We start from the raw sequence: 52491 nt of genomic DNA, 5'->3' as shown, positions 1-52491 counted from the left end.
TTCGATGTCGTGGGCGTGGCTGAGGATCAGCGCCGTGATCGGGCCGCGGTCCCGCGTGACGGCGTCGACGAGTTCTTCGGGACCGGTCGGGGACGACAGGTCGCAGGGGTAGTCCGTTTGGTTCAGGTCGCTGGTGGCGACGTCCCACCCGTCGGAGCTCAGCCGGGGCACGATCCCGGCAGCGATGCTGTTGGCGCGGGCGGCTCCGGTGACAAGGGCGAGAGGCATGCCTTCCACGCTAAACGGGCCACGCGGTGAAATTGAAATCCGCCGCCGTGGGCGCGGCGCCGTGCCCACACCGAGATCGACGTGGATGAGAACAAGGGAGACCTGCTTCTTCACCTCGATGGCAAGCTCTGAGCTCTCACGATTCCACGACCAGATCCAAGGCGAGCTGCGTCCATCAAGGAATGGACCCCGCTCCGGCGGGGCCCATTCTGATTGCCGCTTCAAAGCCAGCGCCACAACAGCCAGAACCGACACGACGAATACCAGCGACGAAACAAGGCTCTGCCCGAGGAACCTAAGTTCCTGTTTCACCGGCGTACCCCATCTTCTTTAGAGTTTCGGCACGTCTGGAGGCGGCAGGCCTCCGCGATGTCCCGTTTGGTTCAGCCAGCACGCATGAAGGGATCGGCCGCACTTCAATGGCTTGGTATCACTAGGAAGACCTCGCGGGTTCCGTACGTTTCGAGACGACCAGGTGTTGCAGGAAAGCCCAAGTGGCTGCGATGAGAAAAGTAGTGGTTACCGAGAACAGGAACTGGTGGTGGGAGGTAAGACCGTAACCATTTGTCGCAAGCCAAAGTCCCACTACAGGGGTGGGTGCCGTCGTCAGGAAGACCGTGGAAAAAGCGACAACCGATGTGCTGTCTCTCGTCACCCAAGCTGCAAGTGCGGAAAGAACCCCTGCGCCGAAGGACCACGGTAGGACGATCACGAACATGAAAATGGTGTGAATCAACGCTGTAGTCAGTGGCTCGAAATCATTCGTCGCACTTCCAGGCCCGGTTAAGAGAGAGACGCCAAAGACCGAGGCGAAAACTGCGGCAGCTGCCAATGAGCCCATGAACCAGTAGAGGAGGTGCGCTGTTACATTGGCCGGGATGTTCATATTTCCCGATCGTACAGAACGCGTACTACAGACTTTGTAGTGATTGGTGCAGTGACGGATCCCTCACCGCGACGGTTAGATGCTCCTCAACAAATTCTCAGTAGGATCTTCACAGCACGCAATCGCCCCGGGCTCCCGCCCCGGGCGCATGTGCACTGCTACCGGCCCTGAGTGGCTCCTGAAGGAAGGGTGGACAATTCTTGGGCGTTTGGGGCGTCGGAATTTTCGACAGCGACGAAGCACTGGATGTGCGCAGTGCATTTACTGACCGGATTGGGCAGGGACAGGACCCGAAAGCCGCCTCCGCGGCCATCGTTGCCGAGTTCTGCTACGGACCGATCGATAACGTAGACAACAATCGGATCATCCTGGCCCTCGCTTCCACCGAATACGACCTAGGCATCCCAGACGGTGAAACCTTCCAACGGGCGCTTCGAATCATCGAGTCACCCGAAGAGCTGGCATCATGGGCTGAGGACTTGCTTCCGGCCCGGAGAAGATCCCTGCAGACCCTGCGAAAGAAGCTCCACCAGGATCTGCCACCACGAAAGCAGGTCAAGCCCCGTAAGTTCAAGGACACGCCGTGGGAGGTTGGCCAGCACCTGCTCTACGTTGACGAAAAGACGGGCTCCCGATTGCTTCTGCGCGTCGTGGGCCACGAGGTCACCGAGGAAGGCCGATACCCCCGGTTTACGGTGTTGGAGTGGAGCGGCGAGGAAAACGAACTTCAGCAGGCGCACCTCCTCAGCCCTCTACGTCAACACATCTCCGTCTTCAGGCATCAAATTCATGTCGGAGCCCTCATCGTTGGAGGGCGGGTGAAAAAATCAAACCTGATCGAACTGCCGTCCCGGGCGGTAGTCGAATCCGATGCAGAGTACGGCGGAAACTTCATGGCGTGGCGTGACCTGGTTGAGCATGTCCGGAGCATGGCGCTGAAGACCCCTCCAACGTTGGTGTAACCAGTCCGGGCGGCCGGGGTAATCCGAAATCTCATCAGCTACTCGTTCTTACGGCTGTCTCATTGGCGGATCCCTCAAAGCACATGGAAAGCACCCTCTCAGGGGTCCTCGGGCGGTGCCGGCATAGGTGCATCGTGAGGTTCAACCGCACGCTTCCTAGCTGCTGTATTGCTCCAGGATTTGGCCGATGATGCGTATGGCCTCTGGGTAGGCGCCGGGGTTGGGTCCGGAGTAGTTGAGGCGGATAAAAGGACCGGTGGGCTCGGCGGGGAACCATTCAGTGCCGGGTGCGATGAGGACGTTGTGCGATTCGCAGTCATGGATGAAGGCTGGCAGGTTTGTGGCGTCTGGGAGTCTGAGCCAGAGGTTCAACCCGCCGGGCGGGATTGCGCTGAGACGGGCCAGCGGCGCGTGCTCGGTGAGGCTGTCGATGAGCAGGTCCCGCCGTGAGCGGAGTTGCTGGCGCAGCCCGCGCAGGTGAGTCTGCCAGCCAGGTTGAGTGACGATGTCCAGGGCAGCTGTTTGCAGGACACCGCTGACATACATGGATGCTGCTGCCCTGTCTGCGATGATCCTGTCCCGCGCTGGTCCGCGGGCGATGAGCGCGGCGACCCTCAGGGCCGGTGACACGCTCTTGGTCAGTGAGCGGATGTAGACGACGTGTCCGTTGTCGTCTCGGGCTGCCACCGGGGCGGGGTCGGTGGTGATGCCGAAGTCGTGGGCCCAGTCGTCCTCGATGAGAAACGCCCCATAGGTCCTGACGACGTCGAGGATTTCGGATGCGGTGGCAGCCGGCCATTGGGTTCCTGTCGGGTTCGAGTAGTTCGGTTGGGCGTAGAAAGCCCGGGCACCGGTTTCCTCGAATGCCCGGGCAACGTCCGCAGGGTCAGGACCTGAGGGACCGGATACGACAGGCACGAGGCGGATGCCTGCTTGGGCTGCGGCCAGGATCGCCCCCCAGTAGGAAGGAGATTCGATGAGCAGCGGCCGGCCATCTGCCACCAGGGCGCGGAAGATCGAGCTGAGCCCGCTCTGACTGCCGGGGAGCACGATCACATCATTGGCCAGAGGTGGAGTGAAGCCGACAGGGGTTGCCGCCGCCAGCTCCGCGGCGAACCATGATTGCAGCTCCGGCAGGCCGGTGACAGGGGAACGCGTGAGCGCGGCATCGCTGCGGCCTGCCCGGGCCAGGGCGGCACGAACCAGCCGTTCAGGCAGGAGCTCCCGGTCCGGGTACCCACCATGAAGAGCGATCGCGTCGATGGGTGCGGCACGCATTGTCGCCGGAGCGGGTGACACCCGGTTGCGCGGTGCACCCAGAGCCCCTGTCTGCCACCCGAAATCAGACGGTTTAGCGGTGCGGACTGCACGCACGAAAGTACCTACCCCTGGCCGGCTTTCGATCAGTCCCTGCCCGGACAGGATGCGGAGTGCCTTCTGTACGGTAACGGGACTGGCCTCATACCGGGCAACCAATGAACGGGTCGACGGCAGCTTTGCACCAGCAGGGGCAACGGCGATCCACTCCCGCAGGGCTATCACGATCCGCGAACTGCTATCGTTGGTCATGAACCCACATAGTAGCGCTACTCGCGGAAAATCGGCTGCGCTATCACCGTTCAGCGCAGGACTTGCCTGGGGACTGCTCGGCGTCCTCGCGTTCTCATTCACTGTCCCCTTTACCCGTGTAGCGGTCGGGGGACTCTCACCCCTGTTCATCGGATCAGGGCGGGCAGTGATCGCCGCAGTCCTCGCGATCGCGGCGTTGACCCTCACCCGGCAACGGCTCCCCACCGGCGCGCAATGGATACGGCTTGCCATGGTCGCCGGGGGCATCGTTGTCGGATTCCCGCTCCTCACCTCCTTTGCCCTGACGACGGCACCGGCGAGCCACGGAGCCGTCGTCATCGCCCTCCTGCCCGCGGTGACCGCGGTCACGGCAGTCATCCGCGGCAAAGAACGGCCACCCGCGCTCTTCTGGGTGCTGGCAGTCATCGGGGCCGTCATGGCGGTCGGGTTCGCGGTCCTGCAGGGCGGTGGCCCCACCGACCTCACCAACTCGGACCTGCTGCTGTTCGCCGCCGTCCTGGCCGCTGCTATCGGGTACGCAGAAGGCGGCCTCCTCGCCCGCGAACTAGGTGCTTGGCAGACCGTGTCCTGGGCACTCGTCATTGCGTCCCCTCTGATGCTCGCCCTAGCCTTGACCGCCGTAGTGCAGAAACCACCCAATGGAACACTGACCGAATGGGCTGCCTTCGCCTACCTGGCCGTCATCAGCATGTTCCTTGGCTTTTTCGCCTGGTACCGAGGACTCGCACTCGGGCCCATGGCGCAGGTCAGCCAGGTACAACTCACCCAACCCGTCCTGAGCCTCCTCTGGGCAGCACTCCTGCTCCACGAACACCTCACGCCGGCCACGGTCTTCGGAGGCATCTCCGTCATCGTCTGCGCCGCTATCGCCGTCCGAACACGACTTATCCACTCGATACCAGCGTCTCGCTGAAGGATCCCCTACCGGGGCATCCTGGGCGAGACCTGACAGCTTCGGCCGTGTGTGCCAGACTGCCGTCGCATGGGGAAGTTGTTCGAGGATCTGGTGTCGACGTCGTACTCGCAGCTCTATCTGCTCAGCGGGGGAGCGGAGCTGGTGCACCCTGCGGAGGCTTTCGTCGGGCAGAACAACGGACTGTGTGGCGGGAGCGTCGACGGCGCCGCGTTCCTGGTCACCGGCACCCACACGGGGCTGATCCCGGTATGCGTGCAACTCCTCGACACTGCGCCCCCACTGGGTGACTGGGAAGAGATTGTCGAGATCAGCTTCCGTCCACACGGTGTGCGCACAGGCCTCTATGGGTGGGCTGAAAACGCGAGCTTCGTCTTCGACCTCCCTGATCCCAGCTATCGATTGCGGTGGTCAGCCTCCGGCATGGACGAGGGCAAGGCCCAGGATGTGGCGACGGAGGAACGCCCTGCCCCCGACCGGTACGAAATTTCCTTCTGGCCGGCACCGTACGCGCCCGACACCATCCTTCGCTCCACCTCCAGGAATGCTCAGTACTGGCAGCGCAGCGGTTTCATCTCCTAGTGATCACAGCGCCCGCAGGCGCATCCCTGACCGGGCGCTTTCTCGGGCGGGTCCAACGCGGCAGCACGAGGTGATCCGCGCGGGTTTGTGACCATCAACTTCGAGCTTCCAACGTCGGGCGGAGAATTACCGATGGCCTTCCTGTAAGCCGGTCAACTAGCGTGCAGCTTTGCGTCTCTGCGCTGAAGACGAGTCAATGAGGAACGCGGAGGTTCCTACAAGAGCTGCCCATCCTAAAAGCATGATCAGGATCCCTCCGATGTCGCCGGCAGCTCCGTCCGCGGACCTGTACGAGAGGTGCAGACCGTTGGCGATGAGCATGGGTAGCGCTGCGATCGAGAGCAGTATCGCGCCGCGTTGAAGGTGTGTGACTGCAGCGCCTCGCTGCTTGCCCATGAAGAAATAGGTGATTGGCACGCCGATCGCCAAGGCAATGGAGAGCACGTGCGAGGGAATGAACAATGCGTCTTGACCGAAGTTCTGCCACACAACCCCCGTAAGGACAGCTGAAACCAAAGGAGTCCGGGCTGGTTTCGATCGTAGACCTCGCGGTGAGAGTGGCATGGTTTACTGTCGCATGCGGAAAGGGAATCTGCTCTGACCGCCCATGTTCTTATACTCCGATCCAACCTAAGCGCGAAGCCGGTCCAAACGGATGTTGAGTCTCGAAGAGTGCTCATTGGGCTAAGCCAGGAGTCACCGCTGGAACCGATCGGTGTGGCGGTGAAGTTTTCATCGAACACCTCCGCGACGACTCGGTCGAGCATGGCCCTGATGTCGATGGTCATGATGGAAGTATCTCAGGCCGGCGGCGAGCGGATCCGGATATAGCAGCACCTTGCTGTCCAGGACTCCACGGGGGTCCACCAGTACATTGCGGCATCACTGAGCGCGCTTTCCTCACTAAGGAACCCTCACGGCTTAGCCGCTCCTAACGTGCGTAGGAGGCAGGCAGCTTGAGCTGAGCACTCCAGGCGTCCGGAGAAGGATCCGTGAATGCGATACGGCCCGCTGAGGTCGAGAGCGGACAACAAAAGCTTCGCACATACCGATCCTTGAGCGGTCACCCGACGATCAACGGAGGATGCCACGCCTTTCCGGTTTTGGGGCCTCGGTGGCCGGATCGTCGGTTACCTCCGGGTTTGAACGGTCAGGAGCTCGCGTGCGTGGGCCGGCAGTGTACGCGCGTCACTTCCGTTACGGTGCAGCAGTCCGCAGCCGTCGAGCTCGATCGTGATTATCGACCCGAGTTCATGTCCGCCCCGGCTCGGCCAGAGCGTCAGGAACATCGTCGCCGACTCATTACAGGAGCGGGACACCGGCCCGGACGCGGCAACATCGGCCACCAACCGGGCGGTCGCGGTGTCGAGCGTTCCACCAGCAACGAATCGGCCTGTATGAAGCGTGCCTGTTGCCGGAGCGGCCACCGCCCCGTCGGGCTCCGCCCCGTCGGGCTCCGCCCCGTCCGGCTCCGCCCCGTCCGCCGGAGTGGACTCGACCGCATAACGGCACCAACGCATTCCGTCGATCTCGGCCAGCACGGTATCGGCTATCGGCGTGGGGGGAGCCGGTGATGCTCCGACGGTGCCCGAAGCGGAACCAGCCGATGGAATCGCCGGCGGTATCCCCTGAGCGAAGGGGGCAGTCCATGCGGCCGCGCATCCGCTGTCCAGGGCAGCGCGCGGTACAACCAGGGTCTGCTTCAACGTCGTGGTCTCTCGTACGGACAGCCCGGCGAGAGCTTGGTGCACGCCGGGCTTCGTCTTTGCGCACCTGTCACGGGGGTAGTGCGCGTGGACCGCCCGGCCGGCCGCGTCGACGAGCCAAAGCGGGGACACGAGTTCCATATCCGCCGTACACGGGCCAGGCCCGATTCCGTCATCCGGCTCGGCCAGGGCTGCTAAAAGTGGTGCCAGATCACCGGTGAGAGTGACAGCGGTGACGGCGCTCCACTGTCCTTCGGCATCGTCAACGCTGCCCATCTGATCGCAGCGAACGGCTGTAGTCGGGACGAAACCGGCAGGCACCCGGCCAGGGTCCGGCGCATCCTGATGCTGGGAACCGGGAGGGTGGGTCGGATCGGGCGGAACGGTCCAGCCGCCCAGATTCGGCGCGAGACAGTCGTAGCCATCGACAATCTCGGCAGCGTCCACGGATTGAGCGTTGCCGTCGGGGGCGCCGCCGCACCCGCTCAACAGCACCGACAAAAATACGACGGAGAGCAGCACCTGGGTCAAAGCCAAGACCCCGTTCGCCGGATGCAGTGCACGCATGGCTTCACCCTGCCCGGGACGACCGGCCGCGTCGATACCCGGGACACGTTCGTTATCGAAACGGAAGCCCGAACGCACCGACGTTAAGAAGATGCTTCAACGGGGGCCCGGAGGTACAGTCGATGCTTGTGAAATTCCCGCCGAATTGCTCCGGGTCCAACGGCCACGGCTGGTTCACCACCTTATCAATCAGCTCCGCGGCCACCTCGGGGCTCGGGCCGAGGAGTTGGGCTGGTTCCACGCAGTACTCATGAGGTCCGCTTCGTCTGCGCCGGAGTTTCGATGCTTCTTACTGGTACGTCCGAGTGGCCACTGTGGACGGTAGGTAGAAAGGTGCGTAGCGAATGGGCGGTGTCACCGCGCCTGCTCCGGGTGGAAAACGGCTGTGTCGCGATCTGAATGGCGAGTGGGCGGGATTGGGCTACTGGATTGACGCACCGTTTTCGTAGACGGCTTTCAACTCGTAGCCGACACCCGGATCGTTCGCAATCACTTGAACGGAGTCTTGTCCTGGTGACACGGGAAATGACGAGAGGACGCGCGTCGTACCGTCATCTGGATCTGTACAGGTCACTTCGTCGCCGTCTTGCACGAGAATCGTGCCAGCGCTTCGGCAGGTGAGTTCCAAATAGATGTGGGTGGCTTCCGCGGGCGGAGCACCAAGCTCGATCGTGCGCGTGCCCGTGTAGGTCCCGGAAACAGGATCCGCCACCGCTGTACCACGATCAATTGCCGAGGTGCTGGGCACTGGTTGTTCATCGGACTTCAGTTCACTTTGGGTGGTACATCCTGCGAGTAGGACAGCCGAGAGCAGCCCCGCAAGCGCTTTGAGTGGCCCTGGTCGTTGCTTCATCTGTGTGACGCTAACAGGCTGGCAATGTCAGTTGCTTGGAACTCGGAATTCGTTATAGGAGCTTCTCTTAGAGTCTGTGAGAGACCCCTGCCTCCCTCATGGTCTGCCTGCAACTGCCCTTTCCTACCCCGATTATCCGTCAGCACCAAGCCGAGAGGGGAGCTTATGAGGGTCCTCCCGCGCACGCACGAGCAGGGGTGTATTGCCGTCTGTGATGGGCAGGGAGTAAGAATCAGTCTTATGATCCTTCCTGCTGTTCGCGATCCTCGTCTCGTGTTGATCCGGCGCGGTGGACTCATGGCTGACGCCGATCATCAGCTCCTGGCATTGTGGGCCGCTGCCTGCGCCGAGCATGTTCTAGGGCTGTTCGAGGAATTGAACCGTGATGATGGCCGGCCTCGTGCGGCAATCGACGCTGCGCGAGCCTGGACGCGCGGCGAAGCGAAGATGATGCTCGCCCGTGCGATCGGAGGACACGCGATGGGTGCTGCGCGTCCTTTGCGCGGCGCTCCACGATTCGCGGCATACGCAGCCGGCCAAGCGGCCTGTGTTGCCCACGTTCCCGAACACGACCTGGGGGCGGCCGCTTATGCCATTAAGGCCGCTGCAGCTGCAGCACCCCGCGATCAGGAGCGAGAGGCCGCGCGTGCTGAGCGCGACTGGCAGCGCCAGCAGATCCCCGATCACCTCCGCCCCCTTGTCCTCGAAGACCAAGGCCGCAGGAGCGGTATCTGCTGGTCCGTCTTCGACGACTGAACACCGCTGAAGAGTAGTTCGTGAACCATCCTGCCGCCAGCTGTCACCGCGGACAGCGTGTCAGGGCCACCGCCAACAAGGGAAATACCCTGTGCCTCCTCACGCCCCACTCGTTGGGTGTGCAAAAACGACCCATTGAGCACCGGTAGGTATTGCTACGCCTCAAGCGGATTGTTGGTGCGGCAGAAACCGTGTGCGGAAGCGTCGCCGCTGTCTTAGTGAGGTGAGATGGGTTTTGCCGCTCGTCCCGAGGTGTTGCACCATGTACGACCAGTGCACCACTTCCTGCGTCAGGTGAGGGAGATGACTTCGTAGGTATGGCCTGCTTCGCGCAGCCGATCTACCAGGACGCCGCCCAGGGCGGTCGCCGGGGTCAGCGATCCTGCGGCGGGCGGCAGGCGGTCGCCGTCGAGGGCAAGTGAGAGCGCTGTCTCCCCGGCCATCACGGCGGTGGCGGCGTATCCCGGGTCGCCGGGCCCGGCTGCGACGGCCCGGTACCGCCGGCCGCTCTCGGTGGAAGCAGTCACCTGGGAGGAGAACCAGCCTGAGCGCCGCGCGGCCTCGCTCGGGCCCGCACCGGGCGACCGAAGGACGCGGTCCAATAATTTCCTCGTGGGCGGTAGGGCCAGCGCGGCTCCGAACACCCGTAGGCCGAGCGCCGTCGCTCCGGCAATGACGGCGCCGGCGGGCCCCCGCCCCACACCCATCACCTCGCCGTACCGCAGGGACCGGCCGTAGGCCCAACCCTGCAGGGCGTTGCTGCGACGCACGATCCGCGTATTCGCCGACGCCATGATGAAGGGGGCGGTTCGCAGGCCGTCCTCCGCACGGCCGACCCACCCCAGGTCCGCCGGCTGCCGGGTCGAGGGCTCCGCCGTCCGGTCCGGACTCAGGGAATAGGGATCGTCCGCGAGCGATCGCAGCACAGGGTCCGACCGCATGCCGTCGAGCTGCCCACGCATCGACTCGATGGTGCCGCCGCTGAAGCCACCCCTCGCCCTGGCGACGAGCTGCACCTCGGTCAGTCCGCCCGCGCCGTCGGCCTCCGCGGCGCGGTGCAGGAGGAGCGCCGCGAGGTCCGACGGGACGGAGTCGTAGCCGCACGCGTGGACGATCCGTGCACCGGTAGTCCTTGCCAGGGCGTCGCAACGGCCGATGGCTTCACGGACGAAGGACACCTCGCCCGCCAGGTCCCCGTAGTGGGTGCCGGCGCGGGCACACGCCTCGACGACGGGCAGTCCGTACTTCGCGTAGGGACCCACCGTGGTGAAGAGAACCCTGGTGCCCGCGGCCAGCGCAGCAAGCGAGCCGGGATGGTCCGAGTCGGCCTCGATGAGGGCCCAGTCGTGTGCGGCGGCGGGCAGCCTGGACCGTACGGCCTCGAGCTTCACCCCCGACCTCCCGGCGAGCCCCACGCGCAGGTCCGGCGGAGCATGGTCCGCAAGATATCGGGCGATCAGTTCACCGACGTAGCCGGTCGCACCGAAGAGGACGAGGTCGTGGTCGCGCGCTGGGGCCTCCATGCCAGCAGTCTTCCACGGCAGCGGCCGCACCGAGGCCGGGAGGTGCCTGCCTCTCCTGTAGCTGAAAGGCCCCGTCCCCCTGAAACTGGATCGCAGATCGTCAATGGACCGCGAGGGCCGCTGCCCTGACCGAGCATCTAGTCCTCAGGTGCTGCGTCGGGTACACCCCAATGCGTCAGTCGATCAGCCTTCGATGCACCTGGCTTGAGAATCTGATCACGGCTTCTGCAACACGAGAGCGCGAGGCTCTAGAGGCGATGCAATGCCGGCCTCCCGGCTTGTTCCGCTGAGGATCCTTCGATGAACACCCCCACCTCGAAGGTTGTCGCGGCGCGACAGAACCTGTGGGAGGTCCTGGTCCCGTGGCGCTGACCTGGGCGTCCTAGGGGATGACGCGGGCACGCTCGTCGAACCAGGGGGACTCGTAAGGGACAACGCAGAACAGCAGTCCGGCGGGATCTTTCAGCACGATCCATGCCCGCCCTTGGCCAACGACTTCTGCACCCAACGTGACCAGGCGTTGCACCTCGGCATCCACATCGTCGGTTTCGATATCGAGATGTAATCGAGCGGCTGCGGCTCCCACATTTTGAAGTCCGACCCAGGACATTGCAGCGGGTCCGACGAGGCCCGTGAATTCTGGATGCTCCTCCACCTGCCTCGGTTCCGCGAACAAAGCGGAACCCCAAAAGTCTCGAGTCTTGGCGAACACCTCGTCCGGGGCGTCGATGACTACTTCGCGGAGCAGGATCCGATGCATCGCTTCACTGCATCATCTAGACACGGTCGATGACAAGGGCCGGCTTAGGAACTCGACCCTTAATTCACAGGTCGGCAAGGCCGTTATCTTGACTGTGTGTAACCCGATTCCTCACTGCTCCTATCGGCCGCAATGCGCCAGCCGCTGGCAGGAGCATGGAAATGGCGACAGGGCGCTGGCCGTGCCTCCGCGGCGTTGGCTGGTGACGACCGAGCCACGCTCGGTCGCGTAATTTTCACTCGCTATGCGGATCGCCATCCAGCAGCCGGGCCGAGTTCCACCCGGGTGCACGCAGCGCTTCGCAGGCGAGATCGCAGGACCCGCAGCACCACTGTCAATGCAGTCCCTGCAAGTACACCGCCCAGGAGCAGCATGCCAAGGGCGGGCGGGCCAGGGATCATGAACAGAGTGATCACGACGATGGCGGTTGCCACGGCGAGGGCATCCGTCATGAATCCGACAAGCTTGAGCGCCGAGGGACCAAAGATCCGGTGATCCCGGCTGTATCCGGTGAGAACAGCGGCAGCGGCCAGCACGGCTTCTACGCATATACCGAATGCGATTGCTGCTGCAACGAGAGGCACCTGAAGATGAGAAACTCAGGGTAATTCGCCGCCAAAGACTGTGACTTCATAACGGAAAATATCTGCCCGACAACCACTGCACCGAAAAGCAGGCCAAGGGCTGTCCGCGTCACCATGACGGTGAGGGGGCCAGGGTATTGCTGCAAGGCGTCCATACTCTGAAGTATCGATAGCTGATCGATCGAAAGTCAATAGATAGATCGTGGCGGTCCTGCCGGTTTGAGACCCTCGGACTATTGGTCCGGCGCTGCCGGGATCGCCGATCGCTTTAGCTGGTCACTTGTCGGACTTGAACACGATCGAGTCGAAAACGGCGCGTGCCTCTCTCGTCAGCTCCGGATTCAACGCTTCGCCGGATTGGGCCACCCAGACCACAGCGCGCTGGCCGTTCAAATCGACCACCCGGTAGGTTTCGCGTTCGTTCCGGGTCGAGTACCAGCGTGAGCATTCGTTCGAAAATCCTGAGTGAATGCAGAACTTGCCGCGGTCGCAGCCTGTGATGTCTACGTCGCCCTCGATGGAGTGGTCGAACTCGAAGCCGGAGTAATCGCCCACCACGACCTCGACGGGAGGGGTGCTGGCCGTTGACGTCTGCGCCGTCATGGCGTCGACGAAGGCCTCAGCCGACGGGTCGACCTCGGCGAGCGCGCCCTGCCACGCGCATGCGTCCGTCGGTACATAGTCCGCGGGCCACCACGCCACGTAGACGGCCCATTCATCCGGGTGATCTGGGTCGTCCTTGGACAGGGCGTCGCCGTCGGTGGTCAACCAGCCGTCCGGGACGGTGATCTCGAAAGGCTCCGTGTAGCTGGTGACGAGGTATGTGCCGGCGTCGATGTCGCCGCTGTCCGGCAGCGGTGGGACCGTGCGAGCCTCCGTAGTCGGAGAACGGGTGGACGGGCGGGAGGCGTCGTCGGGCTCATTCTCGCATCCCGCGAGACATCCAATCAGTGCAATAGCCGCCAAGGGCAAGAGATGGCGCGACCGCTGAGCGGCCTTCTTGAGGGGGGATATGGTGCTCATCGATCCACCAAGCCGCTACAGGGTACTGTGAGGCCCCGCAGCCGGGTGGCCCCGCGGACGGCCCGTGATGGGATGCCGTCGCCTCAAGTCTCCTCCGGTACAGAACCCGAGACGATGAAGAGTTGTTCGGAGATCAGTGGTCGCGCGTATGCCGATTCTTCACCGCGACGGTTGGGTGCTCGTGGGCAGATCATCAGTAGGATCTCCACAGCACGTGATTGCCCAAGGCTCCCGCTGCGGTCCGCATGTGCATTGTTACCGGCCCCTGCATGGGGTTCCTGAAGGAAGGACGGGGAATTCTTGGGCGTATGGGGCGTCGGAATCTTTGACAGCGACGAAGCACTGGATGTCCGCGGTGAGTTCACCGACCTGATTGGTCAGGGGCAGGATCCGGGCGCCGCGTCGGCGGCCACCATCGAGCAGTTCTGCTACGGGCAGCCGGAGGACACCGATAACAACCGGATCATTTTGGCCCTCGCTTCCACCGAGCACAGCCTCGGCATCCCCGACCGTGACACCTTCCAGCGGGCGCTTCGAATTATCGACTCACCCGAGGAGCTGGCGTCATGGGATGAGGATCTGGTGCCGGCCCGGAGAAAATCCCTGCAGGCCCTGCGGAGGAAGCTCCTCCAGGACCTTCCGCCCCGGAAGCAGGTTAGACCCCGCAAGTTCAAGAACACGCCGTGGGAGGTGGGCCAGCACCTGCTCTACATCGAGGAGACCACGGGCTCCCGGTTGCTGCTGCGCGTCGTCGGTCATCAGCAGGACGACGGAGGCCGGTACCCCCGGTTCACCGTGCTCGGGTGGAGCGGTAAGGAGAGCGAGCTTGAGCAGGCGCACCTGCTCCATCCCGTGCGCCAGCACATCTCCATCTTTAGGCGTCGCATCTACGTGGGCGCCCTCATTGTCGGCGGGCGGGTGAAGAAGGCCAACCTGATCGAGCTGCCGTCCCGAGTGGTGGTGGAGTCCGATGAGGAGTACGGGGCAAACATCATGTTGTGGCGTGACTTGGTCGACCATGTACGCAGCATGGCAGTGGAGACCCCTCCAACGTTGGTGTAACCAGGCCGGGCGGATGGGGTAATCCGAAATCACGTCAAGTACTCGTTCATGCGGGTGCCTCCTTGACCGATCCTCAGAGCACACTTTCTCGGGCGGGTCCAACGCTGCTGCCGGGGCCGTAGACACCCGAGGCCGAGGTCGTGGTTTCAGCGGTGTCGGAGCCAGATGCCTGGTTCCCGGTGGCTCCCATCCCGACGTGGGCGCGCAGCCACGGATCAAAGGGTTGCCCGTCATCGCGGGTCCAGACGCTATAGCTGCTGATCGGTGTCAGGGGGTAGCGGTGTTTCAGGGTTGGCCGCAGCGGAACGATCACCGATTCCAGTGCATACCCGGGGCGAAGTCGATGAAGGCGTTCAGGAACTGGGCGGCGAGCCCGGTCCGTTGCAGGCCGGGGTGGATCTGGGCGGCGCAGATCACCAGGGTGTTCGGTGCGGCGTTCGCGTCGAGGTTCTCCAGGGCGCGCACGAGGGTTCCGGTGAATCCCGCGGGAAGATCCGCCCGGGTCCCGTCCCAGTGGACCGGGACGGCCCATCCGGTGGCCACCAGCGCGGATTCGTCGACGGCGGCGAGTTCGGGGTGGGCGAATTCGGCGCGCACCCAGTCCCAAATGCCGGCCACCACCTGGTCCGCGGAGATGAACGCCGGCCACGCCCCCTCGGAGAGCGCAGCCAGCTCCGCATCGGCGCGGGTCCGGGCGTCAAGGCGTTCAATCGTCACTGGCATGAGGTGAGTCTATGGCGATGCCCGCTCCGAGTTGCCGGTCCACCTCCAGGGCCAATGCTCAGTGTCGAGGCATGCCAGCACCGTCCCACAAGCAATTCTTCGCCGCGACAGCCCGGGGTATCCGCTCGGCCCAAAACCTGCAGTCCCCGACGGCGGCGCATGGTGACGGTTCATCGACGGGGTGATTTGCTTAGTCGAGTGCCACGTGCACGGCCTTGAACTTGAAAGGCCCAGGGCAACGGGGCCCGAAGGGCTGCTCCCCAGTTGATTCGGTTTCGAGTGGCAAGGTGCGAGCGAAGCGCCCACCCGACGCGGTCACTGCCTCTACGTAAATGGAGGTGACCTCGGCGGGTGGCAGCAGGTTTGGGGGCGACTGGGGAGCCAACCATTTTCCGTCACGGAATTTTATGCTCTCGGGGGTGCATCCCTCACCGAAACAGGCCGATACGGCCTGTGGCTGTTTGGAGAAGTCCAATTCCACATCACCGACATACTCGTACCCGATTGCCGGACACACCCGGTTACCGCTGGACAGCACTCCAACAAAGACGAGACTGAACACCGCGGCCAAAAGACCGGCGGAAACCATGAACGTTCCCCGAGATTTCACAGGGCGAGCCTAACCCCTCGCGGGGCGTTGGTGCCGCCGCAGAAAACCGCTCAATTGTCCGCTGAGGGATCATTCACCGCGACGCCTTCCGAGCCCATGAAGGTGAGTGCTCAAAATTCTCCGTCATAGGTTTCGCTGATTGCTTGTGCTGTGAATCGCCAGCCTTCGATGACAGCAGGAAGATGCAATGCTGCGTGTCCTAGGCCATCCTCGTCGGCGCGTGACAATTCAATCTCCATGTAAATCCTCATCCTCTCGGCGTATTGGATCAGCGCTCGAATCTGCGCACCGCTGAGGTCGGGCGGTATAGGTGGGTCGTGGATGAAGGCCATACAAGATTCTGCACCAGGAACGCGGTTGCAAGTACTCGAGGCCTTGGTCTCTTCACCGCGAGCTGCCTTTTGCCCGAACACCGTTTCCCGGCCCTGCGGCTTCCTAAAGCCCGTTGATCGAGTGCGCTCTGCAGGCGTTCAAGGTACGTAGGCCCCGCACGGTGAAATGCACGATGAGGGGGCGCTAACAGCAACGCACCGCGTGAAAGCCCACGGCCACCAAGACCTGGTCCTTGGCGCTCGTTTCCATTCCCATCGCACTACGAGGACCCTTCGCCGCGGCGTCGACGGCGGGTTTCGGAGCCTGCGCTTACCGGTTCGTAACTGCGATAAGGTGCATCCGGCAACTTGTCCCTAGAGTGTCCGTCGGCACGGGTAGTCAGGCATGGGTACCAGCCGAGGATGACTCGGGAATGCCGATGGAGCGGGTACTCAATGGATTACAGATCCATGCGCTCGGACCGGGGACGCCGCGCTGGAGGCATTTCCTACTGTCGCCGTCCTCTCCGTGCCCGAGTGCCCTTGGAAGTCGAGAGCGCTGTCTCGGGCACAGCTTCCCCTCCCGGCATATTCCCAGACCCACGCCGCGGCACTGTCATCGCGGCAACCTCCCTGAGCCGGGGGTGGAGATGGTCCTCGCCGTCCACCGTTCCCGACTGCCACGACAGCGTGAGCCCGTCCGCGGTGTCCTCGAGCGAGGCGAGGTTGTTGTCGAACCATGGTCCCCTGATGTTCCGCCAGTGGAACGGCGGGTGGGGAACCTTCACGGAGCGCGCCACGAGGGCCCCAAGAGGCGCCGCCACGGCGTAGGACAGGATGGCGGTGGAGGAGCGCAGGAGCCGCGGCAGCGGATTGCGGATCGGGGAGCAGACCACCTGGAGGATACGGCTGCCCGACGTCCGGTCCACTTCCGCGACGTAGGAGAAGTGGACGTCTCCCGACAGGAAGGTCACCGTCTCCGGTGCCGGGCCCCGGTTGCCGTCCGCCACCTCCGTCGCCATGAGGGCCACGGCGCGGAAGCTGTTCTGGAAGGCCGCCCAGTGTTCGAGATCCATGCCCTGCCGCAGCTTCTCACCCAGCCGTGCGCCCCGCGCGCCCCACGCACCCTGGGCGAGGGCCTCGTCCCACGACTCGATGTGATGCAGCCCCAGCGGCAGGAGGAACGGCAGCGAGGTTCCCACCAGCAGGTGCCGGAATCCGCCCACCATCCTGGAATCCAGCCACGCCGTCTCCTCCTGGGTGAGCAGGGACCGCGCATCGGGTGTCAGCACTCGGGATCCGCGGGAGTCGACCACGATCAGGCGCGTGTCATCGAAGTCGCGGCAGTAGCTCCAGCGGTAGCTGGCCGGGTCCTTGTCCGCCCGGTCGGCGAAGGCGTCGAGCTCCTCGCTCAGGTCGAGCTCGGCGGCGTCGTGATGGTTGACGATCCGTTGCCAGATGCGGTCCTCGGCGCGCCGGTCCGGTGACAGGTTGCCGAGGTGCTGGTACACCCAGTACGACGCCAGGCCCGCGACGATCCGGTCCTGCCACCAGGAGGTGGTCTCCATTTCCTGCTTCCAGGAGGCGGAGGCGTTCCAGTCATCGCGGATGTCGTGGTCGTCGAAGATCATGGCGCTGGGAAGGGTGGACAGCAACCAGCGGTTGGCACTGTCGGACCAGGCCAGGTTGTACAGGTGGGCGTACTCCTCGTAGTCCTTCAGCTCGGCGCCGGGCTCCTCCTGGATGTCCCTCCGCCCGCGGATGAACTGCTGCATTTCCTCACTGGTGGAATCGGCGTACACCTGGTCGCCGAGGAAAAGAATCAGGTCCGGCCGCGGTGAACTGTCGTCCTTTATCCGGTTGAGCGCGTACGCACGCATGGCATCGATGCCGTGGGTCCGATTGCTCTTTTTGGTGTGGGGGACGCTCGTACGGCAGGACCCGAAGGCCAGTCGCAGGGGCTTCCCCGGGGTGCGTGTCGCAATTCTCGACGGCGGGAATTCGGGAGCCGATCCCGGGTCGGGCCAGGCCTGATGTCCGTCGATCTCCACCGTGTAGGGGCTGACGCTTCCCGGCTCGAGCCCGTCCACCTCGACGAGCGCGTAATGGTGCCCGTGGACGGCGAACGTGCGTGCTTCCCAGGATCGCTGGGCGGCCCGGACGACGACGCGTGCCGCGGTGCCGACCTCCACCCAGATACTTGCCGAGGTCTCGTCGACGTACCGCAGGATGGGACCCAGGACCAGGGGAGTTGGTGTCATACGTAAGTTCTACCCTTCTACCCTTCGGCCCGCAGCGGACCTGTACTTACTTCGGCGAGGTCAGAGGCTCTCGACGACGTGATCGTCCTGGTGCAGCGCGACGATCACCAAGGCGACAAACATTACGGCCATCTGGGCTAGGACGCACGAACCCAGGACCTGATACCCCGGCCGGCTGCAGGGATCCCTCAGCGCGACACAGAGTCTTTCGAAATTTCTATAGGCTCAGTTCGCATAGTCTTCCTGTTGGTCCACCATCGACGCCTTGAGTTCCGGCGCGGGCTCGGTGCCCCGGGCGTAGGATCGGGTGCAGCCGACACGGCCGTCCGGTATGGGTTTCCGGTGCTGCCCAACGTCGAAGCCACAGCACCGCTTAGGGGAGGTATACCGTGGTTGGTCCAAGAATGAGGCCCGGGGTATGGCAGACGGCTGCCGGCGCGGCGGCAATCATCGCCGGTGTGCTGGTCTTTCTGCCCGGCACCGACCGGTACAACACCGCGACCTATGGGACAGCGGGCGGGGATTTGTCGCAGGCCGTGGTCCTGCTGGGTACATCGGCCGTCCTGCTCGTGCTTGGGGGAGCGCTGCTGGTCATGGGAACGATCCGCCGCCGTGCTGAGATGAACCGCCCACGCACCTACGCAAACAAGCATGAGGACCATAGCGTCCGGTCGGAGGACCGGCCGACGAACCCTAATGACACCTCTCTGCGCGGGTATCAGGAAGGGATCTGGTAGTCCGGCGGCGGTTTGGATTCCCCTGGGCGACGGGGCGCGGCGGGTCGCCCGCCGACCGCAGGCCCCGCTAGGCCCCGGCGGTGAAGGTGCCGCCGGTTGCCAGTCTCATCAGGTCGGTGTCGAAGGCAACCTCCGGGACGGCCGTTGCGGGGCGGGCGTTCCCGGCGAAGGCGTGCTGGTATTGGCTCCAGGCGTCGTCGGTGATCGCGGCCCTGATGCCGGTGGTGACCATTGCCACAAGTTCGGTCGCCGCACGTTCGATCCGGGTGGTGAGTGCACTGTCTCCCCAGTCCTCCGGTGCGGCGAAGAGCGACGTGGGCGTGGTGAGCGTGCGCATGAACGCAAAGAGCGGCCGGAGCTGATCATCGATCACAAGTGCGTGCCGGGCACTGCCGCCGGTTGCCGCAAGGACCACGGGCACGGCGATGAGGAGATCGTTGTCGAGGATATCCATGAAGGCCTTGAACAGCCCGCTGATGCCTGCCTTATAGATAGGGGTCGTCGCGATCACGGCGTCCGCGGCGGCGAGCCTGTCGATGGCGGCCTGGAGGTCCGAGTCAGGGAAACCGGAAACGATCGCGTGGGCGATGTTGGGGGCGAGGGGACGCAGCTCGATGATGCTGACCGCGGCCGGGATGCCCTGCCCGTTGAGGCGGTCGAGCGTCTTCTGGGCCAGGCGGTCGGCAAGCATCCGGGAGGAGGAGGTGTCGCTCATGCCTCCGCTGAGGACCACGATGCTGCGGGTCTGCTCCGGGTCCGGATGTGCGTTCTGGGGGGAAGTGGGGTTCACGAGGAGGTCCGTTCGGTGGTGGGCTTGTTCAGGAGGTCCGGATTAATCACGGCGGTGATCTGCCGGGAGAGGTCTCGAAGCTGTTCGAGCTGGGCGTGGCTGAGGGCGCTGGTCATTCTGTCGGCGACGGCCCGCGCGTGCTTCCGCCCCACCCGTTTTTGGGCTTCGGTTCCCGCTTGGGTCAATAGAATGCGGGCTTCCCGGCGGTCCACCTGGTTCGAACGCTTTTCCACGAGCCCGCGCTCCTCAAGCCGCGTCACGAGTTTCGACATACCCGGCTGGGAGAGCAGAATCCTCCGGCCGAGCTCGCTGATCCCCAGTCCGCCGTCGGCCTTGGATAACGTGAAGAGGACGTCGTATTCCCGCGTTGAGAGTTCATCCCAGATCTCGTCGGCGGCGAACCGCCGGGCAAGTGCGGTCTCTGCCTGAAGCAGAGCCTCCCAGGACTCATTTGCCAGCCGGATCTCGTTTTTGTCTTGCCGGTTCACCGGATCGCCCTTCTATCCAATCAGCGGATAGCGGGCCGGGGTTGCGGCGTCGCTGTCCTGGTAGGGCGAGGTGCCCGTGACGTTGTCCCCCCGGTTGGGGTTGGGGCGCGGCTGTCGCGGTGCGGCGTCGCCGTACTTTGCCTTCGTGAGGGACTCGTGGGTAGGGGCGTCCGCCGCGCCAGGGGAACGCCGTGCGGCCATCTCCTTGCGCAGCACGGGAACGACCTCCCCGCCGAGCAGTTCGAGCTGGTCGAGCACGGCGGCCAGCGGCAGGCCCGAATGGTCCATGACCCAGAGCTGGCGCTGGTAGTCGCCGAACTTCTCCTGGAATTCCAGGGTCTTGTCTATGATCTGCTGGGGGCTTCCGACGCTCAGCGGGGTCTGCTGCGCGTAGTACTCCAACGGGGCGCCGTGCCCGTAGACCGGTGCTTCGTCGAAGTACGGGCGGAACTCGCGCACAGCGTCCTGGGAGCGCTTGGCGATGTACGCCTGCCCGCCGAGGCCCACGATCGCCTGGGCCTTGGTGCCGTGCCCGTAGTGCTCGAAGCGCTCGCGGTAGAAGTTGACCAGTGGCAGGAAGTGGAAGTTTGGAGCCAGGATGTTGTTCGCAAAGAATCCGTTGCCATAGTAGGCGGCCTGCTCGGCGATCTCCGGTGTGCGGATCGCGCCGTGCCAGACGAAGGGAGGCACGTCGTCCAGGGGCCGGGGACTGGAAGTGAATCCCTGGAGCGGGGTCCGGAAATTTCCTTCCCAGTCGACGACGTCTTCGCGCCACAGCCGGTGCAGCAGATTGTAGTTCTCCAACGCCAACGGCAGGCCCTGACGGATGTCCTTGCCGAACCACGGGTAGACCGGGACAGTGTTGCCGCGTCCGAGGGTCAGGTCCAGCCGGCCCTTGGCCAGATGCTGCGCCAGCGCGTACTCCTCGGCGATGCGGACCGGATCGTTCGTCGTGATCAGGGTGACCGACGTCGAAAGGATGATCCGCTTGGTCAGGGCTGCGACATGGGCCAGCAGGGTTGTCGGCGAGGAGGAGAAGAACGGCGGGTTGTGGTGCTCGCCGATGGCGAAGACATCGAGACCGACCTCCTCGGCCCTGACTGCCATCTTGACCGTTGCATCGATGCGTTCCGCCTCGCTGGGCGTGTACCCCGTCACCGGGTTCCGCGTGATGTCGCTGACCGAGAAAATTCCGAACTGCATCGTACGTGCCTTTCACTGGAGGAACTACATAACCAGTTATGTATCTTGCCCGTGTAACAGTGCATAACCGGTTATGTATTCCTGAGCCCTCCGTGACATGCAGCACCGGGCCCTGGAGCGCTGAGGGAATCGAGATCGTCCGGCCGTCCCCCGGACAATCCGACAGCGCTTCCCTGCCGGGAAAGGGCGGACCGACGCGGCGGAGCCCGGCCGGCTGCGCCGTCACATTCGGGCCGTTTGACGCATACCGTTCGGCCGCTGGCGGGTCTGCGCGACCATTGCACTACCGGGCGCCGGTACTCGATGCGGAGCGCGGATCCCCCACAGCAGAGTCGGAAGGCGTAGCGATGAGCTTTGTAACCACCAAAGACGGCACCGAAATTTTCTACAAGGACTGGGGGAGCGGCAGGCCCGTGGTGATGGCCCACGGCTGGCCCCTGAACTCCGACAGCTGGGAATCCCAGCAGCTCTTTTTGGCCAGCAACGGATTCCGGGCCATCGCCCACGACCGGCGCGGGCATGGAAAATCAACCCAGACGTGGGACGGCAATGAGATGGATACCTACGCCGATGACCTCGCCGCGCTTATGGATTCCCTTGACCTGACCAACGTCACCCTGATGGGCTTCTCGACCGGAGGCGGCGAGATTACCCGCTACATCGGCCGGCATGGCACGTCCCGGTTGGCCCAGGCGGTCCTGATCTCGGCCGTCCCGCCGCTCATGCTGAAGACCGACGACAATCCCGGCGGCGTGCCGATTGAAGTCTTCGATGGGCTGCGGGCGAGTTCGCTGGCGGACCGGGCCCAGCTCTACAGGGATCTGGCTTCGGGGCCGTTCTTTGGCAACAATAAGAACCCTGGGGCGGCCAGCGAGGGGTGCAGATGTCCTTCGTCACCCAAAGCCTGGCCTCGGGGCACCGCAACGCCTTTGAGAGCATCGCTGCGTTCTCCGCGACCGACTTCCGCGAGGACCTGAAAAAATTCGACGTGCCGACGCTGGTCATCCACGGCACGGAGGACCAGATTGTGCCGTTCGAGGTCGGAGGCAACCTCTCCCACACCCTAATCAAAGGGGCCCAGTTCAAGGCATACGAGGGGGCCCCGCACGGCTTGGCGGACACCCACAAGGAACGCCTAAACAACGACCTGCTCGAGTTCCTCAACACGGTCAGCTGACGGGCACGGCCGCGGCCGGGCGTCCGGCCGCGGCTGTGCCCGCGGAGACCCGGCAGGTTGCGTAATTCAGGAAGGGGCCACGCTGGGTGGCATGGAAGCGTTGCCCGAGTACCGGTCAGTCGCCGGCGATCTTTACAATGATTTTTCCGCGGGTGTGACCCTCCATGTTCAGCCGCAATGCTTCGGTTGCGTTCTCGAGCGGAAAGACCCGGTCCACCTCGACCGTGAGCCGACGTTCATCCACCAGGTGGGACAAGCGCTCCAGATCAGCCCCGATTGGGCTCACCCACATCCAGGTGCCACCGTGTTGCTCCACGGTGTCGTCGGCGATGGAGGCATGCCGTCCCTCTGGGGCGAGGACGGCCAGGGTGGCGTCCAGGGTGCCGCCTACGAAGTCTGCAACGACGTCGACGCCGCCGGGGGCCAGCGCCCGGACCCGCTCAGCGAGACCTTCGCCGTAGCTGACCGGTTCGGCGCCGAGGGCGCGGAGGAAGTCATGGTTCTTTTCCGAGGCGGTCGCGATCACCCGAGCGCCGGCTGCCACCGCGATCTGGACCCCCAGCGAACCCACGCCACCTGATCCGCCATGGATCAGGAGCGTATCCGCCGGCTGGACGTCAAGCCGGTCCAGGACCTGGTACGCGGTCAGTCCGGCGAGCGGGAGACCCGCGGCCTCTTCCCAGCTCAGTGTTTCCGGCTTTCGGGCCACCAGCCGCTCGGGCAAGGCAATGTACTCGGCAAAGCTGCCGCCATGGACGAAGTCTTTGCGTCCGTAGGAGACCACTTCATCGCCGGGCTGGAAATGCGGGGCGTCGATGCCCACAGACTCCACCACGCCAGCGACGTCCCAGCCCGGAATGATCGGGAACTGGACATCCATGATCGGATCAAGGTAACCCGCCATGATCTTCCAGTCGACAGGGTTCACCGACGCAGCTTTCACCTTCACCAGGACCATTCCGGGCCCGACCTTGGGCAGGGGCTGCTCCGTCAGTTCAAGGACATCCGGACTTCCGTACTGGCTGTAAGTCATCGCTTTCATGACTTAGGACAACCGCCGTCCGGGTGATCATATTCCGGGGGGCCAGGGCGTCTCTTCGGCTTTCAGCCAGGTGCTGGCCGCCACAGGCAACCCCTTGATCAGGGCCCGGGCTCTGGCATGGTCGAATTCGGAGGCGATGCGGCCCGCAGTCAGACCTCGAGCGGGTAGATATCCGGTACCGGGTCGAGCCGCCCCCCGCTATGCACTGACTTTGGCGAGTACTCGGAGGAGCTTGTTCGGGGCCTGGCTCAGCGTCGCGGGAGGCGTTCACCGGTTTCGTCGGCGAGGGCCGAGAGGAGCCTGTCCTGGAACGCCGTGTCTTGAACGGAGGGGTGAGGCTCTCGTCGGTGCTGGTGGTACCAGTAGCCGCCGCTGGTGTGTGCTTCAGGGTCGTCGCTGGTGGCGAGCCACTCCTGCGTGCGGTGGCCCAGTTCGAGGCTGTCCGGTGCTCCGGCTCCGCCCATCCGGGTGGGTACCCATCCTGGGTCGACGGAGTTGGACAGGACAGCCGGGAACAGGCGCGCCATCGACGCGGCGAGGGTGGTGACGTAAAGCTTGCTGTCACCGTAGGAGCCGGCCCCCTTGCCCTTCCAGTCGACGCCTGCCACGCGGGGTCGGCCGCCGAAGTGGGACCCGCTGCTGAGGTAGACCAGCCGTTCCGGGAGCGGAAGGAGGGCAGTCAATAGGTACGGGGCGATGATGTTGACGGGCATGACGTTTCGCCCGCTCCAAACGCCGACGTTGTGGATGACGGCGTCCAGCGGTCCCTGCTCGGCCAGTTCGGCGGCGATGTGACGTACGGCGTCGCGGTCGGCGACGTCTCCGATGACGATGCCGGCACCCTTGTCGGTGAGAGGGCGCAGGTGCGCTGCGCGGTCAGCGTTTCGGGCGTGCACGATGACGTCGTGCCCCTGGGCGTGCAGGGCTTCCGCGGTGAGGCGGCCCAGTCCGTCAGCTGACCCGGTGATGAGGATGCGACTCATGATGACTCTCCTTCGTGGGCCGTACGGATGTCAGCGACCGTTCACGACGACTTGCCGTGAGCTGCGGCCTCGGACCACGAGGTGCTCTTAGCCATCGTTCATCCTCGTTCGGCGATTGTCTTGATGCTCGTCACGAGGGTGTCCCACATGCCCTGCGAGTGCTGAGCTTCCTCAGGGCTTGCGTTGTTATCCTGTGAAAGCGTCAACCGCGTCGTGCCGGTTGCGCTCTCCAGAGTCCACGCGAGCGTGTGGTAGTTCTCGGGCTTATCCTCCTGGCGGCTCAGCGGGCTGAAATGGGTTACCACCAGCCGCCGTCCCGGGTCATACTCGAGAACCGTGCCCCTGTCCTCATATGCCGTGCCTTCCCATACGCCGCGCCAGACGATCGGGCCACCGACCTTCCACTCGGTGGCGACCTCCGTGCCGAACATGAACTCCTTGATTGCCTCGCGATCGGTCAGCACCGTCCACACGCGGCTTGTCGGCGCCTCGATCGAGATCGTTGAAGTGGCGACATACTCTCCACGCATCCGGCCTCCCCTCTTGCTGGTAATCAGGTGGCCATCGCACCATCTCACATGAGGCTACGCCGCCCCGAAGGACGCAGATAGGCCGGTCCCTTACCGCGTGCCGCAGGATGTGCGCGTCGTCCCTGCGAAGGATCCTCTGACCGGACGGAAAGCCTCGGCGACGGTCGGTGAAGTCCAACAGCGGCGGTGAAGCTGCCTGCACTGCTCCGGAAACCATCCCCACACGACGGCGACCGTCGGCCCCGGTGCCGACGGTCGGGCCGTTCGCGGGATGCCCGGAAGCGGTTTCCTAGTTCCGCCGTGTCCCTTCGGCCGGCGATGCTTCGGCCGCCGCGGCAGGCGGTGTCTCCGGCCCCGGGGATATGGCGCTTGCCTGGAGGAATTCTGTGATCTTCGTGGCCATGGCTTTTGACTGGGTCCAGTGCAGGGAGTGCGGGCCCTCGAGTTCGACGATTTCGTGGCGACTGACGTTCCTGAGCTGGTTCTCGTGCGTCTCGCGCCACTTCGGATCGGTGGCAATGCTGTCGCTGGCAAGTAGGTCAAGAACGGGCAGGTTCTCCGGGTAGGTTACTCCGTTGAGTGCCGCGGCGTTGCTGCCGATTCGAGCGGTTTCATCAGCGACCGCCGCGTTGCCGAAATTCCAGGTCGTCATTTGGCGCATGCGTTCCAACTCGGCGGGCGTGAAGTCCTCGCCGGAGGGGTCCGCCAGACTCGGCGCGACCCAGAGCGCGGCTCGGACCAGCCCGATCGTCGACAGGATCTGGGCGATATTGATGCCTTCGCCGCTGTTCGAGGAAGCGGTATCGGCGTCGGTGGCCGGCACGGAGGGGTCGATTCCGACCACCGCGGATACTTCGTCGGGGTACCGGTTGGCATAGTCGAGCGTGTAGAAGCCGGCGATTGAATGTCCGACGAGCACATATGGTCTTCCGATGCCGAGGGAGGAAAGGGCCTGGTGGAGTTCAGTGCTGATGTTCTCCACGGTCCGTTCTGGCGCGCTCATGTCGCTGTAGCCGTATCCAAAGCCCTCGACGACGATGACGTCGTAGGAGCTCAGTTCCCGGATCAGGGGCGCGAAATCCAGCGCCGGTGCGGTCGTGCCGAGACCGCTGAGCAGGACGAGGGGTTGTGCACCTTCCGTGCCGGCCCGGTAGACGTTCACCGAGCCGCCGACGACGTCCACGGGGTCGCCGTAGGGGGTAAGGCTCGACCTCTCCTGTTGTTCCAGGAAGGAGTTGGCGGCTGTGGATGCAAGAGTGAACCCCAGCGCGGCAAGAATGACGGCGCCGGTGACTTTCACCGCGCGACGTGGATGGCGGTGCTTCACCTTCGGTTCGTCTTTTGCGGGGGAAGATACGTGATGACTGGTCTGTGCCATGGGACGTTTCCAGACGTGGGAATGCTCGAATGAAGTGGGAGCCCGTCGAAAGGCGGGCAGTTCGCCCGGTTGGCATCACCCCCGACGAGCGAAGGGAAGTCCTACAGACGTGTCGTATGTCGCTGAGGTGAACACTGATGTTCGCGTGGAGGACCAGTGGTGCCTTGTGTAATGAAGGTGCGCGGGGCCACCCACAACCCGAAGTTATACCCCCAGGGGGTATATGTCAAGGATGCTCTCTGGATAGGGCGCCTCGCTAATCGCCGCGTCCGGCTTCGGTGCTGATGCACAGCCGGTTGCCCTGGGCGTCGGTGGCCACCACCCACATGGGCGCGTGTTCATGATCGAGGATCGCACCAACGCTTGCCAGAGCATCCAGAGTCGAGGCGCTTTCGCTGAAGGGGACAGTGACGTCCACGTGGAGACGATTCACGTTGGGACTCTGGGACTCCTGAAACCAGATGGCCGGACCCCTGCCATAGGGATCGGTCAGGCTTCCGTCGTCCCGCCTCGTGTAGCCCAGTGCGGTTCGCCAGACCTCCGAAACGGCTTCCGGGGCATCGGTGTCGATGGCTATCTCCACTGTGCGCAGGAGTTCCGGCCGAGGCGTGACGCCGGCGGCGCGGGCCTGCCTCGATATCGCACGGGCCAACGCCACGTCACGCGCCGTCACCCTGCCTCCGGCATCGTGCGAAGTGAGCGTGATGAACAATGTGTCATACCGCCAGTCCACATCAGGGTGGTGGTCGGCTTCCTGTGCCAGCCCCCCAATGGTGGACAGCAGGTCCAAGGCAGCGGCGGATGATTCACACCTAAGTGCGGTCCGCAAGGCACCCAGACCGTAGCGCCATTCCGGCAACTGGAGCAGATCTGCTTGGATCTGCTCCTGGTTCAGGACATCTTTTGCTGGCATGGTTTTCTCCTCCGGTTTTTGGGTCATCGATCGGGTCTGCCGGCGTAACCGAACGGACCTCGCACGTCGATTCCTAGCTGTCGTGCTCCGCCGGCAAATCGTCGGCCAGCATCGATGAAGTGGCCGGGAGGGTCCGGGCGTTATAGTCAATGATCTGCCAGCCGCGGTCGGCGTGTTCTTCCATGACGGTCCAGGCGCAGTTGGCCATGCCGGCGAACATCTCGCGCATGTGGGCAGGGGCGTCGAAAAAAGCCATCAGTCCGCTGCGCAGGGCGGCTCCGTGGCCCACCAGGACACCGGTTCCGCCGTCCCGCAGGGTCAGGGCCGCCTCCCGCATCACGGTTTTCATCCGATCGTTCACTTCCGAGGGCAGCTCGGCACCTGGGACCCGGTAATTCTCCTCGGCGAAGAACTTCCGATGGATATCCGGGTGCTGCTGACGGAACTCCCCGAAGGTGGTGCCCTGGCGAATGCCCACATCGTATTCGCGTAGCCGTTTGTCAAGCACGGTTTCGAGGCCGGTCAGTCGAGCCAGTTCGTCAGCGGTATGCCGGGCACGTTCCAGGTCGCTGGACCAGATGAATTGTGGCTTGAGCGTCGCCAGCAGGTTCGCCGCCCGCCTCGCCTGGCGGCGGCCGGTCGCATCGAGCGGGATGTCTGCGTGGCCCTGCGCCTTCTCAAGCACATTCCATTCGGTCTGGCCATGCCGCCACAACACCAGGCGGGGACGTGGGCCGCCGGCCCGTACCTCCTGCATCAGTTCTCCTCACTGCCGCTTGCGTTCCAAGGGACGCCGGCTCCAATGCGGGCGGCGGCCGCTCCTGTCCGGGCGGTCTGCGGTTCCGGATCGAAAGGGTACTGAGCTATTCCCAAAGGGCCGGCGGAACCGTAGGCTTCGACCTGATCCTATCGATAGCCGGGACGGGGACCACCGGCGCCCTTGGTGAGAGGGAACCGGCATGCGCGCAGAGGTCCAGGATTGGTATTCGGCCCGGAGCTTTCAGGGCAGCGTGTTCGACCGGTGGGACCTCGTGGCGCGCAAGCAGGGCCAACGCGTCAGTGTGGTGCTTCCTGCGAAGAACGAGGCAGCAACCGTTGGGGCGATCGTCACCGCGCTGCGCGTCGAGTTGATGGAGGAAGTTCCGCTGCTGGATGAGCTCATCGTGATTGATTCGAACTCCACCGACGATACGTCCGCCGTTGCGGCGAACGCCGGAGCCCGGATCGCGCACCAGGACCAGATCCTGCCGGACGCCGGATGCATTCCAGGCAAGGGCGAAGCGCTGTGGAAGTCCCTGGCCATCGCCTCGGGGGACATCATCGTGTTCATCGACGCGGACCTGCACGGATTCGACGCGCAGTTCGCCGTCGGCCTGCTCGGCCCGCTGCTGACCGATCCGCGGATCCACTTCGTCAAGAGCTACTACGACCGACCCCTCGACAACGGGCTTCGGGTCATGCCGGCAGGCGGTGGCCGCGTGACAGAGCTCGTGGCGCGCCCCCTGCTGAATCTGTTCTGGCCCCAGCTGGCCGGCGTTGTCCAACCGCTGGCCGGGGAGTACGCCGCCCGCCGCAGCCTGCTCGAATGCATACCGTTTGTGTCCGGCTACGGCGTAGAGATCGGCATGCTGATCGATGTGCTGGAAACAGTGGGCCTGGGCGGCATGGCCCAGGTGGACCTCGGCGAACGCCGTCACCGCAACTCCACCGATGGCGAGCTGGCCAGGATGGCGATGCAGATCCAGCTCACCGTGCAGTCGCGGCTGCACCGGCGCGGGCTCGCCCCGGCCGCCCCGCCCACCGTGGAGCTGACCCAGTTCCTGCGTGACGGCGAACACTACATCGGTGACAGCACCGTTATCGGAGTGTCCGAACGCCCCCCGATGCTGGAAATCGGCCAGCACTCGTTCACTACCGGCAAGTGGGCCTGAGCATGCGGATCCTCATCAACGCCGGACCGTGGCTGCCCGTTCCTCCCTCCGGCTACGGTGGCATTGAAACAGTCATCGCCACCCTGATCCCCGAACTGCGCCGCGCCGGCCACCATGTCACCCTGGCCACCGTCGGAACCAGCACGATCAAAGCGGACGGCTACCTGCATCCGGTGGCCGAGCCGCAGTTCGCCTCGGTCGCCCGGCCCTACAACCAGGTGTCGGGTATCGCGCACGCCCAGATGCAGGGGATCGTGAAGGCCATTTACGACGGCGGCAGCTGGGATCTCGTCCACGATCACCTTGAAGTCGTGGGGCCGGCGGTCTTTGCCGCCATGGGGCGGGCCGCCCCGCCGGTGCTGCAGACCCTGCACTGGGACCTGGGCAAGCACAAGGCGTTCTACGAATCATTCGACGGCCGCGGCCGGGTCCGGTTCGCCGCAGTGTCGCAGTCCCAGCTGGAAAGGGCACCGGCGGCACTGCGGCGCCAGACCATCGGCGTCGTCCCGTTGGCGGCTCCGCCGGCGCTCGAAATCCACGCGGACAAGGCAGACCACGCCCTGGTGCTGGCCCGCATCACCCGGGACAAGGGACAGGATGCAGCCATTCGGATCTGTCGGCAGGCGGGCCTGCCGCTGGTGCTCGCCGGGCCGGTCGCCGGCATCAACGATCCTGAGGAGCTGGATCGCCGTCTGGCCGCCGGCGACACCCAGTTGATGTCCCACCCGGATGTGGCCTACTTCGAGAACGAGGTCCGTCCGCTGCTCGACGGCGACCGTTACCAGTGGATCGGAGGCATCGGCGGCGAGGTGAAGGAACGTGTACTGCGTTCCGCGCGGGTGCTGCTGGCACCCAACCGATGGGCCGAGCCCGGAGCAACCGGGGTGGTGGAAGCCCTATCACGGGGCGTTCCCGTCGTCGGCACGCCGCTGGGAGTGCTGCCCTCACTGGTGCAGCACGGCCGCACCGGGTTCCTTGCCGCCGACGAACACGATCTGGCCGGGTTCCTTTCCAAACTGGACAGTATCCGTGCCGAGGACTGCATCGAGGCCGCGTCGGTCTGGACCCCCGAGGCGATGGCTGCCAGCTACCTGCGTCTGTACGACCAACTACTTTCGGAGGCCCCATGACCGTGAACGTAGCCCTCATCGGCGCCGGATCGGTGGGGCAGCGCCATGCCTCGAACCTGCAGGGGCTCGGCGTCCGGATCACCAGTGTCACCGACGCCCAGCCGGCCGCGGCCGAACGGCTGGCGCGCGACCTTGACGCGCCGGCGTTTACGGACCCCGATACGGCGCTGGACCTGACGGAGGCCGACGCGGTCTATGTGTGCGTGCCTCCCTTCGCCCACGGTCCGGGTGAGCTCGCCGCACTCGCCCGGGAGCTGCCCCTGTTCGTGGAAAAACCGGTGGGCCTGGGCCGGGAAACGGCAGAGGAAATCGGGGTGCTCGTCGGGGCCGCCGGTGTTATCACGGGCACCGGCTACCACTGGCGCTGTATGGACGCGATGGAGCACGCACGCGACCTGCTGGCCGAGGCACCGGCTTTGCTGGCCAACGGCTACTGGCTGGACAAGCGCCCGCCGGTCCCGTGGTGGGGCAGGGTGGACCGCTCCGGCGGCCAGGTGGTGGAACAGCTGACCCACATCCTGGACACTGCCCGCTTCCTCCTCGGAGAAGTCGTCGAGGTGTACGCCGCCGGCGTCCGGGGGGCTCAGGCCGGCGACACATTGCCGGCAGCCGGGACGGGCGGGGAACCGGACGACGTCGACGATGCCACGGCGGCCACCATGCGCTTCGCCTCGGGAGCGGTCGCGACGCTGGCGGCAACCTCCGTGCTGGCGGCCAAGCACCGCGCCGCTCTGCACACCGTGAGCCGCGGCCTGTACCTGGAATTGTCGGAAGCCGGCCTCAGCAGCTTCGACGGCACTACCCGCAAGGATCTTGCCTGCGGGGAAGATCCCCGCGTAAAGGTGGACCGGGAATTCATCCAGGCCGTCCGCGGCGAGCGCGAAACCACACGCGCTCCCTACGCCGAGGCCCTGCGCAGCCACCGGCTCGGCTGCGCCATCGCTGAATCGGCCCGCACCGGACTCCCGGTGAAGCTGCCCGAAGAGCGCTCCGCTGCACCGGGAGCGACGCGATGATGCGCCGGAACCTCGTCCTCCCGGCACCTGGCGTCCTCGAAATTGTCGAGGAGCAGCTGCCCGACGTCCCGGAGGGCGGACTGCTGCTCGAGACCCTTGTCACGGGCCTGTCCGCGGGCACCGAACTGGCCTTCGTGAAGGGGGACCACCCGGGGCTGCGGTCGCGCCTGGACTCCGACCTGGGCCTGTTCCTGCCGGACTCCGCCGGCACTGCTTACCCGGTTCGCCGACTTGGCTACATGGAGGTTGCCCGGGTAGCCGCATCGCGGACCGCCGCCTTTTCGGAAGGGGATATCCTCGCCAGCGCATACGGGCACGCCACCGCCCATGTGGCGGACCCGCTGAACGACCACCTTGTGCCGCTCGGGGACGACCTTGACCCGCTGCTCGGCGTCTTCGTGGCACATCTCGGACCAATCTGCGCCAACGGCCTGCTGCATGCCGCAGCCGAGGCAACCGGTGGCCAGGTCCGCAGCCTCTCCGACGGTGTGGACGGACGTCAGGTGCTGGTCACCGGAGCCGGCCCCATCGGGCTGCTTACCGCCCTGTTCGCCCGCTCACTCGGCGCACGGGAAGTGGCCGTCGCGGACTCGGACCCGCGCCGCCGCCGGCTGGCTGAAGAACTGGGATTCCTCGCCCTGAACCTTGACGACGATCCGGGCAGGCTATTGAAGACACGGTGGCGCCACGGGCCGGCGGACCGGGGCGCCGACGTCGTATTCCAGTGCCGCGGACGTGCCGAAGCACTCCATGCGGCCCTCCGCGCCGCCCGCCCCCAGGGAACCATCATCGATCTGGCCTTCTATACCAGCGGAGCGGACGCCGTTCGGCTGGGGGAGGAGTTTCATCACAACGGGCTGAACCTGCGCTGCGCACAGATCGGCCGGGTGCCGCGCGGCCTAGCAGGGCACTGGGACAGGGCACGGCTTTCCGCCGAGACCGTTCGACTGCTTCGCTCACACGGCGATGTGATCCGCAAGCACCTGGTGACCGATGTCGTACCGTACGAGGACGCACCGCGGCTCATGCGTGAAGTATCGCTGCGTCAACGGCACGTGCTGACCGCCGTTTTCACGGTGGCCCCCGCATACCTCTAAGCAGGAATCCGCTGTCGCCCACAGGACGTTAGTTCCTGACTTGGGAACCGTTTGTTCTTCGGGACGCGGGTGCCTGGGTGGTGTCCGGGGGAGGGACTCGGCAGACTTGTGGAGGAATGCAAGGCCCTATTCATCCCGACCGCCCAATGGGCACATCCTCTGTGCTCACCGCAGACGGTCTGGATGACACTGGCCGGCCCCGGGCCCGGCCGGCAGGGTCTGCTCGGGCTGGGCTGGAAGTCAGTTGGAGTTCTGGAGTTGACCGCGTTACCGAGCATGGCGAAAAGCCGCTGGCTGCCCTGGGTGCTGGAAGCAGACGTTCTCCTGGTGGATGGGGGAGAGGCAATCTACCTCTCGCATTGGATGCGACAGTCGGGTCTGGCAGATCTACTACCGTTTCTTCCGGACACCGTCTGGGTCGGGGTGAGCGCCGGGAGCATGGTGATGACTCCGCGCATCGGCGCGCAGTTTGTGGACTGGAACCCCCGCGGGGGCGACGAAGCGCTGGGGGTGGTGGACTTTTCGATCTTCCCTCACCTGGACTATCCGTGGTGGTCCGCGAACACGTCCGAGAGCGCGCGTCGGTGGGCTATGGATATTCTTGGACCGGCCTATGCGATCGACGACCAAACGGCGATCTCCGTCGTGGATGGCACTGTGAAGATCATCTCCGAAGGGCGCTGGCTACAGTTCAACTCCGAAAGCGGGCAGAAGCGCTGAGCATCATGCGCTGAGCCGCAGAGCGGTGTGTCTCCCATTCTTGGAGGCCGAGTCGAAGGAGCTGTCCCTACTCGTGTCCTTCCGATTCTTCGTCGGCCTTATGCCGGGCCTCCTGCTGATGCTGCCTCAGCTTCGCCTCGGCGTCCCTGCGACGGTAGACAATCGCCTTCGCTTGCTCAGCAGTTGGATGGCGGTGTTCCCGCTCCCAGGCATGATCGTTCACCCCGGTCCGCGGTGGCGGCCCTTCGTCACGTGCCCTGTCGTTTTCGCCCATACCCTATGGTCCCATGGGGCACCGGGCGGTGTCCGGCCCGGGTCTGCCCCAACGGTCTCGCCGTCAACGGACCGCCGGGACAGGCACGGAGCGTTGCGGAGCGTGGAAGGCGGGGGCCAGGACAGCGCTGAGGGCGAAGAGCACAACGAGGGGCCAGAAAGCCGTGAGGATGTCGAAGCCGGCCGCGAGGAACCCGATGAGGGGTGGACTGATCAGGTTGGCAATGTAGCCCAGGCCCGCGACAGCGGACACCCGGGCCGGGCCGTTTGGCCCTTCTGCTGCCGCGGACATGCCGAGCGGGAAACCCATGGACACGCCCACGGACCATAGGACCACGCCCGCAACCCCGGCCGGCACCCCGAGGTCCAGCACGATGAGCAGCACGCCGGCCGACCCGACCGCCGTGGTGGCACGGATGACTGCAGCGCGGCCGAAGCGGTCGACCAGCGGCCCGCCAGCGACGCGGACGACCACCTGAGCGGCCGCGTAGACGCCAACCACCGCAGCGGCGAACGCCTCCGACTGCTCGAACGCGTCCCGTACCGCGACGCTTAACCAGCTATTTGCGGCGCCCTCACCGAACTCCGCCGCGAACATCACCACCCCGACCGCCAGGAGGCGGGCATCAAGGACCCGCCCGATCGGGACCCGGCGCTGGGCCGGTAAGACCCTCCGCCGACGCAGTCCCCTCGAGCCCCCAGGCACCGCGCGCACCATGACGACGCCGGCAGCGAGCACGAGCAGCCCCTGCACCAGCAACTGCGCCTGCGGTGGAATTCCGGAAGCGGCACAGGCGGCACCGAGACCGGCCCCAACGACCGCACCGGCAGGCCAGGCCGCGTGCAGCAGCGGCAAAAGCGACCGGTGCGCGAGCCGCTCAACGGTCGCCCCGTCAATATTGATCAGAATGTCCACAGCGCCGATCCCGAAACCGGCAAGTCCAAGTCCAGCAAGGAAACCGGTCACATCACCGACACCCACGGCGCAGCCGGCGATCGCCATCCCCACACCGGCCGCGCTGACCATTCCGAGCAGGGCCCAACGGGCCCCCACCGCACGCAGCAGCACCGGGGCGCCGGCCAACCCCACCGCCGAACCAACCGTGGGCGCAAGCAACACGAGTCCAAGCTCGGCATGCTCCAGCGACAGGGAAGCACGGATCGCCGGCAGGCGCGTGGCCCAGCTCGACAACGCGAAACCCCCGACAGCGAAAGCCACCAAGAGGGCGGTCCGCCAATCCCGCAGCGCCGTGCGGCGCGCCTCCCCAGCTGCCATGCGAAGTCCCCCTAGTCATTACAGCGTTGTAAAGCATCGTAGGGTGGACGGGGTGCATTCCGAAGCCATGCCCGCGAAGCGGCGCGTTGAAGACGCGGCCCAGGGCGGAGTTGTTCGAACCATGCCCCGCTCCAACGGTTACGGGAGTGTGCCTCAACACCATTAGGTCGACGTCGCTGGCCATTCGCTCAGTTGCCGGAGATTGCCACCCGCCTGCGCGCCATCGCTCTCTAGGGCGCAGAGGAATACCTATGCCTGACGACGTCCACCGGAAGCGTCGGCTAGAACCCACACCCGGCCCGTCACTGCAGGATGCTCAATCCGGTCGTCCGCGTTTGTGCGGTCATCTAACCAGCTTCTCACGCTTCGTAGAAGTTGCATGCGTTAGAACGATGTGCTCTACTGAATCTCACGGTCCACCGACCGTTTAGACGTTAGATTGAGGAAATAATCATGCCCAGGATGCCACTGATCCAGCTCGAAGAAGCCACTGCAGTCCAGGAGGCACTGCTGACGCAGGTGCGGAACGCCCTCGGTGTCGTGCCGAACATGACCAAGGCCATGGTGAACAGCACCGCCGCCCTCAAGGGCTACCTCGCCCTGTCCAGAGCCGTTGCAGGCGGAGCCCTCGGCGCCAACACCCGGGAGCGTATGGCCCTGGCGCTGGCTCAGACCAATGAGTGCGATTACTGCCTCTCGGCCCATACCCTAATGGGCCCGGCGGCCGGCCTGAGCGCCGAGGACATCCGTGACGCCCGCAAGGCGTCGGCCGTGGACGCGAAGACGGACGCTCTGCTGAAGTTCGCGGTCACTGCAGTCGAGACTCGCGGCGAGTTCACGACAGGGCAGATTGAGGACCTTCGTGCCGTCGGTGTCACCGATGAGGAGATTGCCGAGACCGTGGCAGTCATTGCCCTAAATACGATGACCAACTTCTTCAACAAGATCGCCGGCACCGAAATTGAGTTCCCCGTCGTGAAGGCGTCCGAGCTCTAGCAGCACCTGAGGCGCAGCCTTCGCCTCCGCCGCTCCGGCCGATTTCTCGGGCTGGGGCGGCGCATCAGGCGGCCGCGCCGAAATCGACCCGTATGCAGGGCCGACGACTAGGACCCGGATGGATAGGCGTGACGCAGTGGGCGGGCGATGCTTACCGGTTACGATCGGCTTGCCTACGGGCAGTAATATGCTGACTTCTCATGGTATGCACCGCCTGCGGCGATCATCCTTGTGAGATGGACACCACACCCACCACCATCGCCGCCGACGTCGTCGTGATCGGCTTCGGCAAGGGCGGCAAGACCGCTGCGTCGACGCTCGGGCATCTCGGCAAACGGGTTGTTCTGATCGAACAGGACCCCCTGATGTACGGCGGGACCTGCCCAAATGTCGGCTGTGTGCCGACCAAGGCGCTGGTGTATCACGCGCATAACCGCCGGGAGGAGGACTCCCCGGAGGACTGGTACCGCCGCTCGGTCACCACAGTGCACCAACTCACCTCCACGTTCCGCGACGTGAACTACGACGTCCTTGACGCGCACGAGTCCCTCACCATTCTCACCGGCAAGGGGACGTTCACCGATCCCCACACCGTGAGCGTCGACGTCGATGGTCGCCCGGTCACCGTCACGGGCGACACCATCCTGATCAACACCGGGTCGAAGCCCATCGTCCCGGACATTGCGGGCATCACGGACAGCGCCCATGTGATCACGAGCACCGACCTCATTCACCGGACGGACCTGCCCGCCCGCCTCGTGATCATCGGTGGTGGGTACCTCGGCCTTGAACTCGGTGCCGTGTACCGGAGATTCGGCTCCGAGGTTACGATCCTTGAGATGACATCCCAGATCCTCCGCCGTGAAGACGATGACATCGCCCAGGTCGCCATCCGCATCCTTGAGAACGAGGGCATCAACATCATCCCGAACACCAATGTGCTCGAGATCCGGGACGCCAATAACGGTGCCGTTGTCAGCTACGAACGTAACGGCGAGCGTTTCATCGTCGAAGCTGATGCCGTGCTCCCGGCAACTGGCCGGGCTCCGGCGACGAAAGGGCTTGGCCTCGACGCCGCCGGCGTCACCACCACCCCCCGCGGTGCCATCGTGGTTGATGAGCACCTCCGAACGAGTGAGCCGCACATCTTCGCGCTGGGTGACGTCAACGGTGGCCCACAGTTCACCTACGTCTCACTCGACGACGCCCGCATTGTGCTCGATCAGCTGATCGGCGAGGGAAAGCGCAACACCGCCGACCGCCAATCGGTCCCGCGCACCCTCTTCATCTCACCGCCGCTCGCAACCGTCGGGCTCACGGAACGGGAAGCGCGGGCCGCCGGCCACCGGATCAAGGTGGGGAGCCAGAACGTCGGCGAGATCTTCGCGATGCCGCGGGCCTACATCGTCGAGGACATCCGGGGGATGATGAAGTTCATCATCGACCTCGACACCGACCTCATTCTCGGCGCGGCGTTGCTCAGCGTCGACTCGCAGGAAATGATCAACGTCGTAGCCCTCGCGATGCGCAGCGGAACCACGGCGACCCAGCTGCAGGATTCGATCTTCACGCACCCGAGTTCCACCGAAGCCTTCAATGACGTAATCGGAGCCACCGTGCGCAGCGACGCACAGCAAAACCCCGAGGCCCAAGCGGCATAGACGCGTGCGTATCCCGATGAACCCAATACAGCAGAGAGCGGAACGGCCGCTCGTGTTCGGGACCTGCAGTCTCTGTGGGCACCACTTGTGTCAGCTTCGGAGGTCGTAATGCCTGTCCACTACCGGAACGCCGACATTGAAGGTCTGAACGTTTTCTACCGGGAGGCAGGAGACCCGGCCGCCCCCGCGGTGGTGCTCCTTCACGGCGCCCCGACAAGCAGTTTCATGTTCCGGAACCTGATTCCAATGCTTGAGGAACGCTTCCACGTGATCGCCCCGGACCTGATCGCCTACGGGCACTCCTCCGCCCCGTCGGCCGAGGAATTCTCCTACGACTTCGACTCACTCACCCGCTACGTCAACGGGCTCCTGGAACAGCTGGGCGTGGACCGTTATGCGATCTACGTTCAGGACTACGGAGCCCCCGTCGGGTGGCGGCTGGCGTTGAACCACCCGGATCGCATAACGGCGATCATCACCCAGAACGGCAACGGGTACGAGGATGGCTTCGACGACGGTTTCTGGGCCCCTGTCTGGGATTTCAACGCGGACCCGACAAAGGACAAGGCCGCCGCCATCGCCGAGGTCCTCGGCCTCGAAGCGATGAAGTGGCAGTACACCCACGGGGTTGCGGACCCCTCTGTCATCAGCCCGGACGGGTGGACCCAGGACTTCGCGCTGATCAGCCGCCCCGGGGTCCTGGACGCGCACGTGATCCTGTTGTCCAAATACTCCACCAACCGGGACGTGTACCCCCGGCTCCACGAGTACTTTCGGAAGAGCCAGGTGCCGCTGCTGGCGGTCTGGGGGAGAAACGATCTGATCTTCATCCACCCCGGAGCGACGGCGTTCAGCCGGGACCTGCCGAATGCGGAAATCCATCTGCTGGACGGCGGCCATTTCCTGCTCGAGAGCCATCTTGAAGAAGCGGGCGGCGTGATCAGGGACTTCCTTAGCCGCACCCTGCTGTCGGAGGGTCAACCCGGATGAGAGAATCCCGTGGGCTGCCGAACCACCGGCCACGGATAGCAGGAATACAGAGTGCCCAGTAAGACGTTGTAGACGCCGCAGGTGTTTCCCGCGGTGTCATCTTCCAGCACTCCATTCCGCCCAATCCCAGCCTGCCGAGCACCGCCGTGGCAACGCCGAACCGCCGGCGGCCCAAGCCCGGATAGTCCCCATGCGATGCCACCGCGCGGACTCCGGCTCGCCGTCAATCCACTCAGAGAACGACCCACGTCACACCCTTCCAGCCATCAACCCAACGGACATCCGTATGTCAGCCAGTGGAAAGACTGGTGACGGATCACCGCGCACCTTGAAACTGACGGCCCCCATCACAGCGTGTTGAGGATCCACATCGGCCAGATGAGCCCTGTCAGGATGAAGCGGGTGACCGGGCGCGGTCTCCGCCCCCGGCGCAGGCCTATATGAGGTGTCGCGAACGCTATTTCACCCACGTTGCCCGGCCATGCCCGCCTGTTCTCTCATCGGGCCTGGAACCCGCTGAACCGTTTGGACGGCACAACCGTATATCCATTAGTTGGACAAAAAGTCCTTGATGCCCTGCTTCCCCCACGGATCAGCAGGGCCGCCCCCGGAGCACATCAGAACGGCCGCGCAATCGTGCGCCGTCGGCCGAATCGGTCGCCTTGCCACCGGAGCAAAAGCGTTTCATCCGTCTTCCTTTGTGAAAGGCCACACCCCATGGCAGCAGTATCAGTCCATCAGCTTAACGAGCTTCGCACTCTCATCTCCGGTCCAGTATTCGCACGTGGCGACGACGGTCTGGCGGCCGAGGTCGCCGCCTACAACCTGCTGGTTGAGCACCGCCCAGACCTCGTCGTTGGCGCGCGATCGGAGGCCGACGTGGCAGCGGCCATCCGCTTCGCCGCAGCCAACTCCCTTCCCCTGACGGTCCTGTCGACGGGCCACGGCTCCTACGTCAACGTGACCGAGGGCATGATCATCACGACGTCCCGGCTCACCGGCGACGTCGTGATCGACGAGGCGCGCCGCACGGCGGCTGTCCTCGCCGGACACCGCGTCAGCGATGTCGTCGCCGCAGCGGCCAAGCACGGCCTGGCACCGGTTGCCGGGTCCTCCACGAGCGTTTCGGCGATAGGCTACATCCTCGGCGGCGGTGTCGGCCCGCTGGCGCGTACCTACGGAATGTCCTCGGATTGGGTCCGGGGCTTCCGTGTTGCCACGGCCGACGGAGACATCGTTGCGGCGGACGCAATGAACAACTCGGACCTGTTCTGGGCCCTGCGCGGAGGCAAGGGTGGATTCGGCGTCGTCACCTCCATGGACCTTGAATTGGTGCCCATCGAAACCCTCTACGGCGGATCCATGTTCTTCGACCCCGAACACGTGGAACCCGTCTTCACTGCCTGGCTCGACTGGACCAAGACGGTTCCGGAGGCCCTCACCTTGTCGGCGGCCATCGTCCGGTTCCCGCCGCTGGACTTCATTCCGGAGCCGCTGCGGGGCAAGACCGCGCTGCACCTCCGGGTCGCCTACGTCGGTGATCCGGCTGAGGGCGAGCGGCTCCTGTCGTCCCTGCGCGGGGTCGCCCCGGCACTCATCGATGCCGTCGGACCGATGGCCGCAGCGGACATTGGGATCATCCACAATGACCCCACCGACCCCATCCCCCTGTGGGACGGCAGCGTCCAGCGGCTGCTGACCCACGCCGATGCCGGCTTCGCCGCCGCACTGCTCGCAGCGGTCGGCCCCGAAGTCAACGTGCCGGTCGTTGCGGCCGAAGTACGCCACCTCGGCGGCGCCACCCGACGCGACGTTCCCGAAGGCAGCGCCGCGGGTGGACGCGGCTCGGAATACTCGCTCCTGCTCGCCGGGGTCCCCGACCCGAGCCTCTTCGAGGCCGTCCTGCCCGAAGTGATGGAGAGTGTCACGGACCGGCTGAAGCCGTGGCTGTCCGGGGACATGCTCATTAATTTTCAGGCCCGGCCTGCGGAGGAGGCGGCCCTGAACTCGTGGCCCGCCGAGATCCGCACCCGGCTGGCAGAGATCCGCGCGGCATACGACCCGCGTGGCGTCTTCTAGGGCAATGTCGTATCGGCGAGGGGCCGCACCCACCGGGTGCGGCCCTCCGCCGTCTCCGGCGTCAGGCCGAGGGTCCTTCCGTCAAATGTTCCGGCTGGCGGGGAAGCCCAATTCCTGCACTCGCTGACGAATTCACGTCGCGAGCGGGCTGCCTACACATGGGCTCATTCTCTGAAGGCCCGGTCGACGGCGAACGTGTCCTCGTAAAGGTGCAGGCGCGTGATCTTGTCATTGGTGACGGTCAGGCGTATCGCGACGTCGGTGTCGAAGCGTTTCCCGGTCGGCACTGCCATATGGGAGAAGTGGGCCAGGAGTACCGCGTCTTCACCGTCGACGAGGACGGTGTCGAGGTCTACGACGCTTTTTCCGGGCTCGAGGCGGGCCCAGAGCGTGCGGAAGTACTCGGGCACATCGGACTTCTGCGATCTCGTGCCAGTCCACGGAAGCTTCTCGTTGAGCGGTACGCGCCAATCGATTGACTCAGCGAACAGGGCGCCCAGGCCCTCTGCGTCTCCGGCTCCGAGCCGCTGCACGAACTGTTCCGCCACGTCCTTGGTCGCCATGGTGGTTCCTCTCTCAGATCGGATCGGTGAGGCCACGTCCCAGCGTAGAGGCCACCATCGTGCGAACTCCTGAGTTGGTCGAAGATTCCGGGAAAGTTACCGCAGCGCAGGCCCCTTGTGAGACCGCTCTGTGGGCGCGGAATCCTGCACTGGTTGATGTGGCCGGAGCGGGTGGGTCGTTGCGTCTGGGATCAGGGTGGCACGATGGATATGAAACGGATGTCGGGCGGAAGTCGTCGGCTGGGTGCGTTGAAGCGTCCCCGGTGGCACCTGTGGTTCCGCGGGGAGTTGTCTTCATCCTGCGCGCGAGGTAGATCCACGGCCTCTCAGCCGGTGCCGTGGGAATGACCGACCTCGGCCTCGGAGCGCAGGATGCAGAACTCGTTGCCCTCAGGATCGGCCAGCACAACCCACCCTGTCCCGGGTCCATCCTTGCCGCGCAGGTCATCCACCGTCGTCGCTCCGTGAGCCAACAGCACCTCGAGTTCCTGGTCGCGGGTGCGATCACGCGGCCGCAGGTCCAGATGAAGGCGGTTCTTACCGCACCGCCGCTTGGTCGCCGCGGCGTCTGGCACCTCGATAAACAACAGCCGATGACCGGTACTTGGGTCATGGATCATGCACTCCTCGTCACCGGCCCCGTTGGGATCACCGTCGATGTCGGTGTAGCCGAGCACCGGCTTCCACCAGTTCGAAAGAGAATAGGCATCGGCGCAATCAATGGTCGTATGCGAGATGAAGGAGGTCATGCACCGAGTCTCCACCCCGGCCATCAAAGCAACAACCTGACCCGCCTGCCGGGGCCCGGAGGCGAGTCGCCCGACCCACAAGCTCGTCTCTCAGCACCACGCCTTTCCTCTGGTTATAGTGCCGGCGCCGCGGCCTGGTTCGAGATATCTCACGCGGAGTGAGAATGTCGTAATCAACTTCGACACGGCTCGGGGGACGACAGGCCTTCCCAGGTGCAGTGGCTCAGCGCCGCTTCCGCCTTGACCGCTGCTCCTCCTCCCGCTCCGATCTGGCGCGCTCTGCAGAACGCTGGGATTTTCCTCCTCCGATCGTTTTTTGATGCCACTCACGCTGGTACGCCCGGCTGGCTGCGGCATCCTTGCGGCGGGCCAGCGCGGCCATTTCGCGTTGGAGTTTCAGGTAGTTGTTCCAGCGGCGGTCCTCCAGTGTGCCGTCAGCGAGGGCGGCCTGCACGGCGCAGCCCGGTTCCTGTTGATGGGCGCAATCGGAAAACCGGCAGCGGCTGGCGAGTTCCTCCACATCCGCGAACATCTGCTCCATCCCGTCGTCGGCGTCGAAAAGCCCGAACCCGCGGACGCCGGGAGTGTCCATGAGGACAGTGCCGTCCGCCAGCGGTACAAGCTCCCGGGAGGTGGTGGTGTGCTTGCCCCTGAAGTCGCCGGAGCGGACTTCGCCGGTGTGCTGCACGTTGTGGCCAACCAGCGCGTTGATCAGTGTGGATTTACCTGCGCCGGAGGGCCCTAGGAGGACAAGCGTGCTGCGCGGCGGCAGAAGTGCCAGCAGGTCCTCGATCCCGTCCCCGGTCTCTGCGGAGGTGGTGACCACGTCAACACCTGCTGCCTGCAGGATGACCTGCCCGACGACGTCTTCCGCCACTTGCGCCAGGTCCGATTTGGTGACAATCACCAGGGGAACGGCGCCTGAGTCCCAGGCGGCGACGAGGGTCCGTTCGAGACGGTTGTGCGTGAGCGGCCGGTCAACCGGAACCACCACCCCGATCACGTCCATGTTGGCAGCCAGGACCTGGGCGGCGGAGGAGGCCTCGAAGGCGCGCTTCCGGCTGAGTTCCGAACGACGGGGCAGCACGCCGAGAATCTGGCGATCACCCGCGCGGTTGGGGCCTACCCAAACCCAGTCGCCCGTGACCGGCACGCCGGCATCAAGCGGGTAGGGAAGGTGCAGGAGCTCCATGCCCACCGCCACCAGGACCAGGCTGCGGTCAACCCGCACCACACGGCCAGGCTCGCAGGGATTGTCCGCGCTGGAATCAGGTGGCGGGTTCTCGTCGAAGTAACGTGCGGTGACGGCGGTGTAGCCGTAAAGGGTTGGGCCGGTGCGAACCGATCTGAATGCAGCAGGACTGTCTAGGCCGTAGCCTGAAAATTTTTTCACTGGGATACCTCGGGAAATGTCCCCTGGCACCGGCCACTCCCGGGCGAAAACCCAAGGTGTTGTGGCGTTCCGCGGGCAGTGCCCTAGGCGGTACGGAAGCGGGAGACGGGGGTGGTTGTTTTGATGGTTTGAAGGCGGCGGGCGCGCACGGCAATGACAGTCATCAAAAACACCTCCCTTCTCTGCTGCGGTCCGTCGAAGTGACAGGACCGGTTCCCAACTCTAGCCTCCGGCCGGGGCTTTCGCCATGGCCTTCGCGGTCCGGGACCTGGGAATTGCGGCGGTATTCCTCACGCCGCTGACCCGGATGCCGGAGAAGACGAGGATGACCTGGGTGGCGTGTAGGAATGGGTCACATCTCGCAATCACGGAGCAACACCGGCGGAAACCCAGCGAGCGCACTTGACAGCCGACCAGTTGAACGCCAGGGCTCACCGGCGTTTCGTCCCCGAAACAGACGTACTATCGCATATGCGTCGTTTCGGGATGAAGATGGCATGCACGTTGGTGGCACTTCTCGGACTATCGGTTACAGGAATGGCACCGGTGGCAGCGGCTCCGCCACCCGGAAAGACGGACCTGGTGGGCAACGACGTTTCCTGGCCCCAGTGCGGCAGGACCCTTCCCAGAGCGCAAGCATTCGCGATCGTGGGCGTGACCGGCGGACGGGCCAATGACTCCAACCCTTGCCTCTCCGCGCAGCTCACGTGGGCCTCCCGCTCTACCGGGGAAACAGCGCAGTCCAAGGTTGCGTTGTACGTGAACACCGGCAACCCAGGACATGCGGGCTCCTGGTGGCCGTCGTCAAACACCTATGACGGCGTGGTGGTTCCCAATCCCTACGGGGAATGCACCCCAATAGAAATCGGCGGACCAGGCCCAGTCGACCCCGCCTGCTCCTACATGTATGGCTACGCGATGGCGTATGACGACGCTAACAGCCGAGGCGTGGCGAACCCCGGCACGTATTTCTGGTGGTTGGATGTGGAGACGGGCAACAGCTGGCAGCCCGACACCGCCCTGAATCGGGCGGACCTTGAAGGGATGGTCGCCTACTTCAAGAGCATCACTGCCGGCGGTGAGGACGCCGCAGGGAAGGCCGCCGGTGTTGGGATCTACTCGACGGGCTATCAGTGGGGAATCATCGCCGGAACAGTACCCTCCAGCAGCTCCCTTACGGGACTGCCGAGCTGGCTTGCAGGTGCCAGGACGTTGCGGGGAGCGAAGGAGAATTGTTCCCTGCCTGGCCTGACGCGCGGCAGCAGGGTATCCATGACGCAGTATGTGTCGGCCGGACTCGATTACGACTACTCCTGCCGCTAGGCAGCGCCTTTTTATCCCATACATGCCCCCGCGGATGTTACAGTGGTGGCCGTTCAAAGGTGTGCCCGTACAGGTGGGAATGGATCTGCGGGTCTTCAAAAATGAGCCAGTCGGTTACCTCCCAGAAAGCCCGAAGCAGGCCGTGGTCAAGGGCCTGGTCGCGGGTCAGTCGCGCACCCCATACAGAAGAATCACCTGAAATCTCGGCTGCGTCGATGAGACCGGCGGCCGGCTCGCGGTCCTCGGTGAACAGCCCGACCCTGCACCCGAAGGTCACGTGGTCGTCATACTTGTCCTCGCTGAAAGAACCGAAGACCGCGTTGATCCAGGTTTCAGGCTTGCTTCCGTGGATGTGCAACTGGGACTTCGCAATGGAATATGTGTGGTCATCCTTCAAGATGAAGTGAAGGATCAGCCGGAATGCCGACCCGCACGTCGAGCAGGTTTCCTCCGATGTTTCGGGTGGGCCGTCCAGAGTGAATGCCATGCCGCAAACCCTAATCGACCGTGACATCCAATCGCTCTTTTATGTGGGAGAGGAAGGCTACACGTTTCGGGTGTCCCGCTCACCAATCCTTCAGCGAGTGCCCGCTTGGGCGGGTTTAACGCGCAGGGGAGGAGTGAAGCTGACTTCGATGATTTCTGCCCAGTCGCCGGGTGCGGATGACAGGGTGTCGGTCACCGTGTCCGGGTGGCCGGGCGTGCAAGGGCACCGGCTATCTGAATAGCCAGGACCCGGTCCTTCCGCGTCAGGACGCGTTCGAACGGGCTTATCCGGCGCAGTTCCGAGGCCTGCTGTGTGTTTTCGAGCATCACGGCGGTCAGGCGCTCAACCGAAAAGGAGAGGATGGTTTGCCAGCGGTTCAGCCGGGAGCTGGTCCGGGCGCTGTGCTGGTACCCCATGAGGCAGTCCAGTCCGTTCTGGGCAAGGGCGCGGACGCGGCCCTCCTCGTAGGTGAGATGCATGGCAATCTGAAGGTGAAGCTCGAACGGCACACGGTCCTCGAGGGAACCCTTGGTGGGGTGCCTCCGGCGCGCCTGTTGAATGGCGGCCTGGATTGTTGGGGCGTCCGCGTCGGTGAAGGCCATAATCTCCGCGATGGGGGCGCCCAGCAGGTTGGCTTGGAAGACCTTCTCCTGCCAGATCCAGTCCGCCGGGCGGGGCCCGGGATCCCTGCGCAGTTCCCCGACAGCGTGGCGGAAAGCGTCGGAAACTCCATGTCCTGCCCGCACCTCGTGCATGGGCTCATAGTACTCGGGTTATTGCGCGGCCACGCCGGGCCGGGGACGCAATGGGGTGAACCAGCGGGCAGTCGCCGGCGGGCCTCCCGCAATGGTCCTCCTGAGCTACTGCTGACGTGGAAGACGTCGGCTATGAGCATCGAGCAGTGGTGGGCGAGACTGCAGCCAGCAACGCGGCAATGGCTGATGGACAACAATGGTGACGTGATACCCGCGGCGATGATGGGTGAAATTGCCGAGGCGGGCGGGCGGGCCGACCGCCGCCGATTCATGGTGGGCCAAGCGGAGCGGAACCTCCGGACACCATTTTCCCGACGAAGCTGTCGATTGGGTTGAGGCGACCGCGAACGGTGAGAAGCCGAGCTAAAAGAGTGTTCTGTTGCAGCGGTCCTGTCGAGTGGCAGGCCCAACTGATATAGGGACGATGTGCCCTAGGCAATGAGTGCGATGAAGTCTAGACCTTATGAAAGTAGCCCAATGCGATGGCGGTCCTTCGGCTGAAGGCATCGTCACCTGAAATTCAGTCCCATCCGAGGAGGTGAACAAGACCAGAGAGCAGTTACGGGAGCGTGAGCCACATCAACGAGCAGTACCATCCGCAGGAGGTCAAAATGTCAGCTCTAGTTCGAAAGAGCCTCGATTCGCCCGAGGAGACGCGCCCCTTCGAGGGCGGTACGGGCCAACTCCAACTCGTCAACCTGGAACAGGGCGCCGTGGGCCGCGCCACGTTCAATCCAGGATGGCGCTGGTCCGAGCACATCAAGCCGATCGCCAAGACCGACAGCTGCCAGGCCGCCCACATGGGATATTTCGTTTCCGGCCGGATGAAGGTTGTTATGGACGACGGCGAAGAGATGGAGTATGGGCCGGGGGACTTCGCCACCATGGCACCCGGGCACGACGCCTGGGTACTCGGAGACGAACCCTGTGTGGTCATTGACTGGCAGGGATTCGCCGACTACGCCAAACCCTGAACCCAGGGACCCAGCACGCCGGAGATGAGAAGCCCGCGTCCGCCAAGGACCGGGCTTCCCACCAACCGTGCGGCGTGCCGAAGTGACCAACCATTTCTGCAGAGCATGGGCAGCTTCGCACCAACCCCAACCCCAACGCCGATCACGGTCGTAACACTCCATCCCAGCGCCCACCGCGCGGGCATTGCCGCGGCCTTAGGCCTAGCGGTAACGGGCGCCCCGGGGGAGGGCGAGGACGTGTGCGGTGCCGAGCTCACCGGAGATTTCGAAGCCTGAGGTGCCCGACCCGATGACCAGCACGTGCTCTCCGTTGAACGGTTCGGGCCCGATGTAGTCGTAGGAGTGGATCAGGCGGTCCGCCACCAATTCGAGCCCCGGCCATTGGGGCAGCAGGGGAGAACCGTACAGGCCTGTGGCGGCGACAACATGCCGGGTAGGGAACAATCGGGCGTGTCGGGGAAAGGTGGTTCCCGGGAACTGGGACATCCTGCGGCCGCTGTTCAGCCTCAGCCTCTCCGGGCGGTGCCGCCAGGAAGAGGCCACGGCCTCCGATCTGTCCAGGACGGCGGCGATGATCCCCCGGCTCGTGAGCGCCGCGGCTACCGAGAGCCCCGCGGGCCCGGCACCGATGATGACCACCGGCCGGACATCCATGCCAGATCTCCTTGCATGCTGGTGGGTGGGTCCTCCACACCAGACCTGCACACCCGACGGTTTAAGGCCGGCGCCTACCCCGTAGGTGGCAGGTCGCCCACTCGCGCAGGCCCACCGAGGCAGGGTCTGAAACGGAGGAGAGCGCACCCGCAGAAAACAGCGCATAAGATCCTCTTTTTGAGCCGGTTGGCTGCCCAGTTGAGTACCGGGGCGACTATGACGGGTCTTCGAAAGGGTGATGTTCAGCCCGCCGCATACACGCGGACCCAGTCCACCCGCATCTCGCCGACGCCGTTGGCAGTGCTGTCGGGGAACCAGTCAAGCTGCAAAGTCTGGTGCATCGGTCCGGGAGGCTGATGCGCGGGGTCGGTGTCTTCAAACCACTTCACGCCGTCGACGTAGCCCACGATGCCGCGCGGAGACCAGTCAAGCGCGTAGTTGTGGAATTGGGTAACGTCCAGGGGCCTGAACGACGACGTCTGGAGATTCGAGCACCCATAGTGGTGGAAGAACTTGATGACGTTCCAGTCGCCGGTCGTCTCCGCGTAGTCAATTTCGCCGTCGCACGGCCAATTTTCATTATCGGGCCACAGGATGGACACCATATGGTATTCGTTATCGCCGGACCCGGCCGCGCGAACTTCCCACCGCCCGTACTTCTGGTTTGCAAACCTCGCGCCCATCCCAGCAGTCGTGCCATCCGGGGTTCCAGTCATGACCATTTTGGAACCATCCACGGTCACCTGCTGGGGGCTCCGAACTCCGTTGCCCGCGTGGCCGGCACTGTTGTAGACAATCCACTTCGTGGCATCGGGCGCGCCAACATAGTTGAACTCGTCTCCAGCTACACGCGCGCCCCACCCGTGGACTACGGCCGCCTCCGTGGACGTTATGGTGTCAGGCGCAGTCGTCACCACCAGTCGTGGGCGCAGAGCGGAATTTGACGATTCCTTCGACTTGAACGCGAGCCACTTCCGCGCGTTGCTTTCCAACTTGAAGTTCTGCTCGCCGCCCTTCGCGTTGACGCCCTTCGTTACATCCCATTCAACCCAGGAGTTGGCAGCGAATCCACCAACTTTCCCAAGCCAGGTCCCGCGCGCCGGTGCGTTGTTCCACGTGACGCCCCTCTCTGTCCAGCCGCCGGATGTAGTGAAGACATCCACGAACTCAGTGGAAGTTGCAGATGCCTCGGAATACATCCGAAGTTTGGCTGAAACAACGCGTTCGCCAGCGGGAACTTGCACGGAGAACCGTATGAGCGAGTTCCGCCAGATATACGCACGGCCTTCTGTGGTGAAACGGGTGCTGGTCCCAAAGTTCGACGTCGCTCTGTCCGCCTGCACGTAGGTGTCCATGACCAACGAGGTTGTCGCTGCGGCACTTGCGGTCGTCGGAGTGATGATTGCGAACATCATCAATATCGACGATGCAACCGCTACGCATCGAAGCCGGAACCTCATGCCAGGTCGGTTCTGCTGAGTTGGCAACGCCTGAATGCTCGGAGCCCCCATGATTATCGCTGTTTCTACTAGGGATTTGATGTATCCGGCTGCCCGGAGCCAGCGTCGACCGAGAAACAACGAAGGCTTGATGCGAGCTATCTTGGAGTTTAATCCTCGAACAACGATTCAGCAATCAATTCGTTATATACCCATTGGCTCTCCGCACCCGATGAGCCACGCCCGCCCTCAGCACCGGCGCGCGCACCACCCCCTACCAACCCCTGCCCAACATGTACATCGCGGCGACCCGTAGATCCGCCCTGGACCAATCCCGGCCGGCGAACCTGCCCCAGTACGCACTCGATCTCGAGGCGGCTCTCCACCACGCCACCCGGGACGCCGCCTACTCCTGCAGGGCGGAGCACCAGGAATGAAGCATCCTCGCGGGTTCACTGGCGGTCTTCACCGTGCTGGAAGTGGACCCCCTGACGCAGGACCCGACCGGTATGCTCAGCAACCGCGCCTGCCTGGTCGTAGTCGACGGGCAACACCAATTCGGGCTGCCGACGGCGCCGGCCTCCCGCACTGAGGATGCGCGCAAGTAGCCCTATCCCCGCCGGCGGGACCGGACGGCGACACCATCCTGAGCGTGGATCAGACGGCGTCCCCGCCCCTCACCGAGCTGGATCCACAGCATGCTGCGGTCCTCGGCGAGATCGTCGACCCACCCGGGGAGGCTGTGGCCATCGACCGGCTCAACGGTCACAGCCTGCCCGCGGCGCAGGTCCTTCCAGCTCATCCCGGTTTCCGGTGACCCGATGCCCGCTGCACTCTCTTGCCCGTCAGCTGCCTGTGACACGTCGTCCTCCTGTTCCGCCCCGCACGATCGATGTGTTCCAAGGCTTCCACGAGGAAGTAAACGTGCCATGAACCCGGCGTGAAGACCCCGCCTGCCGTCCTTCCGCCATCCTGCCGCCGGCCTCGCGGAATGCGTCGCCCTGTTTTCCGGACCGTAGCCGTTACCGTGCGGACCAGCCGCCGTCCATCGTGTAGCTGGCGCCGGTCACCATTCCGGCGTCGTCCGACGCCAGCCAGGCCACCAGTGACGCTACTTCCGTGGGCTCCACCAGGCGCTTGATGGCTGATTCGGTGAGCATCACCTTGGCCAGGACCTCGGCTTCGGGGATGCCATGAACGCGGGCCTGCTCCGCCAGCTGCTTCTCCACCAGGGGGGTTCGGACGTAGCCGGGGTTGATGCAGTTGGAGGTAACGCCATGGCCGCCGCCTTCGAGCGCCGTCACCTTGCTCAGCCCTTCCAGGCCATGCTTGGCGGAAACGTAGGCGCTCTTGAACGCCGAAGCGCGCAGTCCGTGCACGGAGGACACGTTGATGATCCGCCCGAAGCCGTTGGTGTACATGGAGGGCAGGGCGGCCCGGATCAGCAGGAACGGGGCCTCCAGCATCAGGGCGATGATCCGGCGGAACTCCGCCGGATCAAACTCCTCGATAGGGCTTATCCGCTGGATTCCAGCGTTGTTCACCAGGATGTCGCAGTCCAGACTCACTGTGGCGAGCAAGTCCACGTCCAGCAGGTCCACCGCCCATGGGGTGCCGCCCACCTCCTCGGCGAGAGCGGCGGCGCTGGCGCCGTCGACATCGGCCACCACCACGTCCGCGCCCCGCCCCGCCAGTTCCCTGACGCACGCGGCACCGATTCCGCTGGCGCCTCCGGTCACCAATGCCTTACGGCCCTTCAATGCGTCTTCCATTTCCATCCCGGCTTTCTCTGTTGTTCCAGCGGACTGTCCCACCAGCAGCTCAGCGCTTGCCGGCCGGCGCCACTCCTTCGCGGGCGGCGTCGGCCCTGTCCACTTCCTCCAACGCGATGCCCTTGGTTTCCTTCAGGCTCAGCACGGCAGCCGACGTGATGGCGCACGCCACGATCAGGTAGATCGCGGTGGGCACCCATGAGCCGGTGTCTTTCAGCCACTGGGTGGCGAGGAGCGGAGCCAGCGAACCGGCGAAGATGGAAGTCACCTGAGAGCCGAGCGAGACGCCGGAGTACCGCATGCGGGTGGGGAACAGTTCGGCCATGATGGCCGGCTGCCCGGCGTACATGAACGCGTGCAGGCACAGCCCAATGGTCACGGCGGCAACGATGGCCACTGCATTGCGCGTGTCGAAGATGGGGAAGGCAAAGAAGGGCCAGCTGGCACCGAGGACGGCTCCGACCAGGTAGACCGGCTTCCGGCCCCACTTGTCCACGAGGCGTCCCACCTGCGGGATGACCAGGAAGTGCACCAGGTGGGCAATCAAGAGCGCCCGGAGGAGTGAGGACGTGTCGTACTGGTGGACGGTCTTGAGGTAAACGATCGAGAAGCTGACCACCAGGTAGTACATGATGTTTTCGGCGAAACGCAGCCCCATGGCCTGCAGAATTCCCTTGGGGTACTTACGGACCACTTCGAAGACGCCATAGCTGACGGCCTGCTCCTTCTCCACCAAGGCCTTGGCCTCCAGGAAGATCGGCGCCTCGGTGACATGGGTGCGGATGTAGTAGCCAACGAAGACGATCACCGCTGAGAGCCAGAATGCCACGCGCCAGCCCCAGCTGAGGAAATCCTCGCTGCTGAGCACGGAGGACATGATGAACAGTACGAGCGTGGCCAGCAGGTTGCCCACCGGAACGGCGGCCTGGGGCCAGCTGGACCAGAATCCGCGGGACTTAGCGGGGCTGTGCTCCGCAACCAGCAGGACGGCCCCGCCCCATTCGCCGCCCAGGGCGAAACCCTGGATGAAGCGCAGCGCGACCAGCAATGCAGGTGCCAGATAGCCGATTTCGGCGAAGCCCGGCAGGCAGCCCATCAGGAACGTTGCCACGCCGACGATCACGATTGTCAGCTGGAGCGTGGGCTTGCGGCCCAGCTTGTCACCGATCTGCCCGAACACGATGCCCCCCAGCGGGCGTGCTACAAACCCGACGGCGTAGGTGAGGAAGGCCTGGATGATGCCGTCCAGCTCATTCCCGGTGGCGGGGAAGAAGTACGTGCCGAAAACCAGGGTGGCCGCGGTGGCGTAGAGAAAAAACTCGTACCATTCCACTACGGTGCCCACCATTGAGGCGGCGACGATTTTCTTGAGTCCGGATCCTTGGGATGCAGGTCCGGCTGCCTGATGCGGCGGGCGTTGCTCTACGCTCATGGGGTTCTCCTCAGTGCATGGAATGACGCGTGCTGTGATCTTCAGCACTAATGCTTCGATGGACTTTACTGCACAGAATCGCGGCGTCCATGACCAATGGAGCACCACAACTGTGCATAATTGCAGATATGAACGCCCGTCCTGATGACCTGCTGGTCCTGCTCGAGGTGTCCCGTTCCGCCAGGTTCACTGCGGCGGCCCAGGCCCTGGGGCTGAACCACACCACCGTCGCGCGGCGGATAGCCGCTCTGGAGAAGGATCTGGGCGGCCGGGTTCTGGCCAGGGCCACCAGCGGCTGGGAGCTAACGGCGCTCGGAGCCCAGGCGGTGCTGGTGGCGGAGCAGGTGGAAGCGGCGGTGGGCGCACTCGGCACCGCCGGGCGGGCGCCCGATCCGGTCACCGGCGTCGTGCGGATGACGGCCACGGACGGGTTCAGCGCCTACATTGCCGCGCCGGCCGTCGCGCGGCTGCGGCGCGAACATCCGGGGCTGAGCGTGGAGGTGGTGACGATGACCCGGCGTGCCCTACAGCAGCGTTCCGGACTCGACATCGAGGTGGTGGTCGGTGAACCGCAGGTCCACCGGGCCGAGGCGGTCCGGCTGGGCGAGTACATGCTGGGGATGTACGCCTCGCGCGGCTA

The 52491-nt window shown here is 64.6% G+C and carries 54 protein-coding genes and 1 pseudogene (1 of these 55 only partly in view); 23 read left to right on the top strand and 32 right to left on the bottom strand.

Annotated features, from left to right (window positions below; all coding sequences use genetic code 11):
- Both ACX80W_RS04620 and ACX80W_RS04615 read right to left on the bottom strand, forming a co-directional pair.
- A pseudogene (locus tag ACX80W_RS04620) lies at window positions 1-228 on the bottom strand (SDR family oxidoreductase); the annotation flags it as partial.
- 433 nt (window positions 229-661) lie between these two features.
- Complete coding sequence (locus tag ACX80W_RS04615) at window positions 662-1114, bottom strand: hypothetical protein (RefSeq protein WP_459280849.1); 453 nt, start codon at window positions 1112-1114, stop codon at window positions 662-664.
- Window positions 1115-1314: 200 nt separating this feature from the next.
- Here ACX80W_RS04615 and ACX80W_RS04610 point away from each other — a divergent pair, with 200 nt between their 5' ends.
- Window positions 1315-2076 carry a hypothetical protein gene (locus ACX80W_RS04610; RefSeq protein WP_459280848.1) on the top strand — a complete coding sequence of 254 codons (762 nt, stop codon included), beginning with the start codon at window positions 1315-1317 and terminating at the stop codon, window positions 2074-2076.
- A 156-nt stretch (window positions 2077-2232) separates the two neighbouring features.
- Here the strand turns inward: ACX80W_RS04610 and ACX80W_RS04605 are convergent, their stop codons facing one another.
- Window positions 2233-3645 (bottom strand): aminotransferase-like domain-containing protein, encoded by a 1413-nt coding sequence (locus tag ACX80W_RS04605; protein ID WP_459280846.1) that lies wholly within the window; start codon window positions 3643-3645, stop codon window positions 2233-2235.
- Here ACX80W_RS04605 and ACX80W_RS04600 point away from each other — a divergent pair.
- Together ACX80W_RS04600 and ACX80W_RS04595 are read left to right on the top strand one after the other, a co-directional pair.
- Window positions 3644-4579 (top strand): DMT family transporter, encoded by a 936-nt coding sequence (locus tag ACX80W_RS04600; RefSeq protein ID WP_459280844.1) that lies wholly within the window; start codon window positions 3644-3646, stop codon window positions 4577-4579. The two genes, ACX80W_RS04605 and ACX80W_RS04600, sit on opposite strands and share 2 nt — an antisense overlap.
- A 69-nt stretch (window positions 4580-4648) precedes the next feature.
- Entirely contained in the window at window positions 4649-5161 is a 513-nt protein-coding gene (locus ACX80W_RS04595; RefSeq protein WP_459280842.1) for a hypothetical protein, read from the top strand.
- 1130 nt (window positions 5162-6291) lie between these two features.
- On the opposite strand, the gene ACX80W_RS04590 is transcribed toward ACX80W_RS04595, so the two are convergent.
- Entirely contained in the window at window positions 6292-7434 is a 1143-nt protein-coding gene (locus tag ACX80W_RS04590) for a hypothetical protein (protein ID WP_459280840.1), read from the bottom strand.
- A gap of 421 nt (window positions 7435-7855) precedes the next feature.
- Window positions 7856-8287: a hypothetical protein gene (locus ACX80W_RS04585; RefSeq protein ID WP_459280838.1), complete on the bottom strand. Its 432-nt coding sequence runs from the start codon at window positions 8285-8287 to the stop codon at window positions 7856-7858.
- Between the two features lie 240 nt (window positions 8288-8527).
- On the opposite strand from ACX80W_RS04585, the gene ACX80W_RS04580 reads away from it, so the two are divergent.
- Window positions 8528-9043 (top strand): putative immunity protein, encoded by a 516-nt coding sequence (locus ACX80W_RS04580; protein WP_459280837.1) that lies wholly within the window; start codon window positions 8528-8530, stop codon window positions 9041-9043.
- 290 nt (window positions 9044-9333) lie between these two features.
- Here the strand turns inward: ACX80W_RS04580 and ACX80W_RS04575 are convergent, their stop codons facing one another.
- The 4 genes from ACX80W_RS04575 to ACX80W_RS04560 form a co-directional block, all read right to left on the bottom strand.
- Window positions 9334-10566 carry a saccharopine dehydrogenase family protein gene (locus tag ACX80W_RS04575; protein ID WP_459280836.1) on the bottom strand — a complete coding sequence of 411 codons (1233 nt, stop codon included), beginning with the start codon at window positions 10564-10566 and terminating at the stop codon, window positions 9334-9336.
- A 382-nt stretch (window positions 10567-10948) separates the two neighbouring features.
- On the bottom strand, window positions 10949-11326 hold the full coding sequence (locus ACX80W_RS04570; RefSeq protein WP_459280835.1) for a VOC family protein: 378 nt from the start codon (window positions 11324-11326) through the stop codon (window positions 10949-10951).
- Between the two features lie 242 nt (window positions 11327-11568).
- Window positions 11569-11910 (bottom strand): hypothetical protein, encoded by a 342-nt coding sequence (locus ACX80W_RS04565; protein WP_459280834.1) that lies wholly within the window; start codon window positions 11908-11910, stop codon window positions 11569-11571.
- 276 nt (window positions 11911-12186) lie between these two features.
- Window positions 12187-12933, bottom strand: coding sequence for a hypothetical protein (locus ACX80W_RS04560; protein ID WP_459280833.1), 747 nt, complete (start codon window positions 12931-12933; stop codon window positions 12187-12189).
- A gap of 300 nt (window positions 12934-13233) precedes the next feature.
- On the opposite strand from ACX80W_RS04560, the gene ACX80W_RS04555 reads away from it, so the two are divergent.
- Complete coding sequence (locus ACX80W_RS04555; RefSeq protein ID WP_459280832.1) at window positions 13234-13995, top strand: DUF4259 domain-containing protein; 762 nt, start codon at window positions 13234-13236, stop codon at window positions 13993-13995.
- Between the two features lie 309 nt (window positions 13996-14304).
- Here the strand turns inward: ACX80W_RS04555 and ACX80W_RS04550 are convergent, their stop codons facing one another.
- The 3 genes from ACX80W_RS04550 to ACX80W_RS04540 form a co-directional block, all read right to left on the bottom strand.
- A complete protein-coding gene (locus ACX80W_RS04550) occupies window positions 14305-14718 on the bottom strand; it encodes a hypothetical protein (protein ID WP_459280830.1) in 414 nt (137 codons plus the stop codon).
- A gap of 720 nt (window positions 14719-15438) precedes the next feature.
- On the bottom strand, window positions 15439-15660 hold the full coding sequence (locus ACX80W_RS04545) for a hypothetical protein (RefSeq protein WP_459280828.1): 222 nt from the start codon (window positions 15658-15660) through the stop codon (window positions 15439-15441).
- A gap of 488 nt (window positions 15661-16148) precedes the next feature.
- Entirely contained in the window at window positions 16149-17900 is a 1752-nt protein-coding gene (locus ACX80W_RS04540) for an alkaline phosphatase D family protein (RefSeq protein WP_459280827.1), read from the bottom strand.
- Window positions 17901-18304: 404 nt separating this feature from the next.
- On the opposite strand from ACX80W_RS04540, the gene ACX80W_RS04535 reads away from it, so the two are divergent.
- Window positions 18305-18637 carry a hypothetical protein gene (locus ACX80W_RS04535; protein ID WP_459280825.1) on the top strand — a complete coding sequence of 111 codons (333 nt, stop codon included), beginning with the start codon at window positions 18305-18307 and terminating at the stop codon, window positions 18635-18637.
- Between the two features lie 67 nt (window positions 18638-18704).
- Here ACX80W_RS04535 and ACX80W_RS04530 read toward each other — a convergent pair whose 3' ends face one another.
- From ACX80W_RS04530 to ACX80W_RS04520, 3 genes are read right to left on the bottom strand one after another with little or no spacing between them, the layout of a single operon-like run.
- On the bottom strand, window positions 18705-19427 hold the full coding sequence (locus ACX80W_RS04530; protein WP_459280824.1) for a CE1759 family FMN reductase: 723 nt from the start codon (window positions 19425-19427) through the stop codon (window positions 18705-18707).
- Complete coding sequence (locus tag ACX80W_RS04525; protein ID WP_459280822.1) at window positions 19424-19915, bottom strand: MarR family winged helix-turn-helix transcriptional regulator; 492 nt, start codon at window positions 19913-19915, stop codon at window positions 19424-19426. The genes ACX80W_RS04530 and ACX80W_RS04525 overlap by 4 nt, the downstream gene beginning before the upstream one ends.
- A 12-nt stretch (window positions 19916-19927) precedes the next feature.
- Complete coding sequence (locus ACX80W_RS04520) at window positions 19928-21118, bottom strand: LLM class flavin-dependent oxidoreductase (RefSeq protein ID WP_459280820.1); 1191 nt, start codon at window positions 21116-21118, stop codon at window positions 19928-19930.
- A 347-nt stretch (window positions 21119-21465) separates the two neighbouring features.
- Between ACX80W_RS04520 and ACX80W_RS04515 the strand changes: the two genes are divergently transcribed.
- Together ACX80W_RS04515 and ACX80W_RS04510 are read left to right on the top strand one after the other, a co-directional pair.
- Window positions 21466-22095 carry an alpha/beta fold hydrolase gene (locus tag ACX80W_RS04515; RefSeq protein WP_459280818.1) on the top strand — a complete coding sequence of 210 codons (630 nt, stop codon included), beginning with the start codon at window positions 21466-21468 and terminating at the stop codon, window positions 22093-22095.
- Window positions 22002-22295 (top strand): alpha/beta fold hydrolase, encoded by a 294-nt coding sequence (locus ACX80W_RS04510; protein WP_459280817.1) that lies wholly within the window; start codon window positions 22002-22004, stop codon window positions 22293-22295. Before ACX80W_RS04515 ends, ACX80W_RS04510 begins: the two co-directional genes overlap by 94 nt.
- Window positions 22296-22410: 115 nt before the next feature.
- Here the strand turns inward: ACX80W_RS04510 and ACX80W_RS04505 are convergent, their stop codons facing one another.
- The 6 genes from ACX80W_RS04505 to ACX80W_RS04480 form a co-directional block, all read right to left on the bottom strand.
- Window positions 22411-23337 carry an NADP-dependent oxidoreductase gene (locus ACX80W_RS04505; protein ID WP_459280815.1) on the bottom strand — a complete coding sequence of 309 codons (927 nt, stop codon included), beginning with the start codon at window positions 23335-23337 and terminating at the stop codon, window positions 22411-22413.
- Window positions 23338-23585: 248 nt separating this feature from the next.
- Entirely contained in the window at window positions 23586-24320 is a 735-nt protein-coding gene (locus ACX80W_RS04500) for an SDR family NAD(P)-dependent oxidoreductase (RefSeq protein WP_459280813.1), read from the bottom strand.
- A gap of 98 nt (window positions 24321-24418) precedes the next feature.
- Complete coding sequence (locus ACX80W_RS04495; protein WP_459280811.1) at window positions 24419-24850, bottom strand: SRPBCC domain-containing protein; 432 nt, start codon at window positions 24848-24850, stop codon at window positions 24419-24421.
- Between the two features lie 289 nt (window positions 24851-25139).
- Window positions 25140-26228 (bottom strand): alpha/beta fold hydrolase, encoded by a 1089-nt coding sequence (locus tag ACX80W_RS04490; protein ID WP_459280809.1) that lies wholly within the window; start codon window positions 26226-26228, stop codon window positions 25140-25142.
- Window positions 26229-26484: 256 nt separating this feature from the next.
- On the bottom strand, window positions 26485-27168 hold the full coding sequence (locus ACX80W_RS04485) for a 4a-hydroxytetrahydrobiopterin dehydratase (RefSeq protein ID WP_459280807.1): 684 nt from the start codon (window positions 27166-27168) through the stop codon (window positions 26485-26487).
- A 46-nt stretch (window positions 27169-27214) separates the two neighbouring features.
- Window positions 27215-27898, bottom strand: coding sequence for a histidine phosphatase family protein (locus tag ACX80W_RS04480; protein ID WP_459280806.1), 684 nt, complete (start codon window positions 27896-27898; stop codon window positions 27215-27217).
- Window positions 27899-28100: 202 nt separating this feature from the next.
- Between ACX80W_RS04480 and ACX80W_RS04475 the strand changes: the two genes are divergently transcribed.
- The 5 genes from ACX80W_RS04475 to ACX80W_RS04455 are packed head-to-tail and all read left to right on the top strand — an operon-like array spanning window position 28101 to window position 33035.
- Complete coding sequence (locus ACX80W_RS04475) at window positions 28101-29072, top strand: glucosyl-3-phosphoglycerate synthase (protein ID WP_459280804.1); 972 nt, start codon at window positions 28101-28103, stop codon at window positions 29070-29072.
- Window positions 29063-30202, top strand: a complete 1140-nt coding sequence (locus tag ACX80W_RS04470) for a glycosyltransferase (RefSeq protein ID WP_459280802.1) — start codon at window positions 29063-29065, stop codon at window positions 30200-30202. Before ACX80W_RS04475 ends, ACX80W_RS04470 begins: the two co-directional genes overlap by 10 nt.
- The gene (locus ACX80W_RS04465) at window positions 30199-31218 is read left to right on the top strand and encodes a Gfo/Idh/MocA family protein (RefSeq protein ID WP_459280800.1); all 1020 of its coding nucleotides are present in this window, start codon (window positions 30199-30201) and stop codon (window positions 31216-31218) included. Before ACX80W_RS04470 ends, ACX80W_RS04465 begins: the two co-directional genes overlap by 4 nt.
- Window positions 31215-32315, top strand: a complete 1101-nt coding sequence (locus ACX80W_RS04460; protein WP_459280799.1) for a zinc-binding dehydrogenase — start codon at window positions 31215-31217, stop codon at window positions 32313-32315. The genes ACX80W_RS04465 and ACX80W_RS04460 overlap by 4 nt, the downstream gene beginning before the upstream one ends.
- 51 nt (window positions 32316-32366) lie before the next feature.
- Window positions 32367-33035, top strand: coding sequence for a Type 1 glutamine amidotransferase-like domain-containing protein (locus tag ACX80W_RS04455; RefSeq protein ID WP_459280797.1), 669 nt, complete (start codon window positions 32367-32369; stop codon window positions 33033-33035).
- Window positions 33036-33372: 337 nt separating this feature from the next.
- On the opposite strand, the gene ACX80W_RS04450 is transcribed toward ACX80W_RS04455, so the two are convergent.
- On the bottom strand, window positions 33373-34584 hold the full coding sequence (locus tag ACX80W_RS04450; protein WP_459280795.1) for an MFS transporter: 1212 nt from the start codon (window positions 34582-34584) through the stop codon (window positions 33373-33375).
- Between the two features lie 453 nt (window positions 34585-35037).
- Here ACX80W_RS04450 and ACX80W_RS04445 point away from each other — a divergent pair, with 453 nt between their 5' ends.
- The 4 genes from ACX80W_RS04445 (at window position 35038) to ACX80W_RS04430 (ending at window position 40310) form a co-directional block, all read left to right on the top strand.
- The gene (locus ACX80W_RS04445) at window positions 35038-35580 is read left to right on the top strand and encodes a carboxymuconolactone decarboxylase family protein (protein ID WP_459280793.1); all 543 of its coding nucleotides are present in this window, start codon (window positions 35038-35040) and stop codon (window positions 35578-35580) included.
- A 236-nt stretch (window positions 35581-35816) separates the two neighbouring features.
- Complete coding sequence (locus ACX80W_RS04440; RefSeq protein ID WP_459280791.1) at window positions 35817-37241, top strand: dihydrolipoyl dehydrogenase family protein; 1425 nt, start codon at window positions 35817-35819, stop codon at window positions 37239-37241.
- A gap of 108 nt (window positions 37242-37349) precedes the next feature.
- Entirely contained in the window at window positions 37350-38231 is an 882-nt protein-coding gene (locus ACX80W_RS04435; RefSeq protein ID WP_459280789.1) for an alpha/beta fold hydrolase, read from the top strand.
- 717 nt (window positions 38232-38948) lie between these two features.
- Entirely contained in the window at window positions 38949-40310 is a 1362-nt protein-coding gene (locus ACX80W_RS04430) for an FAD-binding oxidoreductase (RefSeq protein WP_459280787.1), read from the top strand.
- Window positions 40311-40474: 164 nt separating this feature from the next.
- Here ACX80W_RS04430 and ACX80W_RS04425 read toward each other — a convergent pair whose 3' ends face one another.
- The 3 genes from ACX80W_RS04425 to rsgA all read right to left on the bottom strand — a co-directional run bounded on the left by ACX80W_RS04425 (window position 40475) and on the right by rsgA (window position 43015).
- The gene (locus ACX80W_RS04425) at window positions 40475-40873 is read right to left on the bottom strand and encodes a nuclear transport factor 2 family protein (protein WP_459280785.1); all 399 of its coding nucleotides are present in this window, start codon (window positions 40871-40873) and stop codon (window positions 40475-40477) included.
- 326 nt (window positions 40874-41199) lie between these two features.
- A complete protein-coding gene (locus tag ACX80W_RS04420) occupies window positions 41200-41622 on the bottom strand; it encodes a VOC family protein (RefSeq protein ID WP_459280783.1) in 423 nt (140 codons plus the stop codon).
- Window positions 41623-41845: 223 nt separating this feature from the next.
- Window positions 41846-43015 (bottom strand): ribosome small subunit-dependent GTPase A, encoded by a 1170-nt coding sequence (gene rsgA, locus ACX80W_RS04415; protein WP_459280872.1) that lies wholly within the window; start codon window positions 43013-43015, stop codon window positions 41846-41848.
- A gap of 537 nt (window positions 43016-43552) precedes the next feature.
- Here rsgA and ACX80W_RS04410 point away from each other — a divergent pair.
- Window positions 43553-44338: a glycoside hydrolase family 25 domain-containing protein gene (locus ACX80W_RS04410; protein WP_459280781.1), complete on the top strand. Its 786-nt coding sequence runs from the start codon at window positions 43553-43555 to the stop codon at window positions 44336-44338.
- A gap of 37 nt (window positions 44339-44375) precedes the next feature.
- Here ACX80W_RS04410 and ACX80W_RS04405 read toward each other — a convergent pair whose 3' ends face one another.
- Complete coding sequence (locus tag ACX80W_RS04405) at window positions 44376-44825, bottom strand: hypothetical protein (RefSeq protein WP_459280779.1); 450 nt, start codon at window positions 44823-44825, stop codon at window positions 44376-44378.
- A 191-nt stretch (window positions 44826-45016) separates the two neighbouring features.
- Window positions 45017-45580 carry a hypothetical protein gene (locus ACX80W_RS04400; protein ID WP_459280777.1) on the bottom strand — a complete coding sequence of 188 codons (564 nt, stop codon included), beginning with the start codon at window positions 45578-45580 and terminating at the stop codon, window positions 45017-45019.
- 132 nt (window positions 45581-45712) lie between these two features.
- On the opposite strand from ACX80W_RS04400, the gene ACX80W_RS04395 reads away from it, so the two are divergent.
- Window positions 45713-45916, top strand: coding sequence for a hypothetical protein (locus ACX80W_RS04395; RefSeq protein ID WP_459280775.1), 204 nt, complete (start codon window positions 45713-45715; stop codon window positions 45914-45916).
- A 275-nt stretch (window positions 45917-46191) separates the two neighbouring features.
- A complete protein-coding gene (locus ACX80W_RS04390; protein ID WP_459280773.1) occupies window positions 46192-46554 on the top strand; it encodes a cupin domain-containing protein in 363 nt (120 codons plus the stop codon).
- Window positions 46555-46755: 201 nt separating this feature from the next.
- On the opposite strand, the gene ACX80W_RS04385 is transcribed toward ACX80W_RS04390, so the two are convergent.
- The gene (locus ACX80W_RS04385) at window positions 46756-47208 is read right to left on the bottom strand and encodes a SidA/IucD/PvdA family monooxygenase (RefSeq protein WP_459280771.1); all 453 of its coding nucleotides are present in this window, start codon (window positions 47206-47208) and stop codon (window positions 46756-46758) included.
- Between the two features lie 242 nt (window positions 47209-47450).
- On the bottom strand, window positions 47451-48563 hold the full coding sequence (locus ACX80W_RS04380; protein WP_459280769.1) for a CBM96 family carbohydrate-binding protein: 1113 nt from the start codon (window positions 48561-48563) through the stop codon (window positions 47451-47453).
- Between ACX80W_RS04380 and ACX80W_RS04375 the strand changes: the two genes are divergently transcribed.
- Together ACX80W_RS04375 and ACX80W_RS04370 are read left to right on the top strand one after the other, a co-directional pair.
- The gene (locus ACX80W_RS04375) at window positions 48562-48687 is read left to right on the top strand and encodes a hypothetical protein (protein ID WP_459280767.1); all 126 of its coding nucleotides are present in this window, start codon (window positions 48562-48564) and stop codon (window positions 48685-48687) included. The two genes, ACX80W_RS04380 and ACX80W_RS04375, sit on opposite strands and share 2 nt — an antisense overlap.
- A 253-nt stretch (window positions 48688-48940) precedes the next feature.
- Window positions 48941-49084: a hypothetical protein gene (locus ACX80W_RS04370; protein ID WP_459280765.1), complete on the top strand. Its 144-nt coding sequence runs from the start codon at window positions 48941-48943 to the stop codon at window positions 49082-49084.
- Window positions 49085-49257: 173 nt separating this feature from the next.
- Here ACX80W_RS04370 and ACX80W_RS04365 read toward each other — a convergent pair whose 3' ends face one another.
- The 3 genes from ACX80W_RS04365 to ACX80W_RS04355 all read right to left on the bottom strand — a co-directional run bounded on the left by ACX80W_RS04365 (window position 49258) and on the right by ACX80W_RS04355 (window position 51851).
- Window positions 49258-49509, bottom strand: coding sequence for a hypothetical protein (locus ACX80W_RS04365; RefSeq protein ID WP_459280763.1), 252 nt, complete (start codon window positions 49507-49509; stop codon window positions 49258-49260).
- A gap of 160 nt (window positions 49510-49669) precedes the next feature.
- A complete protein-coding gene (locus ACX80W_RS04360; protein WP_459280871.1) occupies window positions 49670-50419 on the bottom strand; it encodes a 3-hydroxybutyrate dehydrogenase in 750 nt (249 codons plus the stop codon).
- A gap of 49 nt (window positions 50420-50468) precedes the next feature.
- The gene (locus tag ACX80W_RS04355; protein WP_459280761.1) at window positions 50469-51851 is read right to left on the bottom strand and encodes an MFS transporter; all 1383 of its coding nucleotides are present in this window, start codon (window positions 51849-51851) and stop codon (window positions 50469-50471) included.
- Between the two features lie 128 nt (window positions 51852-51979).
- On the opposite strand from ACX80W_RS04355, the gene ACX80W_RS04350 reads away from it, so the two are divergent.
- Window positions 51980-52491, top strand: the 5' portion of a protein-coding gene (locus ACX80W_RS04350) for a LysR family transcriptional regulator (protein WP_459280759.1). The gene runs 385 nt beyond the window's last position; only the first 512 of its 897 coding nucleotides appear in the window; it begins with the start codon at window positions 51980-51982; its stop codon lies off the right edge, out of view.

The organism is Arthrobacter melezitosi, from assembly GCF_054511055.1.
This window is presented reverse-complemented; position numbering and strand designations above follow the sequence as displayed.

Coding starts and splice junctions, on each gene's coding strand:
- ACX80W_RS04615 (WP_459280849.1), bottom strand. CDS start 1,114: ATGAACATCCCGGCCAATGTAACAGCGCACCTCCTCTACTGGTTCATG.
- ACX80W_RS04600 (WP_459280844.1), top strand. CDS start 3,644: ATGAACCCACATAGTAGCGCTACTCGCGGAAAATCGGCTGCGCTATCA.
- ACX80W_RS04605 (WP_459280846.1), bottom strand. CDS start 3,645: ATGACCAACGATAGCAGTTCGCGGATCGTGATAGCCCTGCGGGAGTGG.
- ACX80W_RS04595 (WP_459280842.1), top strand. CDS start 4,649: ATGGGGAAGTTGTTCGAGGATCTGGTGTCGACGTCGTACTCGCAGCTC.
- ACX80W_RS04590 (WP_459280840.1), bottom strand. CDS start 7,434: ATGCGTGCACTGCATCCGGCGAACGGGGTCTTGGCTTTGACCCAGGTG.
- ACX80W_RS04585 (WP_459280838.1), bottom strand. CDS start 8,287: ATGAAGCAACGACCAGGGCCACTCAAAGCGCTTGCGGGGCTGCTCTCG.
- ACX80W_RS04580 (WP_459280837.1), top strand. CDS start 8,528: ATGATCCTTCCTGCTGTTCGCGATCCTCGTCTCGTGTTGATCCGGCGC.
- ACX80W_RS04575 (WP_459280836.1), bottom strand. CDS start 10,566: ATGGAGGCCCCAGCGCGCGACCACGACCTCGTCCTCTTCGGTGCGACC.
- ACX80W_RS04570 (WP_459280835.1), bottom strand. CDS start 11,326: ATGCATCGGATCCTGCTCCGCGAAGTAGTCATCGACGCCCCGGACGAG.
- ACX80W_RS04560 (WP_459280833.1), bottom strand. CDS start 12,933: ATGAGCACCATATCCCCCCTCAAGAAGGCCGCTCAGCGGTCGCGCCAT.
- ACX80W_RS04550 (WP_459280830.1), bottom strand. CDS start 14,718: ATGCCAGTGACGATTGAACGCCTTGACGCCCGGACCCGCGCCGATGCG.
- ACX80W_RS04545 (WP_459280828.1), bottom strand. CDS start 15,660: ATGGCCTTCATCCACGACCCACCTATACCGCCCGACCTCAGCGGTGCG.
- ACX80W_RS04540 (WP_459280827.1), bottom strand. CDS start 17,900: ATGACACCAACTCCCCTGGTCCTGGGTCCCATCCTGCGGTACGTCGAC.
- ACX80W_RS04535 (WP_459280825.1), top strand. CDS start 18,305: ATGAGGCCCGGGGTATGGCAGACGGCTGCCGGCGCGGCGGCAATCATC.
- ACX80W_RS04520 (WP_459280820.1), bottom strand. CDS start 21,118: ATGCAGTTCGGAATTTTCTCGGTCAGCGACATCACGCGGAACCCGGTG.
- ACX80W_RS04515 (WP_459280818.1), top strand. CDS start 21,466: ATGAGCTTTGTAACCACCAAAGACGGCACCGAAATTTTCTACAAGGAC.
- ACX80W_RS04510 (WP_459280817.1), top strand. CDS start 22,002: ATGTCCTTCGTCACCCAAAGCCTGGCCTCGGGGCACCGCAACGCCTTT.
- ACX80W_RS04505 (WP_459280815.1), bottom strand. CDS start 23,337: ATGAAAGCGATGACTTACAGCCAGTACGGAAGTCCGGATGTCCTTGAA.
- ACX80W_RS04500 (WP_459280813.1), bottom strand. CDS start 24,320: ATGAGTCGCATCCTCATCACCGGGTCAGCTGACGGACTGGGCCGCCTC.
- ACX80W_RS04495 (WP_459280811.1), bottom strand. CDS start 24,850: ATGCGTGGAGAGTATGTCGCCACTTCAACGATCTCGATCGAGGCGCCG.
- ACX80W_RS04490 (WP_459280809.1), bottom strand. CDS start 26,228: ATGGCACAGACCAGTCATCACGTATCTTCCCCCGCAAAAGACGAACCG.
- ACX80W_RS04485 (WP_459280807.1), bottom strand. CDS start 27,168: ATGACCCAAAAACCGGAGGAGAAAACCATGCCAGCAAAAGATGTCCTG.
- ACX80W_RS04480 (WP_459280806.1), bottom strand. CDS start 27,898: ATGCAGGAGGTACGGGCCGGCGGCCCACGTCCCCGCCTGGTGTTGTGG.
- ACX80W_RS04475 (WP_459280804.1), top strand. CDS start 28,101: ATGCGCGCAGAGGTCCAGGATTGGTATTCGGCCCGGAGCTTTCAGGGC.
- ACX80W_RS04465 (WP_459280800.1), top strand. CDS start 30,199: ATGACCGTGAACGTAGCCCTCATCGGCGCCGGATCGGTGGGGCAGCGC.
- ACX80W_RS04460 (WP_459280799.1), top strand. CDS start 31,215: ATGATGCGCCGGAACCTCGTCCTCCCGGCACCTGGCGTCCTCGAAATT.
- ACX80W_RS04450 (WP_459280795.1), bottom strand. CDS start 34,584: ATGGCAGCTGGGGAGGCGCGCCGCACGGCGCTGCGGGATTGGCGGACC.
- ACX80W_RS04445 (WP_459280793.1), top strand. CDS start 35,038: ATGCCCAGGATGCCACTGATCCAGCTCGAAGAAGCCACTGCAGTCCAG.
- ACX80W_RS04440 (WP_459280791.1), top strand. CDS start 35,817: ATGGACACCACACCCACCACCATCGCCGCCGACGTCGTCGTGATCGGC.
- ACX80W_RS04435 (WP_459280789.1), top strand. CDS start 37,350: ATGCCTGTCCACTACCGGAACGCCGACATTGAAGGTCTGAACGTTTTC.
- ACX80W_RS04430 (WP_459280787.1), top strand. CDS start 38,949: ATGGCAGCAGTATCAGTCCATCAGCTTAACGAGCTTCGCACTCTCATC.
- ACX80W_RS04425 (WP_459280785.1), bottom strand. CDS start 40,873: ATGGCGACCAAGGACGTGGCGGAACAGTTCGTGCAGCGGCTCGGAGCC.
- ACX80W_RS04420 (WP_459280783.1), bottom strand. CDS start 41,622: ATGACCTCCTTCATCTCGCATACGACCATTGATTGCGCCGATGCCTAT.
- ACX80W_RS04410 (WP_459280781.1), top strand. CDS start 43,553: ATGGCACCGGTGGCAGCGGCTCCGCCACCCGGAAAGACGGACCTGGTG.
- ACX80W_RS04405 (WP_459280779.1), bottom strand. CDS start 44,825: ATGGCATTCACTCTGGACGGCCCACCCGAAACATCGGAGGAAACCTGC.
- ACX80W_RS04400 (WP_459280777.1), bottom strand. CDS start 45,580: ATGCACGAGGTGCGGGCAGGACATGGAGTTTCCGACGCTTTCCGCCAC.
- ACX80W_RS04395 (WP_459280775.1), top strand. CDS start 45,713: ATGAGCATCGAGCAGTGGTGGGCGAGACTGCAGCCAGCAACGCGGCAA.
- ACX80W_RS04390 (WP_459280773.1), top strand. CDS start 46,192: ATGTCAGCTCTAGTTCGAAAGAGCCTCGATTCGCCCGAGGAGACGCGC.
- ACX80W_RS04385 (WP_459280771.1), bottom strand. CDS start 47,208: ATGGATGTCCGGCCGGTGGTCATCATCGGTGCCGGGCCCGCGGGGCTC.
- ACX80W_RS04375 (WP_459280767.1), top strand. CDS start 48,562: ATGACCAACGAGGTTGTCGCTGCGGCACTTGCGGTCGTCGGAGTGATG.
- ACX80W_RS04380 (WP_459280769.1), bottom strand. CDS start 48,563: ATGGACACCTACGTGCAGGCGGACAGAGCGACGTCGAACTTTGGGACC.
- ACX80W_RS04370 (WP_459280765.1), top strand. CDS start 48,941: ATGTACATCGCGGCGACCCGTAGATCCGCCCTGGACCAATCCCGGCCG.
- ACX80W_RS04360 (WP_459280871.1), bottom strand. CDS start 50,419: ATGGAAGACGCATTGAAGGGCCGTAAGGCATTGGTGACCGGAGGCGCC.
- ACX80W_RS04355 (WP_459280761.1), bottom strand. CDS start 51,851: ATGAGCGTAGAGCAACGCCCGCCGCATCAGGCAGCCGGACCTGCATCC.